The organism is Planktothrix rubescens CCAP 1459/22, from assembly GCA_904830895.1.
GTDB lineage: Bacteria > Cyanobacteriota > Cyanobacteriia > Cyanobacteriales > Microcoleaceae > Planktothrix > Planktothrix agardhii.
Window position 1 is genome coordinate 4,679,559 of the sequence record LR882958.1, and the last position, 57,671, is coordinate 4,737,229.

The 57,671-nt window shown below is 39.1% G+C and carries 43 protein-coding genes (2 of these 43 cut by a window edge); 20 read left to right on the forward strand and 23 right to left on the reverse strand.

Annotation, left to right across the window (positions count from 1 at the left end; translation table 11 throughout):
• The 5 genes from NMG86_RS21375 to NMG86_RS21395 all read left to right on the forward strand — a co-directional run.
• On the forward strand, window positions 1-917 hold the 3' portion of the coding sequence (locus NMG86_RS21375; RefSeq protein ID WP_052338560.1) for a substrate-binding domain-containing protein. Its footprint begins 1,162 nt before the window's first position; 917 of the gene's 2,079 nt are visible here — the last part of the coding sequence; its start codon lies off the left edge, out of view; the stop codon is at window positions 915-917.
• Between the two features lie 106 nt (window positions 918-1,023).
• The gene (locus NMG86_RS21380) at window positions 1,024-1,275 is read left to right on the forward strand and encodes a hypothetical protein (protein ID WP_026796060.1); all 252 of its coding nucleotides are present in this window, start codon (window positions 1,024-1,026) and stop codon (window positions 1,273-1,275) included.
• Between the two features lie 45 nt (window positions 1,276-1,320).
• On the forward strand, window positions 1,321-1,815 hold the full coding sequence (locus tag NMG86_RS21385; protein ID WP_036833753.1) for a phage tail protein: 495 nt from the start codon (window positions 1,321-1,323) through the stop codon (window positions 1,813-1,815).
• A 15-nt stretch (window positions 1,816-1,830) separates the two neighbouring features.
• Entirely contained in the window at window positions 1,831-5,577 is a 3,747-nt protein-coding gene (locus NMG86_RS21390) for a hypothetical protein (RefSeq protein ID WP_499103720.1), read from the forward strand.
• 67 nt (window positions 5,578-5,644) lie between these two features.
• Window positions 5,645-6,910: an IS701 family transposase gene (locus NMG86_RS21395; protein WP_026796362.1), complete on the forward strand. Its 1,266-nt coding sequence runs from the start codon at window positions 5,645-5,647 to the stop codon at window positions 6,908-6,910.
• On the opposite strand, the gene NMG86_RS21400 is transcribed toward NMG86_RS21395, so the two are convergent.
• The 10 genes from NMG86_RS21400 to NMG86_RS21445 all read right to left on the reverse strand — a co-directional run bounded on the left by NMG86_RS21400 (window position 6,890) and on the right by NMG86_RS21445 (window position 10,819).
• Window positions 6,890-7,051: a hypothetical protein gene (locus NMG86_RS21400; protein WP_499103721.1), complete on the reverse strand. Its 162-nt coding sequence runs from the start codon at window positions 7,049-7,051 to the stop codon at window positions 6,890-6,892. The two genes, NMG86_RS21395 and NMG86_RS21400, sit on opposite strands and share 21 nt — an antisense overlap.
• Before the next feature lie 15 nt (window positions 7,052-7,066).
• Complete coding sequence (locus NMG86_RS21405; protein ID WP_026796465.1) at window positions 7,067-7,453, reverse strand: hypothetical protein; 387 nt, start codon at window positions 7,451-7,453, stop codon at window positions 7,067-7,069.
• Window positions 7,454-7,456: 3 nt separating this feature from the next.
• Complete coding sequence (locus NMG86_RS21410) at window positions 7,457-7,696, reverse strand: hypothetical protein (protein WP_026796466.1); 240 nt, start codon at window positions 7,694-7,696, stop codon at window positions 7,457-7,459.
• A 159-nt stretch (window positions 7,697-7,855) separates the two neighbouring features.
• A complete protein-coding gene (locus NMG86_RS21415) occupies window positions 7,856-8,179 on the reverse strand; it encodes a hypothetical protein (RefSeq protein WP_026796467.1) in 324 nt (107 codons plus the stop codon).
• 537 nt (window positions 8,180-8,716) lie between these two features.
• Window positions 8,717-8,881 carry a hypothetical protein gene (locus NMG86_RS21420; RefSeq protein WP_499103722.1) on the reverse strand — a complete coding sequence of 55 codons (165 nt, stop codon included), beginning with the start codon at window positions 8,879-8,881 and terminating at the stop codon, window positions 8,717-8,719.
• Window positions 8,882-9,076: 195 nt separating this feature from the next.
• Window positions 9,077-9,253 carry a hypothetical protein gene (locus NMG86_RS21425; RefSeq protein ID WP_499103723.1) on the reverse strand — a complete coding sequence of 59 codons (177 nt, stop codon included), beginning with the start codon at window positions 9,251-9,253 and terminating at the stop codon, window positions 9,077-9,079.
• A 72-nt stretch (window positions 9,254-9,325) separates the two neighbouring features.
• Window positions 9,326-9,766 (reverse strand): hypothetical protein, encoded by a 441-nt coding sequence (locus NMG86_RS21430; RefSeq protein ID WP_499103724.1) that lies wholly within the window; start codon window positions 9,764-9,766, stop codon window positions 9,326-9,328.
• Window positions 9,767-9,850: 84 nt separating this feature from the next.
• Window positions 9,851-10,081, reverse strand: coding sequence for a hypothetical protein (locus NMG86_RS21435; RefSeq protein WP_148292402.1), 231 nt, complete (start codon window positions 10,079-10,081; stop codon window positions 9,851-9,853).
• Window positions 10,082-10,096: 15 nt separating this feature from the next.
• Window positions 10,097-10,261: a hypothetical protein gene (locus NMG86_RS21440; RefSeq protein WP_499103725.1), complete on the reverse strand. Its 165-nt coding sequence runs from the start codon at window positions 10,259-10,261 to the stop codon at window positions 10,097-10,099.
• Window positions 10,262-10,636: 375 nt separating this feature from the next.
• Complete coding sequence (locus NMG86_RS21445; protein ID WP_148292403.1) at window positions 10,637-10,819, reverse strand: hypothetical protein; 183 nt, start codon at window positions 10,817-10,819, stop codon at window positions 10,637-10,639.
• Between the two features lie 391 nt (window positions 10,820-11,210).
• On the opposite strand from NMG86_RS21445, the gene NMG86_RS21450 reads away from it, so the two are divergent.
• The 11 genes from NMG86_RS21450 (at window position 11,211) to NMG86_RS21500 (ending at window position 28,874) form a co-directional block, all read left to right on the forward strand.
• The gene (locus NMG86_RS21450) at window positions 11,211-11,888 is read left to right on the forward strand and encodes a hypothetical protein (protein ID WP_499103726.1); all 678 of its coding nucleotides are present in this window, start codon (window positions 11,211-11,213) and stop codon (window positions 11,886-11,888) included.
• 78 nt (window positions 11,889-11,966) lie between these two features.
• Window positions 11,967-12,824: a CIS tube protein gene (locus tag NMG86_RS21455; protein ID WP_237747556.1), complete on the forward strand. Its 858-nt coding sequence runs from the start codon at window positions 11,967-11,969 to the stop codon at window positions 12,822-12,824.
• 105 nt (window positions 12,825-12,929) lie between these two features.
• Complete coding sequence (locus NMG86_RS21460; protein ID WP_052338561.1) at window positions 12,930-14,891, forward strand: VgrG-related protein; 1,962 nt, start codon at window positions 12,930-12,932, stop codon at window positions 14,889-14,891.
• A gap of 314 nt (window positions 14,892-15,205) precedes the next feature.
• Window positions 15,206-15,622, forward strand: a complete 417-nt coding sequence (locus NMG86_RS21465; RefSeq protein ID WP_026796470.1) for a GPW/gp25 family protein — start codon at window positions 15,206-15,208, stop codon at window positions 15,620-15,622.
• A gap of 54 nt (window positions 15,623-15,676) precedes the next feature.
• The gene (locus NMG86_RS21470; protein WP_026796471.1) at window positions 15,677-17,887 is read left to right on the forward strand and encodes a putative baseplate assembly protein; all 2,211 of its coding nucleotides are present in this window, start codon (window positions 15,677-15,679) and stop codon (window positions 17,885-17,887) included.
• A gap of 102 nt (window positions 17,888-17,989) precedes the next feature.
• Window positions 17,990-19,012: a phage tail protein gene (locus NMG86_RS21475; RefSeq protein WP_026787605.1), complete on the forward strand. Its 1,023-nt coding sequence runs from the start codon at window positions 17,990-17,992 to the stop codon at window positions 19,010-19,012.
• Window positions 19,013-19,188: 176 nt separating this feature from the next.
• Entirely contained in the window at window positions 19,189-20,523 is a 1,335-nt protein-coding gene (locus NMG86_RS21480; protein ID WP_026787606.1) for a DUF4159 domain-containing protein, read from the forward strand.
• Between the two features lie 64 nt (window positions 20,524-20,587).
• Window positions 20,588-22,057, forward strand: coding sequence for a PDC sensor domain-containing protein (locus NMG86_RS21485; RefSeq protein WP_026787607.1), 1,470 nt, complete (start codon window positions 20,588-20,590; stop codon window positions 22,055-22,057).
• 49 nt (window positions 22,058-22,106) lie between these two features.
• Window positions 22,107-24,398 carry a WD40 repeat domain-containing protein gene (locus tag NMG86_RS21490; RefSeq protein ID WP_052338562.1) on the forward strand — a complete coding sequence of 764 codons (2,292 nt, stop codon included), beginning with the start codon at window positions 22,107-22,109 and terminating at the stop codon, window positions 24,396-24,398.
• Window positions 24,399-24,441: 43 nt separating this feature from the next.
• On the forward strand, window positions 24,442-27,009 hold the full coding sequence (locus NMG86_RS21495) for a COG1470 family protein (protein ID WP_052338563.1): 2,568 nt from the start codon (window positions 24,442-24,444) through the stop codon (window positions 27,007-27,009).
• Between the two features lie 53 nt (window positions 27,010-27,062).
• Window positions 27,063-28,874, forward strand: coding sequence for a tetratricopeptide repeat protein (locus tag NMG86_RS21500; RefSeq protein ID WP_026796472.1), 1,812 nt, complete (start codon window positions 27,063-27,065; stop codon window positions 28,872-28,874).
• Between the two features lie 21 nt (window positions 28,875-28,895).
• On the opposite strand, the gene NMG86_RS21505 is transcribed toward NMG86_RS21500, so the two are convergent.
• Together NMG86_RS21505 and NMG86_RS21510 are read right to left on the reverse strand one after the other, a co-directional pair.
• The gene (locus tag NMG86_RS21505) at window positions 28,896-29,594 is read right to left on the reverse strand and encodes a haloacid dehalogenase type II (protein WP_026796473.1); all 699 of its coding nucleotides are present in this window, start codon (window positions 29,592-29,594) and stop codon (window positions 28,896-28,898) included.
• Between the two features lie 38 nt (window positions 29,595-29,632).
• Entirely contained in the window at window positions 29,633-30,931 is a 1,299-nt protein-coding gene (locus NMG86_RS21510) for a TldD/PmbA family protein (RefSeq protein ID WP_026796474.1), read from the reverse strand.
• A gap of 487 nt (window positions 30,932-31,418) precedes the next feature.
• Here NMG86_RS21510 and metG point away from each other — a divergent pair, with 487 nt between their 5' ends.
• The 3 genes from metG to lptC all read left to right on the forward strand — a co-directional run bounded on the left by metG (window position 31,419) and on the right by lptC (window position 34,965).
• On the forward strand, window positions 31,419-33,026 hold the full coding sequence (metG, locus tag NMG86_RS21515) for a methionine--tRNA ligase (RefSeq protein ID WP_026796475.1): 1,608 nt from the start codon (window positions 31,419-31,421) through the stop codon (window positions 33,024-33,026).
• A gap of 107 nt (window positions 33,027-33,133) precedes the next feature.
• Window positions 33,134-33,751: a LabA-like NYN domain-containing protein gene (locus NMG86_RS21520; RefSeq protein ID WP_026795546.1), complete on the forward strand. Its 618-nt coding sequence runs from the start codon at window positions 33,134-33,136 to the stop codon at window positions 33,749-33,751.
• A gap of 86 nt (window positions 33,752-33,837) precedes the next feature.
• Window positions 33,838-34,965, forward strand: a complete 1,128-nt coding sequence (lptC, locus tag NMG86_RS21525; protein WP_043939030.1) for an LPS export ABC transporter periplasmic protein LptC — start codon at window positions 33,838-33,840, stop codon at window positions 34,963-34,965.
• Window positions 34,966-35,034: 69 nt separating this feature from the next.
• Here the strand turns inward: lptC and NMG86_RS21530 are convergent, their stop codons facing one another.
• From NMG86_RS21530 to rpiA, 4 genes are all read right to left on the reverse strand, one after another.
• Window positions 35,035-35,295 carry a hypothetical protein gene (locus NMG86_RS21530; protein ID WP_026787613.1) on the reverse strand — a complete coding sequence of 87 codons (261 nt, stop codon included), beginning with the start codon at window positions 35,293-35,295 and terminating at the stop codon, window positions 35,035-35,037.
• A 38-nt stretch (window positions 35,296-35,333) separates the two neighbouring features.
• A complete protein-coding gene (locus NMG86_RS21535; RefSeq protein ID WP_026787614.1) occupies window positions 35,334-35,831 on the reverse strand; it encodes a hypothetical protein in 498 nt (165 codons plus the stop codon).
• Between the two features lie 447 nt (window positions 35,832-36,278).
• Window positions 36,279-37,163, reverse strand: a complete 885-nt coding sequence (locus NMG86_RS21540; RefSeq protein ID WP_043937719.1) for a hypothetical protein — start codon at window positions 37,161-37,163, stop codon at window positions 36,279-36,281.
• Window positions 37,164-37,353: 190 nt separating this feature from the next.
• Window positions 37,354-38,064, reverse strand: a complete 711-nt coding sequence (gene rpiA / locus NMG86_RS21545) for a ribose-5-phosphate isomerase RpiA (RefSeq protein ID WP_026787616.1) — start codon at window positions 38,062-38,064, stop codon at window positions 37,354-37,356.
• A 153-nt stretch (window positions 38,065-38,217) separates the two neighbouring features.
• Here rpiA and NMG86_RS21550 point away from each other — a divergent pair, with 153 nt between their 5' ends.
• Window positions 38,218-41,511, forward strand: coding sequence for a tetratricopeptide repeat protein (locus NMG86_RS21550; protein ID WP_026796476.1), 3,294 nt, complete (start codon window positions 38,218-38,220; stop codon window positions 41,509-41,511).
• A gap of 63 nt (window positions 41,512-41,574) precedes the next feature.
• Here NMG86_RS21550 and NMG86_RS21555 read toward each other — a convergent pair whose 3' ends face one another.
• The 7 genes from NMG86_RS21555 to NMG86_RS21585 form a co-directional block, all read right to left on the reverse strand.
• Window positions 41,575-42,000, reverse strand: a complete 426-nt coding sequence (locus NMG86_RS21555) for a putative toxin-antitoxin system toxin component, PIN family (protein WP_026787618.1) — start codon at window positions 41,998-42,000, stop codon at window positions 41,575-41,577.
• Between the two features lie 2 nt (window positions 42,001-42,002).
• Complete coding sequence (locus NMG86_RS21560) at window positions 42,003-42,218, reverse strand: AbrB/MazE/SpoVT family DNA-binding domain-containing protein (protein ID WP_026787619.1); 216 nt, start codon at window positions 42,216-42,218, stop codon at window positions 42,003-42,005.
• Window positions 42,219-42,324: 106 nt separating this feature from the next.
• Window positions 42,325-43,383 carry an IS630 family transposase gene (locus NMG86_RS21565; RefSeq protein WP_042152127.1) on the reverse strand — a complete coding sequence of 353 codons (1,059 nt, stop codon included), beginning with the start codon at window positions 43,381-43,383 and terminating at the stop codon, window positions 42,325-42,327.
• Window positions 43,384-43,691: 308 nt separating this feature from the next.
• On the reverse strand, window positions 43,692-44,621 hold the full coding sequence (locus tag NMG86_RS21570) for a class I SAM-dependent methyltransferase (protein ID WP_026787620.1): 930 nt from the start codon (window positions 44,619-44,621) through the stop codon (window positions 43,692-43,694).
• Between the two features lie 95 nt (window positions 44,622-44,716).
• The gene (locus NMG86_RS21575; protein WP_026787621.1) at window positions 44,717-48,613 is read right to left on the reverse strand and encodes a non-ribosomal peptide synthetase; all 3,897 of its coding nucleotides are present in this window, start codon (window positions 48,611-48,613) and stop codon (window positions 44,717-44,719) included.
• A gap of 74 nt (window positions 48,614-48,687) precedes the next feature.
• Complete coding sequence (locus NMG86_RS21580; protein ID WP_026796477.1) at window positions 48,688-55,122, reverse strand: non-ribosomal peptide synthetase; 6,435 nt, start codon at window positions 55,120-55,122, stop codon at window positions 48,688-48,690.
• Between the two features lie 13 nt (window positions 55,123-55,135).
• A protein-coding gene (locus NMG86_RS21585; RefSeq protein WP_026796478.1) for a non-ribosomal peptide synthetase crosses the window boundary here: on the reverse strand, window positions 55,136-57,671 show its 3' end. The gene runs 4,691 nt beyond the window's last position; the window shows 2,536 of its 7,227 coding nt (coding positions 4,692-7,227); its start codon lies off the right edge, out of view; the stop codon is at window positions 55,136-55,138.

The window sequence follows — 57,671 nt, forward strand, 5'->3', positions numbered from 1 at the left end:
GGCGACAACCGAATTTGATCAAAAAAGATCAGACCTTAGAAGCCGAATTTGCCCAACGACGCCCTCAACTTCAGTTAGAATATCTGCCCCAACCTACAGGGGAAAAAGCGATCGCCGAAGTTCAATCAGGAAATGTTGATTTTGCTATTAGTAGTCTGACCGCAAATCTTCGCAACGACCTCAAGGCGCGAACTTTTGCTTATGACGGTTTGACCGTTTACGTTCCCTTTAGTTATGAACAACGGGATTTGTCTCTCCCCAAATATCTTAACGGCCAAATTAGCATTCAACAATTGCAACAACTCTACGCCGGACGCATTACCAACTGGCAACAGTTAGGGGGGCCAGACTTACCCGTGCGACTGTATATTCCTAAGAGTCAGGAAGCGATTCGTCTTTTTGAGGATCGTGTCCTTCAAGAAGCCGAATTAATTGCACAATTTAGGAAAATGGTAGAAAAAAGCGATCGCACCTCTCGATCAGGGAATTCTGAGGGGAATATGCCTAAAATAGTACAAATGTCAACTATTCCGGCGTTGCGGACTGTTTTGCAAGAGTTTGAAAACGAACAAATAGGGGCGATCGGATTTGGGGCGATCTCTCAAGTATTTGGCCAGTGTTCAGTGTATCCTTTAGCCATAGGCGATCGCAATAACAACTTCATTCAACCCCTGATCCAAGAAAATCAGCAACCCATTGATCCGACTACGGATTTGTGCGGTCAAAAAGGCAGTTATTACCCAGATTACCAAGCCTTTCAGACAGGTAATTATCCCCTAGCCTATCCCCTAGCCGTTATTTTCAGGCGCGATAACCGTCGAGAGGCCATCGGTGATCGATTTGCCGAAATCTTAAACACCCAAGAAAGTCAGGAATTACTCAGTAAAACAGGTATTACACCTATTTTTAATCCATGAAATCCGTGAAATCCGCGAAATCCGCGATCAAGATTCGACCTTTAGTTAATACCCACCCCCATCCCGATTTTCTATACTAGATCTAATTAGCAGAGGTTCGCTTATTATGGCATTCAATCAAGACATTCCGCCGAATTGGAAACCCATCAGCGAATTAAATGCTCCTGCGGGTTACGGCGCCTCAGCTAAAATTCAAAGCAATCAGTCTGATAGCAACTCGGAAAATAATTTTGATCACCTCTGCAATATTGCGGTCGAAATCAGAAACGACCCTTTAAAAATGCGGTTGTTAGCTGACCGAATTTATGAAATGATGTTAGAAGATTTACGTTGGCAAAAAGAACGTAGTAGGAATTAGGAATTAGGAATTACGAATTAATTATAGAGGTTGAATATCAAAATCATGCAAAAAAATTATATTACCGTTAATCGTTTCTATGTTGAAATGGAAAGCGAAGTTAAAGCCTCCTTTACTGATTGTTCAGGTTTAGGAGTTAATGTTAAAAAAGAAACCTATTTAGAAGGGGGTGTTAACGATCAACAAAGAATTATTTTAGGCCATGCTGAATTTACCGATGTCACTCTCAAACGTGGAATGACTAATGATTTAATATTCTGGACATGGATTAATTCTGTTCTAAGTGATATACCAAAAAGCCGTCGAAATGTTAATATATTGCTCTTTAATCAAGCTGGAGAAACCATGCTGTGTTGGACATTAATTGGTGCAGTTCCAATTAGTTGGAAAGCCCCTGGATTTCAATCCGATGGTAATTCAGTTGCGATTGAAGAATTAACCTTAGCCTATGAAGGTTTAAAAGTGAGAACCAACCAAGGAGGAGGTCGTGCTAGTGTTGGTTTAAGTCGAGGTAGTGTTGGGTTTTTTCCTAATAATTAGACAGGTATTTTATTGATGGCTGAGTCGATGTATAATCAACAGAATATTAATCAAAAAAGTACAGAAACACCCACAGAAGAAGACGCTCTAGGAATTAAAAATCCTCTTTTGACCCCAACGACCTTGGGACAGAACTTTTTGTCCCTACAATCAATATCACCTCTGGGCTCACGGTCAATTAACCTAATAAATTGGTCATTAATTTCTCCCAATCAAACCCTATTACAAAACTTTCAGGATAATGAAAATTGGCAGGATTCTTCAATAAGTGAATTTCGACCCTTTAGCAAAAATTCATTAACTGAAAATTCACCAATTATTGAACCACAATCTGACAAAACTTTACCATCTTCAGTCCCAATTCAACTATCATCAGAATTACCGATACAGCAACCACCAGAAACCTCATTTATCGATTCAGAATCACCCATACCACAACCACCAGAAACCCCATCCTCTGACTCAGAATCACCCATAGGACAAACAGAAAATATTTTTCCTTTTCAGATAGATCAAAAAACACGAAGAAACTCTGTTATTCAAAATAGTAAAAGTTCTATATCTCATTTCTTTCAAAAAAAATCAGAATTTCCCAGAGAAAAAATATCCCAAGAAAATGTTAATAAATTAACAAAAAAATCAGCAGAAAATCAGGATATATCAACAACAGAAGAATCGGTTATTAATTCTATAGAAACTAATGATTTACAAACAATTAATCCTACAGATATTCCTAACCCAGAAATTCCCGTTTCAACTCTTCAGAAACAACCGGATTCCACAATTGATAATATTCCCCAAACTGAATCAGTATCAACAATTAATCCTACAGATATTCCTAACCCAGAAATTCCCGTTTCAACTCTCCAAAAACAATCGGATTCCACAATTGATAATATTCCCCAAACTGAATCAGTATCAACAATTAATCCTACAGATATTCCTAACCCAGAAATTCCCGTTTCAACTCTCCAAAAACAATCGGATTCCACAATTGATAACCTTCCTCAAACTGAATCAGTATCAACAATTAATCCTACAGATATTATTAACCCAGAAATTCCCGTTTCAACTCTCCAGAAACAACCGGATTCTACAATTGATAACCTTCCTCAAACTGAATCAGTATCAACAATTAATCCTACAGATATTCTTAACCCAGAAATTCCCGTTTCAACTCTCCAGAAACAACCGGATTCTACAATTGATAACCTTCCTCAAACTGAATCAGTATCAACAATTAATCCTACAGATATTCTTAACCCAGAAATTCCCGTTTCAACTCTCCAGAAACAACCGGATTCTACCGTTGATAACATTCCCCAAACTGAATCAGTATCAACAATTAATCCTACAGATATTATTAACCCAGAAATTCCTGTTTCAACTCTCCAGAAACAATCGGATTCCGCATCAGTAATTAATCCCACGGGTATTCTTAACCCAGAAATTCCCGTTTCAACTCTCCAAAAACAACCGGAATCAGTATCAGTAATTAATCCCACGGATATTCTTAACCCAGAAATTCCCGTTTCAACTCTCCAGAAACAACCGGATTCCGCATCAGTAATTAATCCCACTGGTATTGTTACACCAGAAATTCCCGTTTCAACTCTTCAAAAACAACCGGATTCCACCGTTGATAACCTTCCCCAAACTGAATCAGTATCAACAATTAATCCTACAGATATTATTAACCCAGAAATTCCTGTTTCAACTCTCCAAAAACAATCGGATTCCGCAATTGATAACCTTCCTCAAACTGAATCAGTATCAACAATTAATCCTACAGATATTCTTAACCCAGAAATTCTCGTTTCAACTCTCCAAAAACAACCGGATTCCACCGTTGATAACCTTCCTCAAACTGAATCAGTATCAACAATTAATCCCACGGGTATTGTTACACCAGAAATTCCTGTTTCAACTCTTCAAAAACAACCGGATTCCACCGTTGATAACCTTCCCCAAACTGAATCAGTATCAACAATTAATCCCACGGATATTCTTAACCCAGAAATTCCCGTTTCAAATCTCCAGAAACAATCGGATTCCGCAATTGATAACCTTCCCCAAACTGAATCAGTATCAGTAATTAATCCTACAGATATTCTTAACCCAGAAATTCCCGTTTCAACTCTCCAGAAACAACCGGATTCTACCGTTGATAACATTCCCCAAACTGAATCAGTATCAACAATTAATCCTACAGATATTCCTAACCCAGAAATTCCCGTTTCAACTCTTCAGAAACAACCGGATTCCGCATCAACAATTAATCCCACGGATATTCTTAACCCAGAAATTCCCGTTTCAACTCTCCAGAAACAACCGGATTCCGCATCAGTAATTAATCCCACTGGTATTGTTACACCAGAAATTCCCGTTTCAACTCTTCAAAAACAACCGGATTCCACCGTTGATAACCTTCCCCAAACTGAATCAGTATCAACAATTAATCCTACAGATATTATTAACCCAGAAATTCCTGTTTCAACTCTTCAAAAACAACCGGATTCCGCAATTGATAACCTTCCTCAAACTGAATCAGTATCAACAATTAATCCTACAGATATTCTTAACCCAGAAATTCTCGTTTCAACTCTCCAAAAACAACCGGATTCCACCGTTGATAACCTTCCTCAAACTGAATCAGTATCAACAATTAATCCCACGGGTATTGTTACACCAGAAATTCCTGTTTCAACTCTTCAAAAACAACCGGATTCCACAATTGATAACCTTCCTCAAACTGAATCAGTATCAACAATTAATCCCACAGATATTCTTAACCCAGAAATTCCCGTTTCAACTCTTCAGAAACAACCGGATTCCGCATCAACAATTAATCCCACGGATATTCTTAACCCAGAAATTCCTGTTTCAACTCTCCAGAAACAACCGGATTCCGCATCAGTAATTAATCCCACTGGTATTGTTACACCAGAAATTCCCGTTTCAACTCTTCAAAAACAACCGGATTCCACAATTGATAACCTTCCCCAAACTGAATCAGTATCAGTAATTAATCCTACAGATATTGTTACACCAGAAATTCCTGTTTCAACTCTTCAAAAACAACCGGATTCCACAATTGATAACCTTCCCCAAACTGAATCAGTATCAGTAATTAATCCTACAGATATTGTTACACCAGAAATTCCCGTTTCAACTCTCCAAAAACAATCGGATTCCACAATTGATAATATTCCCCAAACTGAATCAGTATCAACAATTAATCCTACAGATATTCCTAACCCAGAAATTCCCGTTTCAACTCTCCAAAAACAATCGGATTCCACAATTGATAACCTTCCTCAAACTGAATCAGTATCAACAATTAATCCTACAGATATTATTAACCCAGAAATTCCCGTTTCAACTCTCCAGAAACAACCGGATTCTACAATTGATAACCTTCCTCAAACTGAATCAGTATCAACAATTAATCCTACAGATATTCTTAACCCAGAAATTCCCGTTTCAACTCTCCAGAAACAACCGGATTCTACCGTTGATAACATTCCCCAAACTGAATCAGTATCAACAATTAATCCTACAGATATTATTAACCCAGAAATTCCCGTTTCAACTCTCCAGAAACAACCGGATTCTACCGTTGATAACATTCCCCAAACTGAATCAGTATCAACAATTAATCCTACAGATATTATTAACCCAGAAATTCCTGTTTCAACTCTCCAGAAACAATCGGATTCCGCATCAGTAATTAATCCCACGGGTATTCTTAATGGGACTTAAACAAAAATAAGGGAAGAAATAGATGATAATGATTATGTAGCAAGCACATAACATTCAAGAATAACGAATGAAAGAGACAACCCCGGCAGCGATGCCCCCCTGCTTTGACCGATGGTGTCAAAGATTTGACGATATATTTGGTCATCTTGCCCAAAAACGGGAATTTAGGAACTATTTAGGGGGATTATTGGGAGAAAGTGAGCGAAAAAACCTGTCGCAAATGGCGAATAACTCCGTAGGAGTAGCTTACCACCGATTACACCACTTTTTAACCGAAGCTCCCTGGTTAGCAATGAAACTGAATCAGCGTCGCCTGGAGGTGATGAATCAGTGTAAGCAAACCCAGATTAGTCGGGGATTTGCCCTAATTATTGATGATTCAGGACATCGAAAAAGCGGGAACTTTACTGATGGAGTGGGACGACAATACATCGGAGAAATCGGAAAAACCGACAATGGAATCGTAGCAGTAACGAGCCATCTATACGATGGCAAAAAAAGCCTACCATTAGATATAGAATTATATCAAAAAGCCGAGTCATTACCGTCAGGAAAAGCTGACCCGGAATTTAAAAAGAAACCGGAAATAGCATTAGAATTAATAGAAAGGAGCTTAGAGAGAGGATATCAACCGGGAATTGTGCTAACAGATGCCGGGTATGGAAATAACACAAATTTTTTACAAGAGTTAGAGAAAAAAAGATTAAAATATATAGGGGGAGTCGCCAAGAATCGAAAGGTAATCCTCAAAAAGGGGGAAGATAAAACAGAGGAAACTCGATTAGATAATTTAGCCAAATCGTTGCCCCAAGGAGCTTTTAGTGAAATTCAACTCCAACTAGAAAAACCCAGAACTGTGTGGGTAGCAACAAAAGAAATTGAATTATCAAAGTATGCAGGGAAGAAAGTAATAGCCATCGTCATGAATGCTGCCACTTTCGACCAAGCCAGTGATATTGATTATTTAATGACTAATGTTGAGGCATCAAAAGCCACAGGAGAATGGATAGTAACGACCTATTCACAAAGAAATTGGATAGAAGTTTTTTACAGGGAAGCTAAGGGTTGGTTGGGGCTGAAAGAATATCAAGTCCGAGATAAAAGAAGTCTAATCAGACATTGGATTTTGGTATTTTGTGCCTATACTTTTATTCTCTGGCATAGTTTAACTGGAGGGTTAAGACGTCGATGGGCTAACAAACCTTTAAACACATTTGCTGATGCCCTTGAAGCCTTCCGCACAGCGATTTCCTTTCGATTTGTGGAGTGGCTCCAGAATAATAGGGATGTATTTGCAGCCTACAAAGCAAGTTTAGGCTTGATTTGGGCTTGATTTTTGTTTAAGTCCCATTAACCCAGAAATTCCCGTTTCAACTCTCCAAAAACAACCGGAATCAGTATCAGTAATTAATCCCACGGATATTCTTAACCCAGAAATTCCCGTTTCAACTCTCCAAAAACAACCGGATTCCACAATTGATAACCTTCCTCAAACTGAATCAGTATCAACAATTAATCCTACAGATATTCTTAACCCAGAAATTCCCGTTTCAACTCTCCAAAAACAACCGGAATCAGTATCAGTAATTAATCCCACAGATATTCCTAACCCAGAAATTCCCATTTCAACTCTCCAAAAACAACTGGATTCCACCGTTGATAACCTTCCCCAAACGGAATCAGTATCAGCAATTAATCCTACAGATATTATTAACCCAGAAATTCCTGTTTCAACTCTCCAAAAACAATCGGATTCCGCAATTGATAACCTTCCCCAAACTGAATCAGTATCAGTAATTAATCCTACAGATATTATTAACCCAGAAATTCCCGTTTCAACTCTCCAAAAACAACCGGATTCCACAATTGATAACATTTCTCAAACGGAATCAGTATCAACAATTAATCCTACAGATATTCTTAACCCAGAAATTCCCTTTTCAAATCTCCAGAAACAATCGGAATCAGTATCAGTAATTAATCCCACGGATATTCTTAACCCAGAAATTCCTGTTTCAACTCTCCAGAAACAACCGGAATCAGTATCAGTAATTAATCCCACGGATATTCTTAACCCAGAAATTCCCGTTTCAACTCTCCAAAAACAACCGGATTCCACAATTGATAACCTTCCTCAAACTGAATCAGTATCAACAATTAATCCTACAGATATTCTTAACCCAGAAATTCCCGTTTCAACTCTCCAAAAACAACCGGAATCAGTATCAGTAATTAATCCCACGGATATTCTTAACCCAGAAATTCCCGTTTCAACTCTTCAGAAACAACCGGATTCCACAATTGATAATATTCCCCAAACGGAATCAGTATCAACAATTAATCCTACAGATATTCTTAACCCAGAAATTCCCGTTTCAACTCTCCAAAAACAATCGGATTCCGCATCAACAATTAATCCCACGGATATTCCTAACCCAGAAATTCCCGTTTCAACTCTCCAAAAACAACCGGATTCCACCGTTGATAACCTTCCCCAAACTGAATCAGTATCAACAATTAATCCTACAGATATTATTAACCCAGAAATTCCCGTTTCAACTCTCCAGAAACAACCGGATTCCGCATCAACAATTAATCCCACGGGTATTCCTAACCCAGAAATTCCCGTTTCAACTCTTCAGAAACAACCGGATTCCACAATTGATAACCTTCCTCAAACTGAATCAGTATCAACAATTAATCCCACAGATATTCTTAACCCAGAAATTCCCGTTTCAACTCTTCAGAAACAACCGGATTCCGCATCAACAATTAATCCCACGGATATTCTTAACCCAGAAATTCCCGTTTCAACTCTCCAGAAACAACCGGATTCCGCATCAGTAATTAATCCCACTGGTATTGTTACACCAGAAATTCCCGTTTCAACTCTTCAAAAACAACCGGATTCCACAATTGATAACCTTCCCCAAACTGAATCAGTATCAGTAATTAATCCTACAGATATTGTTACACCAGAAATTCCTGTTTCAACTCTTCAAAAACAACCGGATTCCACAATTGATAACCTTCCCCAAACTGAATCAGTATCAGTAATTAATCCTACAGATATTGTTACACCAGAAATTCCTGTTTCAACTCTTCAAAAACAACCGGATTCCACAATTGATAACCTTCCTCAAACTGAATCAGTATCAACAATTAATCCTACAGATATTATTAACCCAGAAATTCCTGTTTCAACTCTCCAAAAACAATCGGAATCAGTATCAGTAATTAATCCCACGGATATTCTTAACCCAGAAATCCCCGTTTCAACTCTCCAAAAACAACCGGATTCCACAATTGATAATATTCCCCAAAAGGAATCAGTATCAACAATTAATCCTACAGATATTCTTAACCCAGAAATTCCTGTTTCAACTCTTCAGAAACAACCGGATTCCGCATCAACAATTAATCCCACGGGTATTCCTAACCCAGAAATTCCTGTTTCAACTCTCCAAAAACAACCGGATTCCACAATTGATAACCTTCCTCAAACTGAATCAGTATCAACAATTAATCCTACAGATATTATTAACCCAGAAATTCCTGTTTCAACTCTCCAAAAACAATCGGAATCAGTATCAGTAATTAATCCCACGGATATTCTTAACCCAGAAATTCCTGTTTCAACTCTCCAGAAACAACCGGATTCCACCGTTGATAACATTCCCCAAACTGAATCAGTATCAACAATTAATCCTACAGATATTATTAACCCAGAAATTCCCGTTTCAACTCTTCAGAAACAACCGGATTCCACAATTGATAATATTCCCCAAACGGAATCAGTATCAACAATTAATCCTACAGATATTCTTAACCCAGAAATTCCCGTTTCAACTCTCCAAAAACAACCGGATTCCACAATTGATAACCTTCCCCAAACGGAATCAGTATCAACAATTAATCCTACAGATATTCTTAACCCAGAAATTCCCGTTTCAACTCTCCAAAAACAACCGGATTCCACAATTGATAACCTTCCCCAAACGGAATCAGTATCAACAATTAATCCTACAGATATTATTAACCCAGAAATTCCCGTTTCAACTCTCCAAAAACAACCGGATTCCACAATTGATAATATTCCCCAAACGGAATCAGTATCAACAATTAATCCTACAGATATTCTTAACCCAGAAATTCCCTTTTCAACTCTCCAAAAACAATCGGATTCCACCGTTGATAACCTTCCTCAAACTGAATCAGTATCAACAATTAATCCTACAGATATTCCTAACCCAGAAATTCCCGTTTCAACTCTTCAGAAACAACCGGATTCCACAATTGATAACCTTCCCCAAACTGAATCAGTATCAACAATTAATCCTACAGATATTCTTAACCCAGAAATTCCCGTTTCAACTCTCCAAAAACAACCGGATTCCACAATTGATAACCTTCCCCAAACGGAATCAGTATCAACAATTAATCCTACAGATATTCTTAACCCAGAAATTCCCTTTTCAACTCTCCAGAAACAATCGAATTCCACCGTTGATAACCTTCCTCAAACGGAATCAGTATCAACAATTAATCCTACAGATATTCTTAACCCAGAAATTCCCGTTTCAACTCTCCAGAAACAACCGGATTCCGCATCAGTAATTAATCCCACTGGTATTGTTACACCAGAAATTCCCGTTTCAACTCTCCAAAAACAACCGGATTCCACAATTGATAACCTTCCTCAAACTGAATCAGTATCAACAATTAATCCTACAGATATTATTAACCCAGAAATTCCTGTTTCAACTCTCCAAAAACAATCGGATTCCGCATCAACAATTAATCCCACGGATATTCCTAACCCAGAAATTCCTGTTTCAACTCTCCAAAAACAATCGGATTCCGCAATTGATAACCTTCCTCAAACTGAATCAGTATCAACAATTAATCCTACAGATATTATTAACCCAGAAATTCCTGTTTCAACTCTCCAAAAACAATCGGATTCCGCATCAACAATTAATCCCACGGATATTCCTAACCCAGAAATTCCTGTTTCAACTCTCCAAAAACAATCGGATTCCGCAATTGATAACCTTCCTCAAACTGAATCAGTATCAACAATTAATCCTACAGATATTCCTAACCCAGAAATTCCCTTTTCAACTCTCCAGAAACAATCGGAATCAGTATCAGTAATTAATCCCACGGATATTCTTAACCCAGAAATTCCCGTTTCAACTCTCCAGAAACAACCGGATTCCGCATCAGTAATTAATCCCACGGGTATTGTTACACCAGAAATTCCTGTTTCAACTCTTCAAAAACAACCGGATTCCACAATTGATAACCTTCCTCAAACTGAATCAGTATCAACAATTAATCCTACAGATATTCCTAACCCAGAAATTCCCGTTTCAACTCTCCAGAAACAACCGGATTCCGCATCAGTAATTAATCCCACTGGTATTGTTACACCAGAAATCCCGGTTTCTGATATCCAAAAACAAACGGAAAGTCAAACTGTTGCACAATTGTTAAGACAACCTGGTGCTATTCCTCAACTTCCTCAAGTATTAGAAAATATTACCCATAGCAAACCTTTAGGTATTTCCAAATCTTTAATTCAACCATCTAAATTGATCTCAGAAACTTCCTTTCTTCAAACTAATCCTATGCTATCAAAAGATGAACATGAAAATGTTTTAGATAATCTGGATCAGTTTGCTTCTCCTTCAACGATTAATATAGAGCCAAAATCTGAGCCGAATTTTAACAATGAATCATCAAAACAAGGTATAATGATTCAACAGCAAGAAAGCGATTTTTCAACCTCAGATGTTCCTGATTCTTGGTCAAGTATTGAAGAATTGCTCGGTGAAAGCAACTCAACGCCAAGTAAGCCAACTGTTGTGCAAGCTTTCTTCAAAAAAGAAGGGCGACAAGCGAAGCACAGTAAACACCCGCATCGGGGGTCAGATATCCGTACTGGGATGCTGTTACCCCCTGGAATTTCTAGTGGTGTTGCGGGAATTCACAATTTAGATTCACAACAGCAGCCAACTTCTGTAAAGGTACTAATGGAAAAAACAATCCAAACTAGAATACAACAGGAACAAAAAACTGCTAGTCGTAAAGCTGAACCTGTTGAAACTCTTACTCGCTCAAATTTAGGACTAGAAGAGCATCAGCTTTCATCAGCAATTATAGCACAAAAGGAGGAAACAAAACAGGCGGAAACTAAAACAGATCAAGTTGAAGTTTTAGCTAGAGAAATTTATGGTCTTGTCCGACAACGTTTTGAAATAGAAAGGGAGCGACAGGGTTCATCTTATGATCGTCGATTACTTTAAGTATAATTTTGTCTCAAAAAGTTCTTAATATTTTTTTTGAGGCTATCAGCACAGTTACTTATAATTAAGGAGAAAAATATGTCAAGTTCATCGGCAAAAGGTGGGGTAAAACAGATAGCTTCAACACTGGGAACAGCGTTGAAAAATGCTATGCTTGAGGCGGCGGATATAAAAATTTTGGAAGCTGCCGCAGCAAAGGATCTGAAAAGAGATCAGCAGTTTATATTAGAAGAAGATAGTAACAAAACTCTAGCTCAGCAAAGTTACAAAGCGCAACAAAGGGATCAACGGTTAGTCAAAGCTGCTCTAATACCGAGAACGGGTGAAGCAGCTTCTCCGATTTACTTTATGTTCAATCCAACTGATTTGAGTTTAAGCCGATCTGTTACCATTAAAACAATGGATGGATCGAGAACACAAAGGGGCTTACCGAAAGTTAACTTTGGCTCTATTGAAGCTTATAAACTTACCTTATCTGGGATTTTATTTGATACCTATGAAACGGGTGCGAGTGTTTTTGATAGTATTAAACCCCTATTGGATGCAGTGGATTTTTCTAAATTTAAAGATCCTTTTGCGAAATCAACAACTCCTGGGGGATACCAAGAAAGGCTGGTTAAATTAAGTTCATCGGAAACAGCAATGCAATCCTTTGTGGGATCGGTCGGGGGAAAAAATGTCTTGGGTTATAGAGAATTTGGTTCAGAAAAGGTCGGTAGTCAGACATTGGAAACAAGACGACCTCCTGTTTTTTATTTTATTTGGGGTGAAAAGAATTATATGTGTTGTATGATTAAACAATTAGACTATAAATTAACCATGTTTTTACCCAATGGAACACCCGTGCGAGCTATGGTTAACATTACTTTAGAAGAAGTTGATTTAGGGGTGGCAAGTAGAGCCTTCAGCGAGCGCCAAAAATTTGTGGTGACATAATCACTTTTAGTTAGGGAACACCGGAACACCGGAACACCGGAATAGGGATGAAAGACTGATAACTGATAACTGATGACTGATAACTGATTATTAGTGGGTTGTTTTATGAGTTCACAAGCAACGGATTATGTCTCGACTCCTATTATTACAGTTGATGGAGTTGATCCAGACTTAATGAATGATTTTAGGCGGGATATTCTGCAAATTTCTGTAGAAGAAAGTTTGCATTTACCCGCTATGTTTACCGTAGTTATTAATAATCCCTATGCTGCCACTGATCAAGAAACAAAAACCTGGAAGTATGATCAGGACATTATCCAAATTGGTAAAGTTATTAAAATTGGTTTTATTCCCAGTACGAATTCTGATTCTGAACAACCCAATAATCAGCCAACCTATTTAATTGATGGGGAAATTACAGCAATTGAAACTCATTTCTCAGGACAAACTCAAGCTCCTATTGTAATTCGGGGTTATGACATTTCCCATCGCTTACATCGAGGACTTTATATTCGATCTTTTCAAGATTATACTGATTCGGATATTGTCAAAAAAATCGCCGAAGAAGTGGGAATTGAAACCCATACAATTGACTCTAGTGGGGAAAAACATGAATATGTGTTTCAAGAAAATCAAACCAATATGGCATTTCTGCGGGAACGAGCCGCCCGCATTGGGTTTGAATTTTTTGTCCAAGATGGTAAACTGAATTTTCGTAATCCTCAGATTAATGAGATTTTACAGTTAGTTTGGCTGGCTGATTTTACCAGTTTTCGTGTTCGTTTAACCAGTGCTGAACAAGTGAAAGCGGTGGAAGTACGGAGTTGGGACTATGAAAGAAAGGAGCCCATCGTTGCCCGTATTCCCAAAGAAACCACTCAATTAACTACTTCTGAGATTCTGACTCGTACCGAATACGGAAAAGGCAGGGACTATAGCCAAAAGTTCGGGTTGAACCCTTCTGAACCTAAGCTATTAGTTGTGGATCAACCCACTGCTACCATTAAAGAAGCAGAAGTGATGGCACAGGCACTTTTTAATGAGTTAGAAGGGGACTTTATCTATGCCGATACCCGGGGACAGGGCAACCCCCGCATCCGACCGGGGAAAGTTGTAGAACTAGATAGAATGGGTCGTTATAGTGGCAGTTATTACGTTACAGAAAGTCGCCATCTATTTTATGAGGGAATTTACACAACGGAATTTAGTGTGCGGGGACTCCGGGGAGACAACTTGCTGCAAACCCTTTCCCCAAGTACACGCCTCAGACCTGGACAGACCCATCTGGTGGGTATTGTCACAGATAACAAAGATCCCAAGGGTTGGGGACGGGTGCGGGTGAAATTTCCGACCCTGACCCCGGAACAAGATAGTACCGCCCATGCGAGTTACTGGGCGAGGGTTGTGGGGGTGGGGGCTGGCCCAGATCGTGGGTTCGACTGTTTACCGGAAATTAATGATGAGGTGTTGGTTGCCTTTGAACATGGAGACATTCATCGCCCCTATATTATTGGTGGGGTTTGGAATGGCAAAGATCAGCCCCCCGCCAATATTGAAGACTCGGTTGACAAGGGGAAAGTCCGCTTAAGAACATTTAAAACTCGTACCCAGCACACTTTACAATTTGTGGAAGAAGATAAAGATGGGACGGCGGCGGGTATTTATATTCAAACCAGTCAGGGCCATCAAATTCGCCTCAATGATAGTAATGGGTCAATTGAGGTGAGGACTAAGGCGGGACAGTCAATTCGTTTAGATGATCAGGGGGGTATTACTATTGAGTCAAAGGGAAATATTCAGCTACAACCGGGAACGGGACAGGTATTAGTATCGGGCAATGTTTTAGCGACACAATTCCTAATGGGTACAACGGTTAATAGTATTAATGTTGGAGAAACCTTAACTAATTTGCAACAGCAAATTCAGCAAAATACTAACAGTGATCTCTCTCGTGCTCAAGAAATGGCTCAACTTAAGGAGCAGGTTCAACAAAATATCACCACTGATATTCAGCAAGCTCAAACCTTAAGCGACCTGCGAGAAAAAATCAAAGAACCCAGCAATTAGAAATCGTGGCTACACAGACAAAACCCACCTTCGTGGGTTTAAGAAAAAATCAAAGAACCAAGCAATTAGAAATCGTGGCTACACAGACAAAACCCACCTTCGTGGGTTTAAGACCTGAATTTTCTCTTAGTCCACGCAGGTGGACTTAGTTTGTATAGCCCGCCGTTTCAACGGCTGGGAACTTCCCATAAAAAATATCTTAGGTGTGATTAGACCTTTGGAGAATACACCCGGTCGAATCAATAAGCTAAATTAAGGGCATCCATCTGGATACAAATAATGGGTAATAGGTAATGGGGAATGGGTAATAGGTAATGGTTAATTTAGCGAATCGACAATTAAGCCGTCCTTACTTGGGTCAAGGTTTAAGATTTCCCGTGCAAATCAACCTTCAGGGTAACCTCGACTTGAGTGCAGAGGAACAGAATATCAGAGAATCAATTTATATTATCCTGCTGACCCAATGGGGAGAAAGGGTTTATCGGCCTAATTTTGGCTGTCGTTTGTCCGAGTTGAATTTCGCCCCCATTAACCAACAAACCCTGATGTTAATGAGAATTTATGTCCAAGAAGCATTAGAACTTTGGGAACCCCGAATTATTGTTGATGAAGTCCTAACCCAGCCTCACTCCTATCAAGGCAGAGTGGATATTAATATTATTTACCGTCTGCAAAAAACTTACGAAGGACGCAGTATTGTTTTTCCCTTTTATTTGCAAGTTGAAAGCTAATTACGAATTACGAATTACGAATTACGAATTACTGATTACTGATGACTGATTTTTATGGTTTTTGACTTTTTACCTAAACTACCCAAACCTAACTTAGATGATCGGGACTATGAAGACCTGGTAAAAGAATGTATTCTGAGGATTCCCCGCTATTGTCCAGAGTGGACAAACTATAATCCCAGTGATCCAGGTATTACCTTAGTTGAACTATTTGCTTGGTTAACCGACCAAATGTTAGCTCGGTTTAATCAAGTCCCCCGACGTAATTATATTACCTTCTTAGAATTGCTCGGTATTCGTTTACAACCGCCCAAACCAGCAACAACAGAAATCACATTTTATTTAGTCGGCGATCTACCAGATGCTTATACCATCACAACCGGAACCGAAGTCGCCACAGGACGCACGGCCACCCAGTCCGCCATTGTGTTTACAACCGACCAACCCCTAATTATTGGTCAACCCACCATCCAACACTTTCTCACCGGAGATACAGCACCCTCGAACCCGCAGGTTTTGCGCGATCGCTTTACCAACTTCTGGAGTGCCGCATTGCCGGGTAACTGGTCAGGCCCAGAGCTTTCCCTGTTTAGCGATAGTCCCCAACCTGGTAATTGCTTCTATCTGGTCTTTGACCCCGATGAACCCCTGGATGGTAACGTTCTCACCATTAGGATTAAAGGTCAAGAAGCCACTCCCACCGGAATTAACCCCAACGCTCCCCCCCGTACTTGGGAAGCCTGGAATGGAAGTGAATGGCAACCCGTCCTCCTACAAGAATCCGATGACGAAACCCAAGGTTTTAGCTTCAGTAACCTAGCCCAAAAGGGCGGCAATCCCTTACAAGGTGCTGACGTGACCTTACACCTACCGATTAATTTTCCCCCGGCGCACTTCACCGCCTATCGAGGTCGGTGGTTGCGGTGTGTTTGTACCGAACCCGATCCCAGACAACCCGCCTACAGTCGCTCACCTCGGATGATTGGGATTACGGCCACAGCCATTGGCGGAACCGTGAAAGCCACCCAATGTGAAATTATTGAAGATGAAATCTTAGGGGAAAGCAACGGCGACCCTGGGCAGTTTTTTCAACTTCAGGGAGCACCCGTACTCGAAAGGCGAGAGGACGAGTATCTGGTTGTTACTCCCCCAGGTGCCATTCCCCAACGTTGGCAAGAGGTGAAGGATTTTTCAGAGTCGGGAGTAAACGATCAACACTATATTATCGACTCCCTAACAGGTGTCCTACAATTGGGCCCATTAGTCAGGGAAGCCAGCCAACTCAAGGAAACAATGGAGTTAAGGGCAAATATCCAAACCAACACCGGAAGGCAAATGCTACTTTCAAGTTCCGACTTACAAAACCAATATGGCAGCATTCCCCCAAAAGGAGCGACGTTGCAGATGTCTCGTTACCGCACGGGAGGAGGTTCGGGGGGAAACGTTCAGGTGGGGACGTTGGAAATTTTGAAAACGGCCGTTCCTTATGTTGCCAGTGTGATTAACCATCAACCAGCCAGAAATGGAGCCGAGGCTGAAACCTTAGAACAGGCGGCGATCCGTGTGCCTCAAATGCTTCGTACCCGCGATCGGGCCGTCACCCCTGAAGATTTTGAGGAGTTGGCGATTAGGGGCGGGGCTGGGGCCGTGGCTCGCGCCCACTGTTTACCTGTTACCAGTGGCAAAGGAGGGACAGTACGGGTTTTAATTGTTCCACAGGTGACACCCCTAAACTCCCCGTTCACGGGGGGCTTGGGGGAGGATGACATCATCCGCAGTGAGGGCATTCACCCCGACCAGTTCACCCTCACCGATGATCTGGAGCAAAAAGTGATCGCCTACCTAGACGAACGGCGGCTTTTAGGGGTACAGGTGTTATGTGTCTCCGGTGACTATACGGGGGTGGCAATTCAGGCGGAAGTTGCCCTCAAACCCGAATACAATCACCCCGTTGCCCAGCAAACCCTCCGCCAACAAATGCTAGTCGCCCTTTACAGCTTTTTTAATCCCATTACCGGAGGCATGGATCAAAAGGGCTGGCCCCTGGGTCAACCTGTCTATCTCAGCGATGCGATCACTGTGATCCAGCAGTTTGATGCGATTCGTTATATTGGGACACTGCAACTGTTTGAACTTCAGCGTCAAGGACAATCTTGGATGCGTCTGCCCCCATCCCCCACTGTTAATCCTGGCTCCAAGGGATTGATCTGTTCCTGGGCTGATTCGACCCTGCGATCGCAGCACGTTATTTCATTTATCAGTTAACAGTTTACAGTTATTAAGTTTACAGTTAATTTATTAACTCCTCAACTGATCACTGATACCTCTTACACTGATAACTGATGACTGATAACTGATAACTGATTTATGGCTCGTGAACTCCTGATTTTAAAATTAATTCCTATGCGATCACCGGAAGCAAATTTAAACACGCTTCCGATTCAGGCATCGGAAAATATTAATCTGGAAAATCCGAGTCTTTTACTTGTCCCAGGAGAAGCCAGTGAATTGGTGGTTAATTTAGAAAATTTAGGAAGTTATACTTTAGAATTAACCCTAGAAATTACAGGAGATTTTCCCCAGAATTGGTATACTATCATCACAGAACTAGAGGAAGAAAATCCCGCGTTTTTACTAACACCTGCCGAAACAATCAAAGCGATTATCCGCTTTCAAACCCCGGCGGATTTCTTTGAAAATCCCTTTGCCCTTGGTGTGGGTCAAGTTCTGAAATTAGATTATCAAAGCCGTTTAGCTGTTTATGGAGCAGCCCCGGGAACAGGATCACAATTGCTAGAAATAGCAACTTTTAACCTTTATGTTCGCCCTATTAGCCGTTATCAACAATTTCTACCTAATTTTTATCGAGAAATTGATTTTGTTGGACGTTTTCTGCAAATTTTTGAAGCGACTTTAGAACCGGATGTCCAAATTCTTTCTAACCTTTGGGCTTATTTAGATCCCCTAACAGCCCCGATCGGAATGTTAGAGTTTCTAGCTCACTGGGTAGGCTGGAAAAATCAACCTTATTTAACCTTAGAACAGCAAAGAAACTTAATCCGAAATGCGATTGAAATTTATAGATGGCGAGGAACTCGTCGGGGTCTGCGCCTATATCTTTACTTAGCAACTCGTTTACCTTTAGATGATCATATTATGAATGAAGATGAAAAACATATTGGAATTTATGAGTTTTTTAATTCCGGCTTCGTCTTGGACAAAACTCGCTTAGGTTACGACGCTATTTTGGGAGGAGTGCGACCCTTTCATTTTACAGTTCGCCTGCGTCCAGAACCCGATCGCCCCATTGAAGAAGCCTTAGTGCGAACTATTATTGAACAGGAAAAACCGGCATTTTGTAGTTACGAGTTAATTATAGAAACCAGCTAATGGGTAATGGGTAATGGGTAATGGGTTTTTAGATTCATTTCTTATTGTGAATACGCCTTAAATTGCTTATAATTAAAGGCGTATTCAGAAAAATAATAAACTCTACCCATTACCCATTACCTGAAAAACCTATTACCTATTACCCATTACCTATTACCTATTACCCATTACCTATTATGTTTTCCTTATTTGATTACCCCGAACCATCCCCCCTAAAACGTCTATCCGTCGAGGATGGACTGCTCTTAAATGCTGAACGTTGGCAATCTGCCCACGCCTATCACCAGAATCGTCAAAATCTCCATTATCAATCCCTGAATCAACCAGGAATCGTCTGTGGATTAGGGGTTTCTGCTATTCCTGCACCGGATCATATTGTCGCTAAATATCGGGATAATCGCTGGATTAAAATTGACCGTGGAATTGCGATTGATTTAATCGGGAATCCGATAATTGTTCCCGAACCGATGGAATTTCATATTGCCTCTGAAGCTGGGGAAAACCCTCTATTAATTTATATTACTATCAGATACGTTAATCCAGAAACACTATATCGACCCGAATCAAAATATTTGATCGAGGAAATGTTTAGAATTGATGAAAAAATTAATAAACCTGAACAACTAGAGGTAGAACTCTGCCGGATTATCTTATTAGCAGGAAACGTTCAAATTACCTCCCCAACTAATGTTTTCTTCCCCGCCGGAAATCATATTGATTTGCGCTATCGGCAACAAGTAATGGCACGTCATCAAGGGGTGGTGAGCGTCGGTTTAATTGCCAACGATTCACCCATTGATCAGATGATTTTATCATCTTTATCTGGACTAATTCAATCTTTACCTGCACTTTATCCCGCCCTTGGAGGTCGGTCAGAAATTGGCAAAATTAAATTACAGACAGAAGAAAATAACGAATCTTTAAACTATGATTTACTCTACCTCAGTTATCAAAAAATTGCTATATTAACAGAATCAGAAACTGAAATTCTCAGAGAATATAGGGAAACTGGAGGGATAATTTTTATAGAATTAACAACTCTGGAAAACGAAATTGTGCAGTTAATTAAAATTCAACAAAAACTGAAAGAAACCCTAAATGATCTTAAAGAAGATGGAGAATTTGATCCATTGATACAACAGTTAGAAAGCGAACTAGAGACGACAACAAAGATTTTAGATAAACAGTTAGCTGATGTGATTGCCACCGTCAGAAATTTAGCTCAAAAAATAGGCGAAGTTACAGCAAACGATTCAGGAGTAATTGCTCGTCAACATCCCCTACGAAATCAGCCTTTTCTGTTTAGTCAGTTTCCGATAATTAAAGAACAAGAAATTAGCTTATTTAACTGGGATAATATTATATTAGTTTTAGGAGATTTGTCAATGGCTTGGGGAATAAATGAAGGGTTTAGTTTTCCAAGAGAAACGATTAGATCTGCTCAAGAAATGGGGATTAATTTTCTATATTTTGCCGTAAAAAGGCGACAATTAACTCAACTTCTACTTTAGGTTTATGAACAATTAATTGATTGAGGTTGTTAATCTTTATTCCCACTATAAAATTAAACTTACTATGGCTAACAAAACCTTCTCTTTTTTCCAGAAAATTTTTGATAAATCCGTGGGTTCTTTATCCATTCGCCGTACCTTGCCCCTGATTATTGTTACACCTTTATTGGTTTCTGTCACAGTGATTAGCTGGTTTAACTTTCAAGCGGGAAAACAAGAGATTGAAAAACTGATGTTAAAAATTAGTGAAAAATCAACTCAGATGATTGAACTCAATCTTCGTAATTATTTAGGAAAGCCAAAAGTATTATTACCCGCATACTTCGCAGCCATCCAAAGTGGGAATGTTGATATTAATAACTTACAAGAAGTCAAGCGATATTTTTGGCAACAACTACAAAAAACAAACGCATTAACTTCCATTTATATAGGAACGGAAAAAGGAAACTATGTACATTATGAGAAAACAGAAAATGAATTTATAGAAAAATTTAGAGATGAATCAACGAACGGAAATCGGAACTTGTATGAAGTTGACTCCAAAGGAAATCGCATCAGATTGATCAAAAGTGTGGAGTATGATCCTCGTGCTCGTCTCTGGTATGAATTTTCTAAAAGTATAGGAAGACCAAGCTGGAGTCCGGTTTATCAACTAGCCAGTATCAATACGCTAGGGATGGATTTTTCTATTCCGATTTACGATCGGGAATCTGGGAGTTTTGAAGGAGTGATTTCCACTGATATTAGTCTGGTACAAATTAGCAAATTTTTACGAAATTTAGAAATTAGTCAGAATGGAAAAGCTTTAGTTATAGAACGGACGGGAGATGTAATTGCAATCTCAACTTTAGAGCAACCTTTTAAAGTAGTGAATAATCAAAATAAACGACTGAATATGAGTGAAAGTCAAGATCCGATTATTCAAGGAATAAATCAATACTTAATTGAAAAATTTAATGGTTTAGATCAAATTAAAGAGAAACAACAATTTACCTTTCGATTCAAAGGAAATTCACAACTTGTCCAAGTCACCCCTTTACAACAGAATCAAGAAGGAAAAGAAATTGGTTGTGATTGGTTAATGGTGGTTGTGATTCCCTATTCTGATTTTCTTCAATATATCTATACTTATACAACTTTAACCATAATTATTGGCGTTTTGGTAGCGGGTATTGGCGTGATTTTAGCTCTGTTAATGGTGCGTTGGATTATTAAACCTATTGAACAGTTACAACAAGCAGCCCATACTATTGAGTCACAAAACTTTGATCAAAGTATATTAGAGGAGGTGAGTCGTCGTCGCGATGAATTTGGACAGTTAGGAAAAGTAATGTTAGCTATGGCAAATGTCATTTACAGTCGCGAACAAAATTGGAAACAAATGATTGATCAACTTCAAAATCAAGATCTGCAAAAGCAAAAAACCAAGAGTGGAAATAATTCCCAAAAGCAAGTCAAAAACTTAGAAATATTATTGAGAGAATCACAACAACTCAGGACAAAAATAGGAGAAAATGATAAAAATCAAAGATAATTAATTATAAATTAAATACTTTTAATCAATAAAACTCAAGGAATGAAACATGAAAACCAATCTAATTACCACTGATATTTCTACAACTGAACTGACATTCAAACCGGGTGAATCAGCCGTATCTTTTGAAATCAATGCGATTAACTATAGTGATCGTTTTGCCAGCTTTCAGGTAGAAGTATTAGCGGCGGGTACGGATGAAAATTTAGCCCCAAATTGGTATATTCTCTCCCCCGAAATTTGTACGAAAAAACCCCCAGGAGATTCTACACAATTTCTGGTTAAAATTATTGATAGTCCTTTACCTGGTTTTGTCGGTCAGATGAATCTAACCGTGAGAGTTTTTTCCATTGAACTTCAGGAAGAAACCCGTCAATTATTGCGGTTAAATATACTCGAAGGAAGCGGGGGAGTTGGCTTAAAATTAACCCTTCCTGTTCAGGAATTTCAAGCTTACCCCCTACAGCAAATTAAAATCCCGGTTCAGGTTTATAATCCCAGTTCTCAACCTGCGAATGCGGTATTAAAATTAACAGGAATTAATCCCACCTGGTTAATAGAAGAACAACAGCTTATCCAAATTCCATCTCGTTTTCGAGTTGATGCCGTTTTCTGGTGCCAAATTCCCGATATTATCCAAACTAAAAGCCAAGTTCAGCCCTTCACTATTACAGCAATAATTACCAATGGTTTATCAAGGCAAATTACCGGGAATTTATTAATTTTACCCCAAGGAATTGTAGAGTTTAGGTGTTTTCCCCAGGAACGTCGTATCCCCAGTAGAAGGAGATTTTTTTGGCGTTCTGACCCGGTTATTTTTCATATAGAAATAAAAAATTGCAGTAATGTTTCGCAGATATTTCAACTCCAAATTAATTGTTCAGACAAAATAAAATATGAATTAAAATCCGATTTATCTCTATTAATACAAGACAAAAAAAAATCTATAGAACCATTAAATAATGATGTAGAGATCAATGATTTTGATCCTACTATTGATCTCGATATTGGCGAAACAAATCAAATCTTATTAATCACAAAAATTAAACGACATTGGTTAGGTCGGATCAGGAAATTTTTAATAGAAGTAACAACAATACAAACACAACATCTTTCTTCTGTGTCTGATAGCCGTTTGTCTAGCACTTCTCCCCCCAATCAAATCTTGAAATTAAAGGTTTTACCCTTTATTCCCCTGGGGTTAATATTAACGGGCAGTGTTGTATTACTGGGGTTACTGTGGTGGTTTTCGGCACTGAATCCTTATCATCCCTCTTTAGGACATAAAAAACCAGTTAATTCTGTTCAATTTGATGGGTTAGCCAGTACGATCATGAGTGGTTCTAATGATCAGACAATAGCTGAATGGAAAGTTACTAACTTTTTTAATGATTTACACAATCAATTTATCGGTAAAATTGGCAATACTAAAAAGGCTGTGCGAGTGTTACGTTACCGACCCGTTGATAATAATATGATCGCCGCCGGATTGGAAAATGGGGAAATTCAATTGTGGGGATTAACGGAAGAAACCGGGTTAATTGATACTTTTTCAATTAATAAAGATGATCGCGTTTTTGCCTTAGAATTTTCTCAAGATTCTCAAACATTATTTAGTGGTCATGGTAGTGGTTTAGTTTTACAGTGGGATGCCAGTCTTCAGCGAGATCAAATTGCCAAAGGTAGCGATCGCCTATTAAAGAAAAAACAATTTGATTTTGCCGTTTATGACATGAGTTTTGTCGGGAAAGGCAATCTTCACCTAGCAGTTGTCGGTCGGTATAATCAGTTTTTAATTTTGAATCTTGACCAGAATAAAACCTTTAAAGTTCCTTATCCAACCGGAGGACAAGATGATTATATTTTAAGTGTTGATGTTGCAGAAATTGCTCCCGATATTTTAGCAACCGGGGATAATCAAGGAAATATTACAATCTGGAATATGAAAAACTGTTTAGATAGTTCAGGAGAATGTGAAGTGATTGATCGTTGGCAAGGAAGTAAAATGGGGGAAGCGGTTCGTTCAGTTTCATTTAGTGATAATGGCTGCTATTTAGCCAGTGGTGGGGACGATGGTAAAGTTATGCTTTGGGCTTTAACCTCCGAAGGAAAACGACCTTTAACAATGCCTGATGGTTCATCTATAGAAAACAATCTGGGAATTAAACAAGAAGTTAGCCATTCCTATCTTCAGAAAAAAATTAATAGTGTTGATGTTAAAATTGTCGATAAAAATATCTTAATTGCTAGTGGAGGTGATGATAATCAAGTCAGAATAGCCCAAACAAAAAGAATATTTAATTTAGGTTGTGATTTTCGCAATAATCTTGAGATAGAGTAGAGACTTAAATAATTAATTTAACTATTTTTGAGGATTTAAAATTATGGTGCATCAAACTCCACAAACTAACGGTCAAGCTCTGAATGATATTGAATATTCAGAAAATGCGGGAATTGCTAAACCCATCGCCTTGATTATTAACCCTTCCGAAGACAGTTCTGCCTGTGCTGGAGAGATTTTTGAACTGCGGGTTACAGTAACCAATCAAGGCAATAAAGGTGCTGTTATTAATATTTATATTGATGAAACTTCTGGCTTGTTACGTCAGTGGTGTAGCTCGGCTTCGGAAAGTTTAGCCTTGGCTAACAATTGTAGTGCAGAGGTAGTTTTTTACTTCGCAATTCCTATTAATGCTACCCCCGAAAATCATAGTTATTTATTAGTTATTGATGCGCCCAAACACTATCCAGAAGACACGCCGATTCGTCATCAAGCGCGACTGCAAATTTTACCATCAGTACAATCCGCGACCCAGATTAATGACCCGACATTTCAAATTTTACCAATTACAACTTATCAAAAACCAACTATTATTGAACCGGGCAAACCTTTAGATTGTAAAATTATAGTTAATAACCGTTCTTCACGGGTTGATCGCTTTCGTTTAAGTTGTTCTGATCTGCCCAATGATTGGTTTACTGTGATTTATCCAGAGGGATTAGTTGAATTAGGATTAGTCGGAGAACGGCAAAGTTTAGCATTGAATCCGGGGGCGAAAAGTGAGATTATTTTCCGCTTACAATTTCCTCTAAACGTCAAAGCCGGAAATTACTCCCCAACCCTACGTTTAACTTCCTTGAATAACCTCGATTTGGTACTAATTGATGTCTTGTATTTGCGGGTACTTCCCACCTATAGATTAATCCCAGAATTGCAAACGAAAATTGGGAAAGTTAGTAAAGAAACGGGATGGTTTCGGCTGTTATTGGGGAATGGGGGAAACACCCTCCGCAATGTTAGTTTTACGGCCGAAGAAGACGCAGGTAAACCAATTTGTACTTATATTTTTGACCCTGAACAGGTGAAATTAGGGGCGCAATTAAAAACTCAAATTGACCTAAAAGTTAAACCGAATAAATGGTGGCGACGTCCTTGGTTTGGCAAGGGATTACCTATTGAATTTTATATAGAAATTGAGGATAGTTATCAACTACCTGTTCCCGAACGGTTGCCAGGAACTTTAATTTGGGAAGCACGACCCCTTTGGCAATTTATTTTATTAATTTTTATGATTTTGGGGGCGATCGCATCCCTAATTTTTGCGATTTGGTGGGTATTTTTCCGACCACCAACACCCCCGAAAATTTTAGAATTTACTTCGGTTTTTCCGACTTATGAACAAGCCGCAGAAGATGCGATTCACCTAAATTGGCAAATTCTTCACCCTCAACAGTTAAAAACGATTAAAATTATTGGGATTGCTGCCGATAGTGGTATTGTTTCTAGTGAAGATATATTGTATGATTTTAGCAAGGGGATTCCGCCGGAATTGAAGGAATTTTGCACCTTAGAATCGGTTTTAAATTGTCAAAATATCCGTACCGATGCCCAACAAGCGGGAACTTATATTTTTCAAATGGATATATTTGCTAAAAAAGGCTATCAGTTAGCTGATTCTAAAAAAACAAACACGATTCGTATTAGTGCTTTACCCCAGCCTAAAATCTTGGATTTTATGGCAACACAAACAGCCTATCAAGAACCAGCCCCTAACCAATCTGTCTTAACATTTAATAATGAAATTGCCTTGAATTGGAAAATTAAAAATCCAGAACAATTGCAAGCATTAAAGTTAATGGCTCGTTCCACAGATGACACAGTTATAATTCCCTTAAAAACCTACGATTTTAGTGACGGTATCCCCTCGGAGTTAAGTGGATTTTGCTTATTAGAATCGGAATTAATTTGTCAAAGAGTCCCTACAAATGCCCGAAAAGCCGGAAACTATATTTTTGAATTGTCGGCGGTCTCTAAGGAGACACCAGAGGAAACTGCTATTAGCCAGAAAAGTGATATAATTAAGATTATTCCTTATATTTACCCGACTAAAATTGTCTCTTTTTTAGTGAATGATCAGGACGCTTTACCTAAATATATTTTACCGATTAATCCTGAAAAAACTGCTAAAACTATTCGGATTAGTTGGAAGGTAGAAGGGGGTAAAAATACAATTGTTGAATTACTCCCCGCACCCGGAACAGTGGGTCTTGAAGGTTCGATCATTTATCCAATTACTCAACAACCGGGTATAGAAACAATTACACTTGCGGTTAAAGGAGAATCAGGGGAACAATTGAATCGAACTGTCACCTTTGAAAAAATTGTTGTTCCTATTTCTGAACCGAAAATACCCCCGGTCGATAAACAGCAGGATACTTCTCTCAAGGATTCCAGAACCCCTAAATTAACCCCAAATAACCCCAACCTTTCTCCAAATCGACCTAATCAAACTGTCCCTAAATTGTCAACAACTCCACCTAATTTTCCTTTATTACCAACAGCACCGACCCCAATTCCAACTCCAACCCCATCTCCAACTTCTTCTCCAACTCCAACTCCAACCCCTTCTTTCTCAGCTTCACCGATTGAAATTCCTCCTCAATTTGATTAAATAATTAATAGAATAATTTTCACTCTGATTACAAACCGCCTGATGTTAAAACTATGATCAAAATAAATAAAATTCAAAAAGTGCGTTTTCCTCCTATTAATCTAAGTTTTAATTTTTGGGGATCGATAATTATTGCTCAATTTTCCCTACCTTTTAATATTAATATACCCCAACAACCAACCGCAATTCCTACTCCCCCTACTCCCATTAATGGAGATTTTAACTACTATTTTTCTTTATGTAATGTCCTGCGGAAACAACCCCAGCTTGAAGAAGCGTTATCAGCCTGTAATCAAGCTATTAATTTGAGTAAAAAAAAGAGAGCAGATTTATGGGGATTTCGCAGCGATCTATTATTAAAATTAGGACAATATGATCAAGCTTTAGTATCGAGTTTACAAGCTCTGGAAATTCAACCTAAAAACTCTCTAGCTTTAACTTTAAAGTGTCGCTCCCTTTTAGCATTAGGTCAACAAGATCAGGCTATTTCCGCTTGTGATAGTGCTTTAGAAATTAATCAAAATTGGGAGGAATTTTCTCCGAGTCTTACTTGGTTAAGTCGAGGTTTAGCTCAAGAACAGAAAACCCAATATTCTGAAGCTTTAGCATCCTTTGATCAATCTTTAAAACTCGAGCCTCAGAATTCTATAGTTTTAGTTAGTAGCTGTCGAGTTTTGTTAGAAATGGAGAAGAATGAACAAGCTATTGGTAGTTGTGATAACGCTTTAAAAGTTAATCAAAATTGGGGAGAAAGTTCTCCGGCTCAAGCCTGGTTTTGGCGAGGGTTAGCCTTTAGTGGTTTAGCAAAATATCAGCAAGTTTTAACCAGTTGTGAAGCGGTAAAAACTGATTTAGAAAAAGATATTGTAGTCAAAAATAATTGTATTAAAACTACTAGAATCTCTCGGTTAGAATCAGCCAAAACTTCATACAAACAAGCAACAATGATCGCTCCTGAATTTGCTGTGGCTTGGACATATCAAGGGATAAATTTAGGAGAATTAAACGAATATGATCAAGCGCGAAAGGCTTTAGAAACAGCTATTAAAATTTATCCTAATAATGCCTTAGCTTTGGTGAATTTGTGTGCAACTCTGAATAAATTAGGGAATTATCAAGAAGCACTAACAGCCTGTGAAAGTGGATTACAACAAGATAGTAATTGGCTAGAAAGTGAGCCTGCTGATACTTTCATCCAGAAAGCACAGGCTTTAGCAGGTCTAAAACGCTATGAGGAGGGAATTTTGGCGATTGATCAGGCCTTGAGTTTGAAACCAGACTCAGCGATCGCTTGGAATACAAAAAGCGTGATTTTATGGCAAGCCCAAAAATATCAGGAAGCTCTCAACGCATCGGAAAAGGCTTTAGCAGCCGATCCTAACTACTTTCAAGGGTGGTTTAATCGGGGGAGTATTCTGCGGGCGATGCAGGAAAATCAAGAGGCTCTCAGAGCTTATCAGCGTGCGATCGCTAGTGATATCACTTTTATACCAATAGAAACTCTGGGGTCAGTTTGGACTAATTCCAGTGCAATTTTATGGGATTTAGGGCAATATCCAGAGGCAATTGCGGCAGCGAATAGTGCTATTGGGATTGATCCTAATTCAGTATCCGCTTGGTTTAATCGAGGGTTATTTTTCACGGGTGTAAAAGATTATGAAGAAGCAGTTAAGTCTTATCAGCAAGCTCTGAAACTTGATCCAAAAGCGGTTAATATTTGGGTGGCTCAGGGCATGGCATTCTTCTATTTAAAGCGCTATTCAGAAGCCTTAAATGCCTTTGAAGAAGCGTTAAAAATTGATCCGAACTATTTACCAGCTTTACAAAATCGGGATCTAATTAGTCGGTATTTTCAGGGTAAATAAATAATATTTAATTGTGCTTTTCTAAACCTCAAAAATCAAGTCAACTAAACTTTTTAAATCAGGTACTTCTAAATCTGGTTGAGCGATCGCAGCTTTCGTTGCTCCTCCTCCGGGTTGTCCCTGACGACGATTAACCCAAACTGTTGTTAATCCTAAACTATTTGCTGTGGCAATATCATGGAAAATACTTTGAGCAACGTGCAGCAACTTATCAGAAGAAAGCCCCGTTTTATTTAAGGCAAATTGAAAATTATGGGCAGAAGGTTTATAGGATTGAGCTTGTTGTGCTGTAATAATATGATCAAATTCTATTTGTAGATGTTGGTTAGTTTGGGCAAATAAATTATCATCAATATTAGAAATAATCACTAATTTATATTTTTGTTTTAAGGCTTTTAGGGCTGCTATCGTATCAGGAAAGGGTTGCCAATCTTGAATTGAATTGGCTAAACTTTCTAATTCCGTGGGAGTCGGAGAAAACCCTAAACGTTCTCCGAACTTCTGCACCACATCCCGCAAAATTTGCCGATAGGTTTTATATTCTCCACTTTGGGCTTCCGGTTCTAGGATAGCAAATAATTCAAGTAACTGTTGATTACTCATCTCAATTCCATGGGCATTAACTAATTGTTGTAAAACCGGAGTAATTCCGTTTTCCCAATCAATTAAAGTGCCATAGCAATCAAAACTCAAGGCTTCAAACTGATTAAATTCAATCATAATTTTTCTAAAACCCATTCGTAATTCGTAATTCCCTATTACCCATTACCCGTAACCGATAACCCTTCAAGAATAATAGAAGGAGTATAACAGGAACCATTCCAAGAGGCATCACCTCCTAATTCTATAACTTGTTTGAGGGCGGTGTAAACATTTCCGGCGACCATTGTATTTTTCACCCGTCCGACAATTTCGCCTTTTTCGACTCGATATCCTAAATCCACATTAATCGAAAAATCCCCACTAATTCCCGCACTTTCTCCTAACATTTGATCGATAATTAAACCTCGATCTAAACTTTTAATTAACTCAGCTAAGGAACTTTTTCCAGGTTGTACTAAAAGATTAAATAAACCAGGAGTGGGATAACTACCTAAATGGGTTCTAAATCCGTTTCCGGTTGTACCACTTCCCAGGGTGCGACCTGTGGTTAAGTCAGTATAAAATAGTTTTAAAACTCCGTTTTCAATAAAAGTAATGGGACGGGTGGGGATACCTTCATCATCAAAGGGACAACTAAATGGCCCAGCATCGGGTTCTTGAGATATAGTTAAGACTGGAGACAGGACGGGGGTATTCAAGCGATCGCTCCAAGGAGAAGCCCCCTCTAAGACCTGTTTACCATTCAAAGCGGCATCTAGGGTTCCCCAGAGCATATCGGCAGCTTTAGCGGTAAATAACACCGGAATCCGACCTACCGGAGACGGCACGTTATTTTTAGCCCAATTTAACCGCATTAAAATCCGTTCGGCGAGTAACGTAGGATCGAGAAAATCCCGTTGAGTTTGGCCATCGGAAACCGCTAAAAAATCATCTCCCCGTACCCATTCGGTTTCCATATAGCCACTGAGGGTGGTGTCGGTGTGGCTACATTCAAGTCCCCTGGAATTAATCAAGCGAATTGATTCGACTTCGCAATCCCATTCGGCTGTACAGAGGACGTCAGGATAGGCAGCCCGAATTAATTCAATCGCCTGTTTCCCCCAACTGATCAATTGTTCAACGGGTACAGTTTCCCCAATATCGGCATAGGTGGATTGGGCCTTAGATTCAGTTAATTCAATGGTTTCTGGCTGATTTAGGGTACTTAAAGCCAGCGCCCGGGTAACTAATTTTTCCGGTTCCACTGGCCCATAGGCAACGGCTAAACCCGGACGTCCATCTCGCCAAAGTCGCAGGGTTGTCCCTTCCGATTGGCTACTTTCTATTTGCTTGAGTCGATTGGCTTCAAAAAAAATCGGCTTGGATAGGGATTGAGATTGAAACACTTCCGCAGCCTCAGCGCCCGATGCGGCAGCTAACTCTAATAGCTGTTCGGCTGATTGGTCGTAGGTCATGGATAGTAGTGATGGCATGGCGTCATCGTTCATCGTACCCTGATCGGTGATCGGTGATTTATTTTTAGAAATAAAGCCCTCGGCGATTGAAATCGCGGCTACACAAACGATGTCGGCCTTCGCGGACTTATATGGTATGTGGGTAGGAAAAATCTGCCCCAGAATCTTCAACCCGCGTCGGCGGGTTTTGTTTGTGTAGATGCGGTTTCAACCGCCTTTAATTTGATGTGATCTATCTTTCCCTATAGAGTAGAAATAAAGCCCTCGGCGATTGAAATCGCGGCTACACAAACGATGTCCGCCTGCGCGGACTTATATGGTATGTGGGTAGGAAAAATCTGCCCCAGAATCTTCAACCCGCGTCGGCGGGTTTTGTTTGTGTAGATGCGGTTTCAACCGCCTTTAATTTCATGCTATGGTTTTTATAACTATTACCTGTATTATCCCCCTAGCTCTGATTAAAACTTCTTTAAATCAATAAATCTAAATGAAATTGACACAAACCCCTTTAAATACCTTTTCTATTACAACACCTCTTTATTATGTCAATGATGTTCCTCACATTGGCAGCGCTTATACAACCATAGCTGCTGATGCGATCGCTCGATTTCAAAGACTCCAAGGAAAATCAGTTCTTCTGATTACGGGAACCGATGAACACGGTCAAAAAATTCAACGCACAGCAGAGGAATTAGGTCGTTTTCCCCAGGATCATTGTGATCAAATTGCCTCTAGTTTTGCCTCCCTGTGGGAACATTTTGATATTCAGTATGATCGCTTTAGTCGCACCACTGCACCCCGTCACGAAGCCATTGTTAAAGAGTTTTTTCAACGGGTTTGGGATAAAGGAGATATCTACCTCAGCCAACAGCAAGGTTGGTATTGTGTCGCCTGTGAAGAATACAAAGAAGAACGGGAATTAGCACCTGGAAAATTATGCCCCATTCATACTAATAAAGTGGTAGAATGGAGGGATGAGCAGAACTATTTTTTCCGGTTATCTAATTATCAGAAACATTTAGAAATCTTATATCAAGAGCATCCTGAGTTTATTCAGCCAGAAAGTCGGCGTAACGAAGTCATGAACTTCGTGAAGCAAGGACTACAGGATTTTTCGATTTCTCGCGTTAATATTGACTGGGGATTTCCCATTCCTACCGATCCGAGTCATACGATTTATGTTTGGTTTGATGCCTTATTGGGATATGTAACTGCTTTGCTTGACCCCGAAGATGAACCCACCTTAGACAATGCTTTATCGAAATGGTGGCCGATTAATTTGCATCTGATTGGTAAGGATATTTTAAGGTTCCACGCCATTTATTGGCCAGCAATGTTGATGTCCGCAGGTTTATCTCTACCCGGTCGTATCTTTGGACACGGTTTTTTAACCAAAGATGGGAAGAAGATGGGCAAAAGCTTAGGGAATACTCTTGATCCCGTGGCTTTAGTCAATCAATATGGTTCCGATGCTATTCGCTTTTATTTTTTGAAAGAGATAGAATTTGGACAGGATGGTGATTATAGTCAGACTCGGTTTATTCATACCGTTAATGCTAACTTAGCTAATGACTTAGGAAACTTACTCAACCGGACGCTGAAAATGGCGCATAAATATTTTAATGGTTGTGTTCCTAATGTTAAGAGTCAGGATATCCCCCAAGAAGATGGGCTCAAATCCGTCGGTCTAACCTTAACGGATACAGTAACTCAAGGTTATGATTCCCTCGCTTTTAGCGAAGTTTGCCAGGCTATTTTCAGCTTAATCCAGGCTGGGAACAAATACATTGATGAGAAAGCTCCTTGGAGTCTTTATAAACAAGGAAAACAAGAAGCGCTCGCTCAAGTTCTGTACTCGGTTTTAGAATCAGTTCGGTTATCATCTTATCTTTTGTCCCCGATTATTCCGAATATTAGCACTCGGATTTATCAACAACTGGGATATACTATTGACTTTAATGACCAGACTATAATCACAACATCACTGTCCTTTGATATCCATGGGGTTTGGGGCGCTTTACCCGCCAATCAACCCATACAGGAAGGACAACCCGTGTTTAGACGCTTGGAGGATTTAGAGGAGGTGTCATCCTAAATTCAACCCCGTTTTAATGATAGCCTGGTTTAACATAAAACATCAATTTCAATTGGTTTACCTTACTCACACTCAAATCATTTTTTTCATAAAAAAGAGGTATAAAAATGTTCAATCATCTCACCACTGGAGAACTGTTTACTCCTGAACAAGTTCTGGAAAACAGGGGCCGGGTTGCTATCTTTATTGATGGTTCTAATCTATTTTATGCAGCTTTGCAACTGGGAATTGAAATTGATTACAGCAAATTATTGTGTCGTTTAACCGCCGGATCTAGGTTGTTACGCTCCTTTTTCTATACGGGAGTCGATCGGACTAATGAGAAGCAACAGGGCTTTTTATTGTGGATGCGACGGAATGGCTATCGGGTGATTTCTAAAGATTTAGTTCAACTTCCTGATGGGTCTAAAAAAGCCAATTTGGATGTAGAAATCGCCGTTGATATGATGGCCTTAGTAGGTTCCTATGACACGGCGGTTTTAGTCAGTGGCGATGGAGATTTAGCCTATGCGGTGGACTCCGTGAGTTATCGCGGTGTGCGGGTAGAAGTAGTGAGTTTGCGAGCGATGACCAGTGATAGTTTAATTAATGTCGCCGATCGCTATATTGATTTAGAAATGATCAAAGAAGAAATCCAAAAAACCCCCCGTAGTCCCAGCTATAGCTATCGTCCCCTATCGGGAATTAGTTTAATTGATGGACAAATAATTGAGGAGCATTCCTAGAAAAACAAACAGAGTAAAAGCTGGCTTAGGCTGGTTTTTACTCCATTTATTTCTGAAGTTCTGAATTCCTAAATTATTAAAATTAGATGCGGTTGTTACTGGTTTGGGTAATTATTTTAGTCGGAATTTATGCTTGCGCTCCCAAAAATGTTGAACCGACCTCAAAGGATTCTAAATCTAAGCCTTCTGAAGAATTTGAACGGACATTAACTTTAGATGATGTCACCTTAGAACAGGCGGATGAGCAGGGAAAATTGTTATGGAAAATTAAAGCCAAGCAGGTCAGTTATAGTAAAGACAAAAAAATGGCAACGGTGAAAAATCCCGTGGGTGAGTTATATGATGAAGGAAAATTACTGTATAAAATTAGAGCCGATCAAGGAGAATTTGAACAAAATAGCAGACGTATTTTTTTACGCAATAATATTGTAGCTACCGATCCAAATACGGGTCTAGTTTTGAAGGGAAAAGAACTAGAATGGATTGTCCAACAGTATATTATTGTAGTGCGAAATGGAGTCACCGGAGATCATGCTCAATTGCAAGCGGTGGCTCGGGAAGTTCAGGTATTTTATCGCCAAAAACGAGTAGAATTTTGGGATAAAGCCACTGTGAGCGCCAAAGATCCGGTTGTTAAGTTACAAAGTGATCATATTATTTGGCAAATGGAACCGCAACTTTTAACCAGTAATATGAAAACCGAAATTGAACGCTATCAAAATCAAACTATTACAGACCGAGGGGTGGCGGAAACCGCAGAAATGAATTTAAAAACTAAAATTGGTATTCTAAAAAAGAATGCTCAAATCGCTTTATCTCAACCACCTTTACAAATTTCTAGTCAGGAATTACAATGGAATTATGAGAAACAAACGATTAGTTCTCCCCAGTTTATTACCATTATTGAACGAGAGCAGCAAGTAACTTTAACCGCAAATCAAGGATGGGGAGATTTAAAAAATAATATCTTTTATTTAACTGGGAATGTAGTCGGAATTGGTCAAAAACGTCAAGTCCAATTAAATGCTAATGCAGTGAATTGGGATATTATTCAACAGTCTTTTTCCGCCGAAGGAAACGTCGTCTACCGTCAAATTGATCCCCCGTTTAGTTTGATGGGAGAAAAAGCCGTAGGACGGTTTGAAAATGATACAATTGTGGTTAGTGGAGGGAATACGGGAACCCCTGTAGTTACGGAAATTATCCCTGAATAGTGATACTAGAAAACAGAAAAAACCCCGGAAGAAAAGCGTTCACCCTCCGGGTTTGAATATCAGTTAAACTTAACGATTTTCCTGATCCGCCGGATCACCGTAGGGGTCTTCGCTGGCGGGGCGAACATTCCGAAACCGTTCTTCATCCGCCGGATCACCGTAGGGATCTTCGCTGGCGGGGCGGACATTCCGAAACCGTTCTTCATCCGCCGGATCACCGTAGCGATCTTCACTGGCGGGAGAAACTCGTTGATTTTCATTATTATCATGCTGCTGTTGATCAGGGTTTAAAATAGAATCAGCTATTTTTCTTAAAAAATTGTCAACCATGATTTTTTTCCTTTTTATATGACTTTAATTTGTGATTTTTAACGGGTAGGGGGGACAGAATTTTGAACGACATCATTGATATTTAAACCCGTAGATCGGCCGTTATATCCCTCAAAATCTTGATAGGGTTTAGCTTGTTCTTCTAGAACCTGAATACCTTCGGCTGGGGGAGTTACCCAATGGGCTCGACCTTCCGCATCTCGATAATAAACACGACCATTTTTAGATAAATAATATTGACCCTGTGCCCCCTGTTCCGTTCGATCTTTGTGTTGGTTATAGATGTAGTAAAGAGCCGCTGCTCCCACTAAAACCGCAACTTTCTGACCATTAGAGAATCCTTGTTTTGCTTGGGGTTGTTGAGGAGGTGGAGGCGCAACGGCTCCCCCCCTGGTATCATCCACCGGAGGCGGGGGATTACTATAGCTTTTAGAACCGCCACAACTACTTAAAACCGGAATCATTAACAACCCCGACATTAATAACGCCATCGGTTGTGCAAATTTATGACGTTTTTGAGGGGATGATATTTGCATTGTGCCTCCTATTTTCTAGGCGAAACAGGATATATAATCAAAACAGTTTTTGATCTATTTTTACCCTCTTATTTTAAATTAATTAATTTAACTAAACATCTAACTATGGAGATAGAAATAAAAAATATTCAGCCATTAGGACTATATAATTATGCTGAGATTCTATTTAATTTATTAGGGCTAAATTCGCCAAGATGTATAAGTACCTAAACAAAATTAATTACACATCCTCTACCCTGTTCCCTCCCCCCCTAGCCCTGCGTGCACGGGGGGTTTGGGGGGGCTGTTCCCTCTCTCAACTAGGTAATTTATTTTGTGCAACTACTTAATAGGTAAGGTTTACCCTAAAATCCTTCTGGTTTCTGCAAACGGCATCAAATATTAGTGTCAAGATAAAACCAGGCTCGACTTAACAACTCGTGAAAGTCAGATCCCATTCGTTCACAATTATTCCTGTAATCCAGCTTGTTGTAAAGCTGACTCTAAAAGAGGTTGGAGTTTAAGGATTTCAGCCCATTGATTCAGATAGTTAAAATCAAGACGTTCTCCTTGGACTTTTAAAACCCCTAAGACATCTCTCCACTGTTTTTGAGACTCCGTAGCCGAAAGTTTATACCAAGACAACTTTTGTAGAATAATATCTTCAGATGAATAGATATAAATTCCGGTTTCGGAATCATCAATCCTATAAATTTGACGACGACTCATTTTAGAAAGAGAAAAACCATCATCTCCAATTACAAAAATATCGACTTTTTCCATTGATTTTAAATGAATAATATTAAATGATCTTCTCTGATTAATAGCCTCTATAACAGCAGATTCACTAATATAAAAATCTTCTGTCAATGCTTGAATAAGTTGCGGTGCTTGTGACAGTGAAATACTAATCACTAAATCTAGGTCTTGTGTTGAACGGCTTTCTCCTAAAAGAGAACTCGCCACAGAATCCCCCACCAAATAGGGAATATTTAAAGTTTCAAACAGCGCAGCTATTCGACAGGCTAATTCTAAGGGATCTAAAATCATCCATTTCTCCTCTATCTCGGATTCTATTATTTTTAACCCTAAAATTGTAATCCATTCTTGACCTAAACGCCTTCTAATTAATTCTTGACGAACCCAAGACAAACAACTATTAGGATACTGATTTTTGATGCCAATTAGTATTAATTTTCGAGTGAATTGATTGAAGTGGCGAACTCGTTGAGCTTTCTGTTGGGGTGTAAGTTCTCGCAACAGTTTAAACATCAGCACATCTGCATCAATGCTGGTGTCTTCTGACTGGGGAGTATATCCAAGTTTGACTGTAGCAACTGGAATAGATGGCATAGAAATTGGCAGGTTTGATGGCTAAAATATATGATTTTTATTGTTCTCTTGTTGCTCTTGTTGCTAGGTTCTACCTGGCAATACTTTTTGCAGGCTCCGCCTGCTTTAAAATGGAGGCGGAGCCTCCGCAAGTGTGTCCCCTGGTAGAACCAGGGAACGAGAGTGTGAGGGTATTTAAGGTTATTTAAGGTTAGGAAATTTCTCGAACTTTCGCTTCTCCGTTGATAACTTCACCGACAAGAATGATATCAGCAACCCCCACAAATAAACCATTATCTAAAACCCCAGGAATATTGTTGATTTCTTTTTCTAATTCGGCGGGATTTTCCAGCAGATCAAACTTAACATCAATCACCAAATTTCCTTCATCTGTAACCACTGGCCCCGCTTTTTTGACTCCCATTCTTAGGGTCGGTTTTCCCCCTAATTTTTCCAGGGCTTTCATCACTGGAGTCATCGCCATCGGAATCACTTCAACGGGTAATAAAAAGGTTGATCCGAGTCGATCAACCAGTTTAGAATTATCGACAACCACAATAAAAACTTCTGCCAAACTATCAACAATTTTCTCACGGGTATGGGCAGCCCCACCTCCTTTAATTAAGTTTTTGTTGGGATCAACTTCATCGGCACCATCAATGGCAATATCAATGTGATCCACTTCGTCTAATGTGGTTAATGGAATGCCATATTGTTTGGCTAATACTGTGGCTTGAAAGGAGGTAGGAATGCCTTTAATATCTTTGAGTTCTCCACTTTGGAGCCGTTCTCCAATATACTGAATCGCGTAGGCTGTGGTGGAACCAGTTCCGAGTCCAACAATCGTTCCCGATTGTACTCGATCAGCGGCGGCTTTGCCCACATACTGTTTCATTAATGTTACGGGATCTGGTTGGCTCATTTTAATTTATCCTCAATAAAGGGTTGTTTTAGATGGGAGTCAAGTCTAATTTAACCACAAAGACACAACCAACACAAAGAAGTTATAAACACTAACCGACTGATTGATATACTGATTAACGTGGGCATTTGATTCGTAATTGGAGAGTAAATTGTGAGTTTAGATTCGGTTTCTTCCCTATTAAAACAAGGGATTCAGCTTAAAGAATTGGGGAATTTAGAAGCTGCAATTCATATATTTCAGCAGGCTTTAGCCATGGATTCCCAAGACGCAGAAGTTTATAAAAGACTGGCGGAAGTTTATATTTTAATCGGTAAGGAAGAAGACGGAATTAACTATTTACATCAAGCCCTAAATTTACAACCGGATTTGGCTTCTGCGTATTTGGTTGTGGGAAATGCTCTTTATGTTCAATCTCGGTTAGATTTAGCGATTTTAGCCTATACCCAAGCTCTGGAAATACAACCTAATTTTACAGAAGCTCATGCTAATTTGGGCAGTATTTATTTTATCAAAGAACGTTTAGATGAAGCACTTTCCTGTTATCAAATAGCACTAAAAATTAATCCAAATCAAGGGTTAATTTATTGGATGACGGGAAATTTACTCACAAAACAGGAGAAAATAGAACTAGCAATTAATTATTATCAAAAAGCCGTAGACTTACAACCGAATAAAGAAATATTTTATTTAAAACTAGCTGAAAATTTAGTTAAAGTAAATCAAGTTAATCAGGCAATTGATTGTTATAAAAAAGCAATTAAACTTAATCCCAAACAAGCCTTTACCCATCAGGAACTAAACCGACTACTGCAATTAAAGTTTCAAGAGTCTGGCGAGGTTGAACGCGAGAATCCAGGGTTTTATGAAGGGGGAGTTGAACTGGCAAATGCTGGACTAGAAACTCAATTTCAATCTCGATCTGAATCCAATATTGAAACTGCCTTAGTTGCGTCTGGAAATCAACAGTTTTTAGTGAACACTCCCCCAGAAAAAGATAGTGAAAATTTAGAAGTTAAACACTACAAACAACAAGCTGAAGTTCTCATGAGTCAAGGGTTTTATGAACAAGCTCTTGTCAGTTGTCATCAAGCCTTAAAATTACAACCGGATTATTTACCCGCCTATTTAACCCTGGGCAATATTCTGCAATTCCAAGGCAAAATAGAATCGGCTTTACGGGCTTATTTTCAAGCCTTAGAACTGCGACCTAATTTTGCAGAAATTCATGCTAATATTGGCACTATGTTGTTTAAAATGCAACAGTGGGAACAGGCAATTTCGAGTTATGAAAAAGCATTAGAACTTAATCCTAATTTAGCGGCAGTTTACTGGAATTTAGGCAAGGTTTTTCAAACCGTGGGTCGGGTTGATGAATCTATTACAGCTTGGCAAAAAGCCCTAGAATTACAACCGAATTTAGTTGAAGCGGAATTTAACTTTGAATTTGGTAATAGTTTAGCCCGTCGCAGTCTTTGGGATGAAGCTGCTAAAAATTATCAACGGGCGATCGCTTTAAAACCTCAGTGGGCAGAAGTTTATGCTAATCTAGGGAGTGTGCGATCGCAACAAGGACAAGAACAAGAGGCTATTCAATATTATCAAAAAGCGATTGAACTTAAACCGGATTTACCTCAACCCTATCTCTATCTCGGTCATATTTTCTCAAATAAAGGGGAATCGGAACAGGCTATTTATCATTATCAACAATCAATTAAACTTAAACCAGATTCTATTGATAGTTATGCCAATATTGCGAATATTTATGCTAAAATTGGTAAGGTAGAAGCCGCAATTCAAAACTTTGAACAAGCCTTAGCTTTACAACCGGATTGGGCTGAACTTCATTGTCGATTAGCCCATATTCGCAAACATGATCAACCCTCAGAAGCCCTAATTAATTTAGAAAAAGCAATTGAGCTTAAACCGGATTTTGTCGAAGCCTATCAACAATTGTGTGATTTACTCAGCCATTCCACAAATTTAGCCAAAGCTCGAGAAATGTCGGATTTATATTGTCAAAAATGTGGGGATAAAGTTCCGGTTTTATCAGCAATTGCCTATATTTTTGCCTATAGTCAATCGGGGGCTTGTCAACAGGCGCTAGAAAAACTCATAGAATTAGAAAAAATCTGTTACCAAGATCCCGATAAATTAGAGGTTTCAGAAGTAATTATTCTCTATGAAATTCTCCTATTTACGGTTTCCCACCTGCGGGATGATGTGGAAGCCAACGCCAAATTATATCGCTTAATTGCCCAACAATATGCTAAACATCGCTTCAGTGGTGTCCCCTCGCCTCAGTATGCCTTGATACCTGAAAAAACGAGTTTGAAACCCCTGAGAATTGGTTTGATTTCTAAACACTTCCGACGGCATTCTGTGGGCTGGTGTAGTGAGAACTTAATTAAAGAATTGTCCCTAATTTCCCCCCATATTTATATTTATGTCACCGGACAGTTACCAACGGATGAAGTTACCCAAAGATTTGAACAAATAGCGGCGAAATTTTACTGGCCAAAATCCTTTCCGAATGGGTTTGGTTCGCCGGAGGAATTAACTACAGAAATCCTCAAAGATCGATTAGATATTTTAGTTGATTTGGACTCTATGACCGTGCCTACAAATGTTCAGATATTATATCGTAGACCTGCCCCGGTTTGTGTATCTTGGTTAGGGTTTGATGCGCCTTATGTTTCCGGTGATAACTATTTCTTCTGTGATCAATATAGCCATCCCCAAGGAATTGAAAAACATTACCTAGAAAAGTTAATCCGTTTACCCCATACTTCCGTGGCTTTAGAACCTTTTAAAAGCCGTCCAGTGGATAGAAATGCTGTGAGAAAGGGTTTAAATATTCAGCCGGATCAAATAGTTTATTTATGTGTAGCACCCGGACGAAAAACTAACCTAGAAATGATTCAAGCTCAGGTTAAAATTCTTCAAGGAGTTCCCAATAGTGTATTACTCAGGAAAGGTCAAGGGGATAATAACTTAATTCGAGAACTTTATCACCAAGTTTGTGTTGAACAGAATGTTGATCAAGGTCGAGTAATTTTTATTGGGTTAACCAAAACCGAAGAAGAACATCGAGCGATTTATTATGTGGCGGATGCCCTATTAGACTCCTATCCCTATAATGGAGGAACCCATAATTTAGAGGCTCTATCGGCTAATTTACCCATTATTACTCGGGCTGGGGAACAATATTTATCTCGCATGGGTTACTCGTTTTTAAAGGCCGTTAATCTCGATATTGGTGCGGCTTGGACTTGGGAAGAATATACACAATTAGGGATTAAATTAGGGTTAGATGCTAATTTACGCGATCAAATTAAATCCCATTTAATTCAATCTCAAAACCCAAATTCCTTAGCTCCGTTATGGAATCCTAAAAAGTTGGCAAGGGAAATGTATGATATTTTTGAGAAACTTTATCGGGAATAGACAATAGTTTTTAGAAACTTATGGAATAGCAAAACAAGGATGTTGTAACAAGCAAAATTAAAGTCATTGATAATTGATGACCGTTAAAAATTTATCAACGGTTAAAATCTGACAAGAAAAATTATCTGCAAGGCAGAGTAAATCATTATCACCTGTGACCAAATAATCAGCTTCACCAACAACAGCTAACAGCAAAAAAGCGATATCAAACGGATCTCGACATTCAGGAACTACAGGCAAAGTATCGGGGATCAACACAGTGTCACAAAACGGCAAATAGTCTGACAGCAAATCTTCCTGCTCCGAGTTTGTGAGTTTAAACTTTGGGTAAGTCAGCACCCTAACTAACTCTGCAATCGTAACTTGAGATGTTAAAGGAATAAAGCGATTATCCTGCCAAGCAAGGCGCAATCTGGATAATTTGCCCCCAAATACTAAGGCTGACAAAACTAAATTTGTATCAATTACTACTCGTGGACACTCAATCATCACTAACGCGCCCACTCGACAGCATCATTAATATCCTGTTGATTCAGATTCAAAGTTGCTAATTTAGCCCGTACAGCATCAGCCCCCTGAATTTTTACCGGAGTCAAAATAATTTGTCCACCTTCTACCTTAACTTCAAAATATTCGGCCTCCCCGATGGCTTGAGTTATACTTTTAGGTAGAGTAAGCTGATTTTCAGTAGTCAACTTAGCAAGCATAGTAATATTCTTAATTATTTACTATTTATTATCTGTTATTCATGCTCAATTGTCAATATTCGTAATTCATAATTACCTATTACCTATAGCAATCCTAAATGATTTTCTATATATAAGTATACTGATGAATTTTGGGAAAATCAAATTTATGTTCCTTAGTAAAAAACTCGAACAAAAATTTGATAATCTTAAACGACCTGCATAAATACCAATACTTCCTCAAAAAGTTTTTCGCTTGTAACCAAATATCTTCAACCGGATTTTGTTGCGGAGCATTAGGAGCAAATAAAATACAAGTAATTAAAAAATCATCAGGTTCTTTATCACCATTTATTTCTGATAAAAATTCTCTAAATTCTCCAAATCTATGATAGCTCGCTCCATCCCAAATTAAGATAATTCTCTTGTTTTTATATTGGTTTTGTAAGTATTTTATAAATTCAATTGTTGATTTTCCATCCCCAGATGGGTAACTTTTAACATGGAATCTTTTGCTTTGATAATTCAGTGCTCCAAAATAAGTTTGTCGCTCTTTTTCATTGGTAATTGGAACTTCAATTCTTAGATTTGATTGACCCCAAACGTAGCCATTAACATCTCCATGAAGTAGATGACATTCATCTAAAAAAAATACTATTACTTCCCCCGATTCTATGCCAGCCTTTTGTTTTGATAACATCTCATTAATTTCTTCTCTCTTTTTTTTTACTTGCTCTTCGTTAAATTTTGGATTCACCTTTTGAGACTTCTTCCAACTAATATTTGCCTGGTCAAAAAGTTTATAGTAGCTTTGTTTCGATTTATATATTACCCCAAATTCTTGATCCACATAAGTAACTAATTCATCTAAATCCCAATACTTTTTATTCTTTAACCACTCAATTACTTCTGTTTTTTCTTGAATACTTAAATACCCTTTTGAGCCTTTATATCCTAGTTTTAATCCAGCGATTCCTTTGACTTTAAAAACTTTTTTCCAATGCCCAACAAAAAATTCGCTTACACCTAAAATTTGGCTGATTTCACGGTAAATTTTACCGGTGAGTGCCATCCTGACAGCTATTGCTCGTTTTAGTTCTCTTGCCGAAAGATTACTCTCAATTAAAATTTCTAATTCAGCTATTTCTTTGTTCCGCTCTTTTTCTGCCTGTTGTAAGTCATTCATAATTTTTATTGTCATAATCAAGTAGTGTATATCATTATATCATGCTCTTGATAATGATTTAGGACTGCTATAGTGCGCCCACAATTTGTCATACAAAGGGGGTAATCAATAAGTAGTTACACAAAATAAATTACCTAGTTGAGAGAGGGAACAGCCCCCCAAACCCCCCGTGCACGGGGGCTTGGGGGGGAGGGAACAGGGTGGAGGATGTGTAATTAATTTTGTTTAGGTACTTAGTAATCTCAGGGGAATTTGTCTGTTTTTTTGGTTTGCTGGGATAGTGATTGGTCATAGCTAATTTAATCTAATTAATGGGGTTTTTCTCCAGAGAATAAAAGATAATCGTCAAATGCCATAAACCACCCCCTATTTCTCGACCAAACTTCAATTCCTGGGTTATCTTTTTGCAGATCAATAACTAAATCATGTTTGCTAATTCCCTGACTAACTTGGGCAAAATAATGAACCATTGCTGGCCAAACATATTCGCTAATCGGGATAGCTTGGATATTAACAAATCCATGTTTTTTCATTTTTTCTACATAAGTATGCCGATCATATTGATTAACAAAAGGAATGCACATTTTATTACTATTAACCTTTAGCCAAAAGTTAATTTCTCGTCCCTCTCTAGGCAAACAATCTGCTAAAGCCAGCTTTCCACCAGGGCGCAAAACTCGAAATGCTTCGGCAAAAAAATCCTCACGAGTATCAAAATGAAAAGCACATTCTAAGGCCGTAACTTTATCAAAAGAGTTATCAGAAAAAGGGATTTTTGTAGCCGAGCCTACCTGAAGATTTATTCTATCAGCTAATCCCATTTTAGCAACTCTTTCTTGAGCAATTTCTACTTGTAGCTCCGTTGTATTTAGTCCAATAATTGAATCAACCTGATTTTCCCGCACCCAAAGTAAATCTTGTTCAGCAAAACCAAATCCGACGTCTAAAACTTGATCTCCAGCTTGAAGTTCTGCTATTTCTCCTAATTTACGAGCTAAAGCGGTGCAAGCACCATTATAAGTAGTTTCTTCTTTCCAATAGCCAAAATTTAGCCATTGGGGAATATTGGGATCATGAAGATCGGGATCTCGTTTGGCTATATTAGTATAAAGTTCAGATACCAGAAATTTGTCTTGTAAAAAAGAGATTTCCTTAATTGGATGCTGAATAAATTCTTTGATGATGATCCAGCGATTACGCCATTCATCTTTTAAGGGAATTTTGCCGATATTTTCCAAATCAATATTCTCCTTTACTTTAGTTCTTTTATTTTAACAGCAATAGAATCCGTAATCAACACAATGATATATTAGATATACAGGTGTCTGGAAAGTTAATTTTTTAGTCCCTCCAAACCCATATTAAGAATACTATTAATAATAGTGGCATTTTTTTGCAGATAGGGAGGATCGATCATCTCACGATGAACACCAGAGGCGTAATAATTAATTCGTTGCCCTTTTGTCGCTTGTATCCAATCATCTTCAACATCATAGTTACCCTCAGCCCGAATCAGATGAATAGTCCCATTAATTTGCAGATTTTTTAGGTCGGAATTCCAGAGAAAATTAAAGTATTCCCAAACTTGATTATAAGTGCGATCGCGTAATTTTTGATTTTCTAAAAAGTAACGTCTTAATTCCTGACGTTTGGGATTTAATAAGAAACCATCAACCCCGGCTTTTATTTCTGACATATCAGCTTTTTTTGCCTCACTACCGCCTCGGTAAGTATCTAGTAAAATAATATCAGAAACTACTCGGTCACGGCTTTCTAACTTTTTGGCAATTAACATTGCTAAAAAACCTCCGGCGGAATGCCCCATTAATTTTAGGTCTTGATCAGGAGATAAATGATCGATTAATTCTGCATATTGTTCTAACATTAATTCATCGGCGATATATCTAAAAGTATAGATAGTATAATCCGTTAAATAATCAGCCAAATTTGTATAAGCTGTGGCAAAACCAAGGGCAGGAGGAAATAAAAATACTGCCTTTTTTTGCTGTTTATTAAACACAACATAAGGACGTTCTTTTGGTTGAATATTCATTTCTTTGGCATAGATAATATATTCGCTCAATTCCTTCACCGTTGGTTTTTCATAAATGATTGATAAAGGAATTTCTATCTCTGTCTCTTGATAAATGAGTGCCATGAGATTCATCGCTTGTAAGGAATGACCACCCAAATCAAAGAAGTTATCATTTACTCCTATCTTAGATATCCGTAGAAGTTGTTGCCAAATATTTACTAATATGACTTCGGTTTGATTACCTGGGGCTAAATACGGGGATTCAACTATTGATCTTTGATCGGGTTTTGGTAATTTTTTAATATCTATTTTACCACTGGGATTTAAGGGAAATTCCGATAAAATTACAAAAGCGGAAGGGATCATATAAACTGGCAATTTAGCCTGTAAAAAACTCCGCAGTTCCCTAGGATTTACTGATAGGTTTTTTCCGACTATATAAGCGACTAAACTTTGGTTTTCAGTAATATCTTTTGGTAGAATAACAACTGTTTGCTCTACTTGGGGATGAGTAGCTAAAAGAGATTCAATTTCTCCTAATTCAATCCGTAAACCTCTAAGCTTGACTTGATTATCAATCCGACCAAGATATTCAATATTCCCATCGGGTAGATAACGAGCTAAATCTCCAGTTTTATACAATTTACCATTACCAAAAGGGTTAGAAATGAAATTTTTGGCAGTTAATTCGGGTTGATTGAGATAACCTCTAGCTAAAGGCACACCCCCAATATGTAGTTCTCCAGCAACGCCAATAGGAACTGGTTGTAAATATTGATCGAGGATATAAATTTGGGTATTGGCAATGGGGCGACCAATGGGAATTATTTGATAATTAGACTGAGGTTTACACTGAAAGTAAGTAGCATCAACTGCTGTTTCTGTTGGCCCATAAAGATTATGTAATTCACAGTTTAATCTTTCAAAAAATAGTTGATTTAGTTCATAAGATAGGGCTTCTCCACCACAAAATATTCGCTTTAAACAACGACAACTTTCTAAGTTTGGTTGTTGTAAAAAAACTCGCAACATTGAGGGGACAAAACCGATGTTGGTAACTTGTTCGCTGGCAATCAAATTAATTAAGTAAGCTATATCTTTATGACCTTCAGGTTTAGCCACTACTAGGGTAGTACCAGATATTAAAGACCAAAATATTTCCCAGACTGAAGGATCAAAACTAAAAGGAGTTAATTGTAGGATGCGATCTTCTAGTGTGAGTGGGTAAGCATCAATCAGTCGCCATAAATTATTACAAATACCTCGATGAAGATTCATCACGCCCTTGGGTTTTCCGGTCGAACCAGAAGTATAAATAACATAAGCTAAATTGTCCGAGGTTACTGCATTGATTGGATTTTCTTGGCTATAGTTTGCTATGCTTTGCCAATCCCTATCTAAACATAGTAACTCGGCTTGATTTGGTGGTAAAAATTGTACTAAAGACTGCTGGGTTAATAAGATGGAACAGCGCGAATCAGATATCATATAAGTTAAACGTTCTGCTGGATAATTAGGATCTAAAGGTATATAAGCTCCCCCAGCTTTTAAAATTCCCAATATTCCGATGATCATTTCCAGAGAACGTTCAATAAAAATTCCCACCAATACTTCTTTATTTACCCCTTTTTCTTGTAGATAATGGGCTAATTGGTTCGCCTGCTTATTTAACTGTTGGTAGGTCAATTTTTGATCTTCAAAGATTACTGCTATGGCGTTGGGGTTAAGTTTTACTTGTTCTTCAAATAGTTGATGCAAACATTTATCTTGAGGATATTCAGCCTGAGTATTGTTCCAATCTATTAGTAATTGATCACGTTCTTCAGGAGTTAGTAAATTAATTTGTGATAATTGAATATTAGGATTTTCAATTACTGTTTGAATGATTTGTAAAAAGTGACCGCCCATTCTAGCGATTGTTTCAGGTCGAAATAAATCGGGTTCGTATTCTATGGCTAATCTGAGATTATTGCCATCTTCAAAGAAACTCCAAGTCAAATCAAATTGGGCAGTTCGTGGTTTTAGGGGATATTCTTGATGTTCAATTTCAGGAATTTCCATCACTGTTTTGCTTTCTTTACTCAGCAGTGAAAACATGACATCAAACAACGGATTTCGTAATAAATCCCGTTCTAAATTGAGAGCGGATACTAATTTATCAAAAGGATAATCACTATATTCATAAGCATCAATGCAGGTATTAGTTACTTCCGTCAATACTTGTTTAAAAGTTCCCGATTCTGGGAGTAAAGTTCTTAAAGCTAAGGTATTAACATAAAATCCTATTTGGTTTTCTAAATCTGGATGATTTCTTCCAGAAATAGGGATACCAATAACTAAATCACGCTGTCCTGTGTAACGGTAGAGTAATATTTTAAATAAGGTTAGCAAGGTAATAAATAGAGTTGTCTGATTTTTAGCTGCAAAACTGCGTAATTGTTCACTCAAACTCTGACTAAAATTATAAGTATATGAAGCTGCTTGAGAAGATTTTAATTGAGGTCTAGGGAAGTCGGTGGGTAAGTTCAGGATGGGGGGATGTTCCGCAAAAACATCGCACCAATAATTATGTTGTTCTCTAACTTCTTCACTTTCTAACCACTGATTTTGCCATGCGGTGTAATCTTTATACTGTAATTCTAGCGGAGGTAATAAGGCATTTTTTTGTTGAATATCAGCAAAGTATAAAGTCACGAACTCTTTAAATATAATATCAAGTGATGTCGCATCACCAATAATATGATGTATTGTTAAACCAAACAGAAATTCCTCCGATTTAATCTGGACTAATAAAACTCGCATTAGCGGTAATTTATCTAAATCAAACCGTGAATTAGCTGATTCCTGAATCAAAGTATCAGCTAGGATTTCAGCATCTTTTTGTCCTCTTAAATCCCTAAAAATGACTAATTGTTCCTTAGCAATATTTTCATGGACAATTTGCTGAATATTTCCAGCTATACTGGCAAAAGTAGTCCGCAAAATTTCGTGGCGATTAACAATTTCTTGAAAAGATTTTGTCAATATCGTAACATTTAAGTTGCCCTGTATTCTGATAGCTAGTCTAATATTATAGGCACTGGAATATTCATTGATATGGTGCAAAATCCACAGCCGTCGCTGGCCGTGGGATACGTCATAATATTGTTGCTTTGCTAGGGGGGCAATCGAGTTAGATTGTTGTAAGTTGCTCATTTTGTTTGTTCTGATTGAATTGTTAAAATTTGCTTTTTATTAAAAAAATTAGTTAATAGTGTCTGATAAATTGCTCATTTTGTTTGTCGTGATTGAATTAAAATTGCTTGTTCTTTTAATATATTATGAGTGAAAATTTCGCGTAATCGTAGTGAAACCCCAAACTGATTACGGATTTGGGACACTAATCGCATGGCTTTTAAACTATTGCCTCCGAGTTCAAAAAATGACTGATTATTGTCACTTACTTCTATTTCTAATAATTCACCCCAAACCAAGGCTAATAAAGCCTCTTGTTGATTAAACCCAGTTGGTTGACTAATTGATTGGGTAATATTTCCTTCGGGTTTTGGTAAGGCTAGGCGATGAATTTTGCCATTAGGTAACAACGGAAAAGATTCTAATTGAATTAAAAAAGTTGGCTGCATATAAGTCGGTAACACTTGTTTTAGTTTTTGGCTGATTTGTTCACGATTTACAGTATTATTGCCTTGATAATAGGCAATTACTGTTACTAATTCTTCTTTTTTATCCGCGATTACCAGTGCTTTTTGGACACCATCAATGGCGGCAACGGCATCTTCAATTTCTCCTAACTCAATCCTTACCCCATTCAATTTTATTTGGTTATCACTACGTCGTCCTATTACCTCTAAAGTTAGGTCGGGGAGCAATCGTCCCAAGTCTCCGGTACGATAAACTAAATCATTCCCATTATTCAAAGGATTGGGAACAAAAACTGAATTTGTTAAGATTTCATCTTGATAATAACCTTTGGTTAAATAAGGCGATTTAACAAAAATTTCTCCAACTTCTCCTATGGCACAGGGACGATTTTCGTCAATAACTGCGAATGCAGCATCGGGCAATGTTTTTCCCCCAGGTACTCGCGCATAGGAAATATTATTAGGTTTTGGTATTCGATAAAAATGTTTAATAAAAGTTGTTTCACTGGCTCCATAAATATTGACAAATTCTGTCTGATTACCAAAAACTTCATGCAATTCACACAATTCTTTAACAAATAATGGTTCTCCTCCTAACACTAATACCTGTAAATTTTTGAGTAATTGATTAGCATTAGGTAACTTACGACCAATATTTAAAAATAGACGCATTACCGATGGTACGGTATGCAGTAAGTTAATCTGCCATTCTCCCAACCGTAGTAGCAAACGCTCCAAATCTTCCCTGTCTATACTATCAGGAATATAAAGAGTTCCTCCTGAACATAAAGTAACCAGAGTTTCCCTCAGATAAGGATCAAAGTTAATTTGAGCTATCTGCAAACAACGCCAGTTATGATTAATTCCAAATTCAATTTTTTCCCAATTTATGAAGTGACGTAAGCTACCATGACTTCCTAAGATGGCTTTAGGTTCACCCGTTGAACCGGAAGTAAATATAATATAGTTAGCATCATCAGCATCGGGCATTAATAAAGCTTTTCTATGGTTATTTTCTACGATAGGAAACTCTTGATATTTTGTTCCATCCCATTCATAATACTGCTGGATTTCTTGATGATTAACAACCAATAAATTAGGCGGTTTTGCTAATACTAATAATCGAGGTTTAATTATCTCTAAATTTTCTGCGGCTATCAGGATTATGGCGGGGGAAGTTTTAATAATCATGCGTTGCCAACGTTCTTCTGGTTCATCTAAACGCAGGGGTAAATAAATTCCTCTCGCTTTAAATACCGCCAACATTGCTATTACCTGACGGTAATCTCCTTCTAAACTAACGCCACAAATGCTCTCTTTCTCAATGCCTAAATTGTTTAAGTTATTTGCCCAAATATCTGTTAATTGATCCAATTCTTGATAGCTTAATTGTTTAGTTAATCCGTCTTCTGTATAAACAAGAGCAGGGAGATGACTCTGGATTCGGACTTGATCGGCAAAATCATCAAGAACAGTACGAATTTCAAGGCGAGGGATAGGACGAATAAAGTCTTCTATCAAAGCGGTTTCTGAATCCGAAAGAAGAGAAATTTTGCCGATGGGTTGCTCTGGATTGGCTAACATTGCTGTCAACAATTTATCAAAATGAAGCAGACATTTTTCCATTCGTTCTTTTTGGAAAAGGTCGGTATTATAAATTAAATCTAATCTGATATTTTCTTGATTTTCACTAAAAACAAAGGATAAATCAAATTTGCTGGTGGGAGTGAGGGAATCTAAAGATTGAATATTGAGAGTTTCTATGGTTGGAGTTTGATCAAAGTTTTGTAATAAAACTAGAACATCAAAGAGGGGAGTTCGGTTGATTTCACGCGAGATATTCAGGTCTTCTAATAACCGATCAAAGGGATAGTCACTGTGGGCTAGAGCCTCGCTGACAGTTTGACGTATCTTACTCAGACAATCCTGATAACCTTGGTCTGGATCAAGGCGATCGCGGAGGATTAAAGTATTCAAAAATAAACCAATTAATTCTTGTAACTGAGGATGATTGCGAGTAGCAATTTCTGTACCAATACTAATATCTTGCTGACCACTATAGCGATAAAGCAGGACTTTGACGGCGGCAACTAGAGCCATAAACAAAGTGCTTTTACTGTCTTGACAAACTTTGCGTAGTTGCAGATTAATCTCTGTTGGCAATATCCAACTCAGATGGGAACCGTTATAACTTTTAAGGGGCGATCGCAGAAAATCCGTCGGTAAATGAACGCGAGGAATTTGTCCGTTATCTAATTTTTGTCGCCAATAATCTAAATTTTTGTTGTGATCTTTTTGTTTTAACTGGTTATTTTGCCAAGCCGCATAGTCCCTATATTGAATGGGTAATGGCTCTACGGTTGGCTCTAATTCCTGTCTAAGAGCTTGGTAATATCCTAAACATTCCTTAGCCAATAAATTCATTGACCAGCCATCACAAATAATATGATGAATTTCCAGAAATAAAATATAGCTCTGAGGTGATAATTGATAAAGAGAAGATCGTAATAAAGGGTCTTTTTCTAAGTCAAAGGGTTTTCTTTGCTCTTGAAGAATCTCTAAGATACGACTTTCGGCATTAAATTCCTCTGTCCAATCTTCAAATACCAAAGAAAAAGGACGATGGAGCAAAACTTTTTGCTGAGGTTCCCCATCAGTCAAGACAAAAGCGGTTCGTAGGGATTCATGGCGATCTATCAATAATTGCATCGCTTGTTTAAACTTATCTGGGGCAAATTCTCCTGTTAATTTTAGGATAGACGTAATATGATAGGCTACATTATTTAAGTCCATTTGTTGTAAAACAAAGAACCGTTTTTGGGCGTGGGATGTGGCAACTTTTATCTGGTCAGGAATGTGAGGAATGGGCAATATTGCCAAATTTTCCTCGTTTTTTGTTTCCGTTAATAAACTGGCTTGTTCTGCGATCGTGGGGTGGGAAAAGACTTGTTTAATAGCAAAGGCAATGCCCATTTTTTCCTGAATTTTACTCACTAAGGTAATGGCTTTAAGGCTGTGACCCCCCAACTCAAAAAAGTTATCATTAATGCCTATTTTGGCTAAGGATAAAACTTCTTGCCAGATATTGACCAAGATTGTTTCAGTTGGATTACGAGGAGCAACATAGACAGATTCTACCAAAGCTGTTTCATTGGGCAGGGGTAATTTTTTCAGATCAACTTTTCCATTGGGATTTAAAGGAAACTCTGGCAAAATTACGAAAGCCGACGGAATCATATAGGCGGGTAATTTTGGCTGGAGAAACTGTCGCAATTCTTTAGGTGTTAATGCTTGATGTTGACTAGCAATATAAGCCACTAAACGCTGATTGTCTTCGCTATCTGTTTGTATAATTACCACACTTTGATTAATTTGGGGATGGCTGTCTAAAATGGTCTGAATTTCTCCTAATTCAATGCGCAATCCTCGTAGCTTAACCTGATTATCAATCCGTCCCAGATACTCAATATTGCCATCGGCAAGATAGCGGACTAAATCGCCTGTTTTATACAATTTACCTCCACCAAAAGGATTAGGAATAAATTTTTCAGCCGTTAATTCAAGCTGATTAAGATAACCTCTAGCTAACTGTATGCCGCCAATATGTAATTCGCCCACAATGCCGACAGGAACGGGTTGTAAATGAGGATCAAGAATATATATTTGGGTGTTAGCAATGGGACGACCAATGGAAATAACGGGATCATCAGTTTGCGGTGGACATTGCCAGCAGGTCGCATCAACGGAGGTTTCTGTGGGCCCATAAAGGTTATGTAGTTCACAGTTAAAATGCTGAAAAAACTGCTGCATTAATTCAGAGGAAAGAGCTTCACCTCCACAAAAAACTCGCTTGAGATAACGACAATTTTCTAGCTTGGGTTGTTGTAGTAAAAGTCGCAGTAGAGAAGGAACAAAAAAGACTTGACTGACTTTTTTTTCTATCATTAACTGGATTAAGTAAGCGAGGTCTTTAGTCCCTTCTGGTTTAGGAATGATCAGAGCCATGCCACTGCTTAATGACCAGAATATATCCAACACTGAAGCGTCAAAAGCTAGAGAAGAAATTTGTAAAAGCCGATCGCGGTTTGTCGTGGGATAGCTGTCTTTAGTGCGTAGAATATTATTGCAAATACCCTGATGAAGATTCATCACCCCTTTGGGTTTGCCAGTGGAACCTGATGTATAGATCAGATAGGCTAAATTTTCTGATTGGACAGAACTGCTTGGATTTTCTCTGCTGTAATTTTCTAAGAGCAACCAATCGCTATCTAAACAGAATGATTCTATCTTCAAGGTGTCTAAATCTTCCCTCAAATTGGTAACTAAAGATTGCTGGGTCAGCAAAATCGAAACTGCCGAATCTGTCAGCATATAATCAAGGCGATCGCGGGGATAAGTAGGGTCTAAAGGAACATAGGCTCCCCCAGCTTTTAAGATGGCGAGAATCCCAATAATGGCTTCAAGAGAACGCTCAAAATAAATTCCGACTAAGACTTCAGGTTTAACCCCTTTTTCTTGCAGATAATGGGCTAATTGATTGGCTCGTTCGTTTAAGGCTTGGTAGGTTAATTCTTGCCCTTCAAAAATGACAGCGATCGCCTCTGGAGTTTTAAGAACTTGTTCTTCAACTAGGTGATGCAAACACTGATGTTGGGGATAATCAACAGCCGTATCATTCCATTCAACTAATAATTGATGGCGTTCGGCTGCTGTTAATAGGGGAAGTTGTCCTAAAGATTGCTGAGGATTCTGGGAGATCGCGGTTAATAGGGTTTCTAAATGACCAGTTAGGCGGATTATACTTTCATGGGTAAAATGGCTGACATCGTAACTAAATTGGAATTGTAAGGCTTGTTTGGGAATAACCGCGACGGTTAGGGGATAATTCGTTTCTTCAAAATCTATGACCCCGCTCACCGATAGCTGTTGCGGGGAGTCGGTCAGCCGCTCCTCCCTGGGATAATTTTCAAAGACAACTAAACTTTCAAACAAAGGTAGCCCTGGGAGAACATCACTCAGCCTTTGGATTTCTGCCAGGGAACTATAGGCGTAGTCCTGAATTTCTGCCTGTTTTTGCTGTAATTCTTCTAACCAAGGCAAAATAGTCTCTGATTCTGTAACAGTCACCCGCAGGGGTAGGGTATTAATAAATAACCCCACCATTTTTTCAATGCCCGACAAGCTGGCAGGACGACCCGAAACGGTAATGCCAAAGAGGACTTCAGATTCACCACTATAGCGACTGAGAAGGATGGCCCAGGCGGCTTGTATTAGGGTGGAGAGGGTTAGATTTTGTTGCTGTGCCAGGGTTTGAAGTTTCTCGGTTAACCCAGGGGATAGGGATAAATCTACGGATTGATAGACGGGCTTGCTTTGAGGTTCTACTAAAATAGAACGAGTAATGCCTAAGTTTGTCGGTGTAGTAAAATTCTTCAGCGATCGCCGCCAAAAGTTTTCTGCAAGGGACTGGTCTTGTTGTTGTAGCCAAACAATATAGTCTTCGTAGGGACGAGCAGGGGAAAGATAGGGGTTTTGCTCCTGGCAGAGAGCTTGATAAATTTGTAAAACTTCCCCATAAATAATGGCTCCGCTCCAACCATCCAACAAAATATGATGACGATTCCAGAGAAAATGATAGCTTTGTTGCGATAGCTGTATTAAATGGCAACGCATCAAAGGAGCTTGGTTGAGAGCAAACCCCCTTTGACGTTCATCTTTGAGCAATGCGTCTAGTTGCTGCTGTTGTTCCCTGGGCGATAGAGGTTGCCAATCAGAATAATTCCAGGGTAAATCTACCTGTTTACGAACAATCTGTAGCGTTTTTTGACGTTTCTCCCAAAGAAAGAGAGTTCTGAGTACGGCGTGTCGTTCTACTACCTTTTCCCAGGCCTGTTTAAAAGCCCCAAGGTTAAGTTCTCCGTTAAGGGTGATTAGGGTTTGGCTACAGTAAGTGCCTGAGTCGGGGGCATAGAGACTATGAAAGAGCATCCCCTCCTGCATGGGAGAAAGGGGGTAAATAGCGGCGACATTTTTATGACTCGCTTTAGATTGTTCGGCTACCATCTATAAAATTTCCCTAATCAAGTTCTGCTAAAATTTCGTCTAATTCCTGTTGATTTAAGTTGGCAACGGGAAAATCAGAAGGGGTAAAACCGCCCACTACAGGCGATAAACAATAATCAATCAACTTTAACAAGGCCGACAGATAATTATCAGCTAATCCGACCACTGTTGCTTTGTCATGGATGTGACGAGCATAACTCCAGATTATCTCTAATTGACCCCCTATCACCCTGGCATTAATTTCTAACCAATGACTGGGAGCGTCGGCTGAACCATGATTGGCTCCTTTGGATTCGGGGGCTAATTGCCAAGGGGTCGCCTGGGATTGTCCCCCATCAAACTGTCCGAGATAGTTGAAAATAATATCGCGTTTTGGCAATGCCGCCATCTGAGTGCGAACATTGGCATCGGGGCTGAGATAACGCAAAATGCCATAGCCAATACCGTGATTAGGAATCATTCTTAACTGTTCTTTGATGGATTTAAGGCTTTCTCCAGGGTGATTGCTGTCAGGCAGTTGGAGAATCACGGGAAAAAGACTGGTAAACCAACCCACCGTGCGAGAAACATCCACTTCTGCCAATCCCTCTTCCCGTCCATGACCTTCTAAATCCAGCAGGATGGTAGAACTGCCCGTCCAGGCTGTCAAAGTTTGCGCCAGAGCCGTTAACAATACATCGTTAATTTGGGTATTAAAGACCGAGGGGACTTGTTGTAAAAGGGCGCGGGTTTTTTCTACATTGAGTGTTACCGTGATCTCTGCCACCTCGGCGACGGGATGGGAGCGTTTTTCTGGCGGCTGAATGACAGGTAACGGCATTACGGTTGACCAGGGCTGGTTTAGCCAATAGGACAATTCCTTTTGCAAAGTCTGCTCCTGGGCAGAGGTCGTTAATAGGAGAGCCCAATCGCGGAAGGCTAGGGTTTTGGGTGGTAGTTGAACTGTTTTTTGATTTTCTAATTGTTGGTAAGCCGTCCATAAGTCTTCCAGTAAAACTCTCCAGGAAACCCCATCTACGACGAGATGATGATGAATGATCAGTAAGCGATTTCCCTGCTGGCCGCCTAATTGAAAGAGAACAACCCTCATTAGCTTTCCCTCTGCCAGATTGAAACTGGCCTGCTGCTCCGTCGCGATCGCCTCTAGGCGTTGGAACTGTTGGTCAGGAGCAATGCTTGAGAGATCAATCACAGCCAAAGGAACGGTCTCGGTAATTTCTCCGTGATCTTGTTGCCATTGTCCTTGCTTTAAGTTAAACCGTAACCGAAGCGCGTCATGGTGTTGGAGTAGGTGACTGAGGGCTTGGGAGAGTAAAGTGGGTTGAGTCTGGGCAGGAACGTTTAACAAAACCGATTGATTAAAGTGGTGAGAATCAGATCGATTTTGCTCAAAAAACCACTTTTGAATCGGTGTTAAAGGTACTTCACCCGTGACTAAACCCTGGTGGGTTAAAGTCCTAGAGAAGTTAGGTGTATCCCCGATAGAATCTATGTCACAACAGGCTGCTAGTTCCGCCAGGCTGGGATATCGAAAAATCTGTCGCGGTGTGATTTTGAGGCCAGCTTGACGGGCTTGGGCCACGACTTGCAGACTGAGAATCGAATCCCCTCCCAATTCAAAAAAGCGATCGCCGCGACCTACTTGTTGAATGCCTAGAACGTTCTGCCAAATGGTCGCCAAAATCTGCTCCTGGGCCGTTTGGGGAGCCGCAAAATCCCCATTAGGAATTAACTCCATTTCAGGTCGGGGTAATGCAGGGCGATTAACTTTGCCATTGGGGGTTAAGGGGAAACTTTCTAAAGGCACAAAAAACCCAGGAATCATATAATCAGGCAATTGCTGTTCTAGGAAACGGCGTAAATCTTGGGTCGTGAGAGTGGAGTTTTCGCTGACAACGTAAGCCACTAATTTTGCCCCCCCCACTAGATCTTCCCGTCGCAATACCACCGCCTGTTTTACCCCAGGGCAATTTTCTAAAACCACCTCAATTTCTCCCAACTCGATACGGAAACCGCGCAGTTTGATTTGATAATCACTGCGACCGAGAAATTCTAAATTGCCATCGGGACGGTAACGGGCCAAATCTCCTGTTTTATAAAGCTTGGGCGAAGGACTTAGACCTTGATGCTTTTGAAGGGGAGAATGAAACGGATTGGCAATGAATTTTTCGGCTGTTAATTCGGGACGATGGAGGTAGCCCCGTGCTAGACCCGCCCCCCCCATATAGAGTTCACCGATAGTTCCCAGGGGAACGGGCTGATGAGTTGCGTTCAGCAGATAGACCTGGCTATGGGCAATAGGACGACCGATACTGGGTTGGGTTGTCGCGCCTTTTTCTATGCAACTGAAGGTGGAATAGGTTGTGTCTTCTGAGGGGCCGTAGAGGTTATAAACCCGTTCAATCTGGGGGAGTTGATAAAGTTTTTGTACAAGTGAGTTGGATAAGGGTTCCCCTGCTAAATTGACTGTTCGCACACTCTGGGGAATCGCTTCTAGGGCTAAAAGTTGGGCGATCGCTGTGGGTACGGTATTAATTAAGGTCACTTCG

Bases quoted from the DNA above. Each gene is read 5' to 3' on its own strand.
- NMG86_RS21460 (WP_052338561.1), top strand. From the start codon at position 12,930: ATGAGTTCACAAGCAACGGATTATGTCTCGACTCCTATTATTACAGTT.
- NMG86_RS21540 (WP_043937719.1), bottom strand. From the start codon at position 37,163: ATGCCATCTATTCCAGTTGCTACAGTCAAACTTGGATATACTCCCCAG.
- NMG86_RS21390 (WP_499103720.1), top strand. From the start codon at position 1,831: ATGGCTGAGTCGATGTATAATCAACAGAATATTAATCAAAAAAGTACA.
- NMG86_RS21535 (WP_026787614.1), bottom strand. From the start codon at position 35,831: ATGCAAATATCATCCCCTCAAAAACGTCATAAATTTGCACAACCGATG.
- NMG86_RS21470 (WP_026796471.1), top strand. From the start codon at position 15,677: ATGGTTTTTGACTTTTTACCTAAACTACCCAAACCTAACTTAGATGAT.
- NMG86_RS21505 (WP_026796473.1), bottom strand. From the start codon at position 29,594: ATGATTGAATTTAATCAGTTTGAAGCCTTGAGTTTTGATTGCTATGGC.
- NMG86_RS21575 (WP_026787621.1), bottom strand. From the start codon at position 48,613: ATGAGCAACTTACAACAATCTAACTCGATTGCCCCCCTAGCAAAGCAA.
- NMG86_RS21520 (WP_026795546.1), top strand. From the start codon at position 33,134: ATGTTCAATCATCTCACCACTGGAGAACTGTTTACTCCTGAACAAGTT.
- NMG86_RS21475 (WP_026787605.1), top strand. From the start codon at position 17,990: ATGGCTCGTGAACTCCTGATTTTAAAATTAATTCCTATGCGATCACCG.
- NMG86_RS21530 (WP_026787613.1), bottom strand. From the start codon at position 35,295: ATGGTTGACAATTTTTTAAGAAAAATAGCTGATTCTATTTTAAACCCT.
- NMG86_RS21465 (WP_026796470.1), top strand. From the start codon at position 15,206: ATGGTTAATTTAGCGAATCGACAATTAAGCCGTCCTTACTTGGGTCAA.
- NMG86_RS21565 (WP_042152127.1), bottom strand. From the start codon at position 43,383: ATGAATGACTTACAACAGGCAGAAAAAGAGCGGAACAAAGAAATAGCT.
- NMG86_RS21555 (WP_026787618.1), bottom strand. From the start codon at position 42,000: ATGATTGAGTGTCCACGAGTAGTAATTGATACAAATTTAGTTTTGTCA.
- NMG86_RS21495 (WP_052338563.1), top strand. From the start codon at position 24,442: ATGGTGCATCAAACTCCACAAACTAACGGTCAAGCTCTGAATGATATT.
- NMG86_RS21455 (WP_237747556.1), top strand. From the start codon at position 11,967: ATGTCAAGTTCATCGGCAAAAGGTGGGGTAAAACAGATAGCTTCAACA.
- metG (WP_026796475.1), top strand. From the start codon at position 31,419: ATGAAATTGACACAAACCCCTTTAAATACCTTTTCTATTACAACACCT.
- NMG86_RS21485 (WP_026787607.1), top strand. From the start codon at position 20,588: ATGGCTAACAAAACCTTCTCTTTTTTCCAGAAAATTTTTGATAAATCC.
- NMG86_RS21405 (WP_026796465.1), bottom strand. From the start codon at position 7,453: ATGTTATCAATTGTGGAATCCGGTTGTTTTTGGAGAGTTGAAACGGGA.
- NMG86_RS21450 (WP_499103726.1), top strand. From the start codon at position 11,211: ATGCTATCAAAAGATGAACATGAAAATGTTTTAGATAATCTGGATCAG.
- NMG86_RS21500 (WP_026796472.1), top strand. From the start codon at position 27,063: ATGATCAAAATAAATAAAATTCAAAAAGTGCGTTTTCCTCCTATTAAT.
- NMG86_RS21490 (WP_052338562.1), top strand. From the start codon at position 22,107: ATGAAAACCAATCTAATTACCACTGATATTTCTACAACTGAACTGACA.
- NMG86_RS21580 (WP_026796477.1), bottom strand. From the start codon at position 55,122: ATGGTAGCCGAACAATCTAAAGCGAGTCATAAAAATGTCGCCGCTATT.
- NMG86_RS21380 (WP_026796060.1), top strand. From the start codon at position 1,024: ATGGCATTCAATCAAGACATTCCGCCGAATTGGAAACCCATCAGCGAA.
- NMG86_RS21560 (WP_026787619.1), bottom strand. From the start codon at position 42,218: ATGCTTGCTAAGTTGACTACTGAAAATCAGCTTACTCTACCTAAAAGT.
- NMG86_RS21395 (WP_026796362.1), top strand. From the start codon at position 5,645: ATGAAAGAGACAACCCCGGCAGCGATGCCCCCCTGCTTTGACCGATGG.
- NMG86_RS21385 (WP_036833753.1), top strand. From the start codon at position 1,321: ATGCAAAAAAATTATATTACCGTTAATCGTTTCTATGTTGAAATGGAA.
- NMG86_RS21480 (WP_026787606.1), top strand. From the start codon at position 19,189: ATGTTTTCCTTATTTGATTACCCCGAACCATCCCCCCTAAAACGTCTA.
- lptC (WP_043939030.1), top strand. From the start codon at position 33,838: ATGCGGTTGTTACTGGTTTGGGTAATTATTTTAGTCGGAATTTATGCT.
- NMG86_RS21425 (WP_499103723.1), bottom strand. From the start codon at position 9,253: ATGTTATCAACGGTGGAATCCGGTTGTTTCTGGAGAGTTGAAACAGGA.
- rpiA (WP_026787616.1), bottom strand. From the start codon at position 38,064: ATGAGCCAACCAGATCCCGTAACATTAATGAAACAGTATGTGGGCAAA.
- NMG86_RS21510 (WP_026796474.1), bottom strand. From the start codon at position 30,931: ATGACCTACGACCAATCAGCCGAACAGCTATTAGAGTTAGCTGCCGCA.